The 57,671-nt window shown below is 39.3% G+C and carries 54 protein-coding genes and 1 riboswitch (2 of these 55 running past the window's edge); of the genes, 28 read left to right on the forward strand and 26 right to left on the reverse strand.

Annotated features, from left to right (window positions below):
• Positions 1–1,044, forward strand: partial view of a diguanylate cyclase domain-containing protein gene (locus ACM5BR_RS12615; RefSeq protein ID WP_416828311.1) — the end only. It extends 1,203 nt beyond the left edge of the window; 1,044 of the gene's 2,247 nt are visible here — the last part of the coding sequence; its start codon lies off the left edge, out of view; the stop codon is at positions 1,042–1,044.
• A 49-nt stretch (positions 1,045–1,093) separates the two neighbouring features.
• On the opposite strand, the gene ACM5BR_RS12620 is transcribed toward ACM5BR_RS12615, so the two are convergent.
• The 7 genes from ACM5BR_RS12620 to ACM5BR_RS12650 form a co-directional block, all read right to left on the reverse strand.
• A complete protein-coding gene (locus ACM5BR_RS12620) occupies positions 1,094–1,915 on the reverse strand; it encodes an endo alpha-1,4 polygalactosaminidase (protein ID WP_416828313.1) in 822 nt (273 codons plus the stop codon).
• 40 nt (positions 1,916–1,955) lie between these two features.
• Positions 1,956–2,039, reverse strand: a riboswitch (cyclic di-GMP riboswitch).
• 218 nt (positions 2,040–2,257) lie between these two features.
• Complete coding sequence (galE, locus tag ACM5BR_RS12625) at positions 2,258–3,283, reverse strand: UDP-glucose 4-epimerase GalE (RefSeq protein ID WP_416828314.1); 1,026 nt, start codon at positions 3,281–3,283, stop codon at positions 2,258–2,260.
• Between the two features lie 18 nt (positions 3,284–3,301).
• Complete coding sequence (gene pelG, locus ACM5BR_RS12630; protein ID WP_416828315.1) at positions 3,302–4,759, reverse strand: exopolysaccharide Pel transporter PelG; 1,458 nt, start codon at positions 4,757–4,759, stop codon at positions 3,302–3,304.
• Positions 4,747–6,168: a GT4 family glycosyltransferase PelF gene (gene pelF / locus ACM5BR_RS12635; protein WP_416828317.1), complete on the reverse strand. Its 1,422-nt coding sequence runs from the start codon at positions 6,166–6,168 to the stop codon at positions 4,747–4,749. The genes pelG and pelF (ACM5BR_RS12635) overlap by 13 nt, the downstream gene beginning before the upstream one ends.
• A gap of 3 nt (positions 6,169–6,171) precedes the next feature.
• Positions 6,172–8,004 carry a DUF2194 domain-containing protein gene (locus ACM5BR_RS12640; RefSeq protein WP_416828318.1) on the reverse strand — a complete coding sequence of 611 codons (1,833 nt, stop codon included), beginning with the start codon at positions 8,002–8,004 and terminating at the stop codon, positions 6,172–6,174.
• A complete protein-coding gene (locus ACM5BR_RS12645; protein ID WP_416828319.1) occupies positions 7,988–8,911 on the reverse strand; it encodes a hypothetical protein in 924 nt (307 codons plus the stop codon). The genes ACM5BR_RS12640 and ACM5BR_RS12645 overlap by 17 nt, the downstream gene beginning before the upstream one ends.
• Positions 8,908–10,134 (reverse strand): nucleoside-diphosphate sugar epimerase, encoded by a 1,227-nt coding sequence (locus ACM5BR_RS12650; RefSeq protein ID WP_416828598.1) that lies wholly within the window; start codon positions 10,132–10,134, stop codon positions 8,908–8,910. Before ACM5BR_RS12650 ends, ACM5BR_RS12645 begins: the two co-directional genes overlap by 4 nt.
• Before the next feature lie 558 nt (positions 10,135–10,692).
• Here ACM5BR_RS12650 and ACM5BR_RS12655 point away from each other — a divergent pair.
• Positions 10,693–11,862 (forward strand): FtsW/RodA/SpoVE family cell cycle protein, encoded by a 1,170-nt coding sequence (locus tag ACM5BR_RS12655; RefSeq protein WP_416828599.1) that lies wholly within the window; start codon positions 10,693–10,695, stop codon positions 11,860–11,862.
• Positions 11,863–12,012: 150 nt separating this feature from the next.
• Positions 12,013–12,303 (forward strand): hypothetical protein, encoded by a 291-nt coding sequence (locus tag ACM5BR_RS12660; protein WP_416828320.1) that lies wholly within the window; start codon positions 12,013–12,015, stop codon positions 12,301–12,303.
• Between the two features lie 155 nt (positions 12,304–12,458).
• On the opposite strand, the gene ACM5BR_RS12665 is transcribed toward ACM5BR_RS12660, so the two are convergent.
• The gene (locus tag ACM5BR_RS12665) at positions 12,459–12,917 is read right to left on the reverse strand and encodes a 2-thiouracil desulfurase family protein (RefSeq protein ID WP_416828321.1); all 459 of its coding nucleotides are present in this window, start codon (positions 12,915–12,917) and stop codon (positions 12,459–12,461) included.
• 258 nt (positions 12,918–13,175) lie between these two features.
• Here ACM5BR_RS12665 and ACM5BR_RS12670 point away from each other — a divergent pair, with 258 nt between their 5' ends.
• The 5 genes from ACM5BR_RS12670 to ACM5BR_RS12690 all read left to right on the forward strand — a co-directional run bounded on the left by ACM5BR_RS12670 (position 13,176) and on the right by ACM5BR_RS12690 (position 17,831).
• Positions 13,176–14,348: an efflux RND transporter periplasmic adaptor subunit gene (locus ACM5BR_RS12670; RefSeq protein WP_416828322.1), complete on the forward strand. Its 1,173-nt coding sequence runs from the start codon at positions 13,176–13,178 to the stop codon at positions 14,346–14,348.
• 1 nt (position 14,349) lies between these two features.
• The gene (locus tag ACM5BR_RS12675; protein WP_416828323.1) at positions 14,350–15,039 is read left to right on the forward strand and encodes an ABC transporter ATP-binding protein; all 690 of its coding nucleotides are present in this window, start codon (positions 14,350–14,352) and stop codon (positions 15,037–15,039) included.
• Positions 15,026–16,225 (forward strand): ABC transporter permease, encoded by a 1,200-nt coding sequence (locus ACM5BR_RS12680; RefSeq protein ID WP_416828324.1) that lies wholly within the window; start codon positions 15,026–15,028, stop codon positions 16,223–16,225. The genes ACM5BR_RS12675 and ACM5BR_RS12680 overlap by 14 nt, the downstream gene beginning before the upstream one ends.
• Before the next feature lie 26 nt (positions 16,226–16,251).
• The gene (gene yknW / locus ACM5BR_RS12685) at positions 16,252–16,947 is read left to right on the forward strand and encodes a YknW family membrane protein (RefSeq protein ID WP_416828326.1); all 696 of its coding nucleotides are present in this window, start codon (positions 16,252–16,254) and stop codon (positions 16,945–16,947) included.
• A 380-nt stretch (positions 16,948–17,327) separates the two neighbouring features.
• Positions 17,328–17,831 (forward strand): sigma factor, encoded by a 504-nt coding sequence (locus tag ACM5BR_RS12690; RefSeq protein WP_416828328.1) that lies wholly within the window; start codon positions 17,328–17,330, stop codon positions 17,829–17,831.
• A 65-nt stretch (positions 17,832–17,896) separates the two neighbouring features.
• Here the strand turns inward: ACM5BR_RS12690 and ACM5BR_RS12695 are convergent, their stop codons facing one another.
• Positions 17,897–18,349, reverse strand: coding sequence for a competence protein ComK (locus tag ACM5BR_RS12695; RefSeq protein ID WP_416828329.1), 453 nt, complete (start codon positions 18,347–18,349; stop codon positions 17,897–17,899).
• 362 nt (positions 18,350–18,711) lie between these two features.
• Here ACM5BR_RS12695 and ACM5BR_RS12700 point away from each other — a divergent pair, with 362 nt between their 5' ends.
• The 4 genes from ACM5BR_RS12700 (at position 18,712) to ACM5BR_RS12715 (ending at position 22,698) form a co-directional block, all read left to right on the forward strand.
• Positions 18,712–18,873: a hypothetical protein gene (locus tag ACM5BR_RS12700; RefSeq protein WP_416828330.1), complete on the forward strand. Its 162-nt coding sequence runs from the start codon at positions 18,712–18,714 to the stop codon at positions 18,871–18,873.
• A 166-nt stretch (positions 18,874–19,039) separates the two neighbouring features.
• Positions 19,040–19,537, forward strand: coding sequence for a DoxX family membrane protein (locus ACM5BR_RS12705; protein WP_416828331.1), 498 nt, complete (start codon positions 19,040–19,042; stop codon positions 19,535–19,537).
• A 489-nt stretch (positions 19,538–20,026) separates the two neighbouring features.
• Complete coding sequence (locus ACM5BR_RS12710) at positions 20,027–22,234, forward strand: GW domain-containing glycosaminoglycan-binding protein (RefSeq protein WP_416828332.1); 2,208 nt, start codon at positions 20,027–20,029, stop codon at positions 22,232–22,234.
• A gap of 89 nt (positions 22,235–22,323) precedes the next feature.
• Positions 22,324–22,698: a DUF4359 domain-containing protein gene (locus ACM5BR_RS12715; protein WP_416828333.1), complete on the forward strand. Its 375-nt coding sequence runs from the start codon at positions 22,324–22,326 to the stop codon at positions 22,696–22,698.
• A gap of 33 nt (positions 22,699–22,731) precedes the next feature.
• Here the strand turns inward: ACM5BR_RS12715 and ACM5BR_RS12720 are convergent, their stop codons facing one another.
• The 7 genes from ACM5BR_RS12720 to ACM5BR_RS12750 all read right to left on the reverse strand — a co-directional run bounded on the left by ACM5BR_RS12720 (position 22,732) and on the right by ACM5BR_RS12750 (position 27,921).
• Positions 22,732–22,947 (reverse strand): DUF2922 domain-containing protein, encoded by a 216-nt coding sequence (locus ACM5BR_RS12720; protein WP_416828334.1) that lies wholly within the window; start codon positions 22,945–22,947, stop codon positions 22,732–22,734.
• Positions 22,948–23,032: 85 nt separating this feature from the next.
• On the reverse strand, positions 23,033–23,257 hold the full coding sequence (locus ACM5BR_RS12725) for a DUF1659 domain-containing protein (protein ID WP_416828335.1): 225 nt from the start codon (positions 23,255–23,257) through the stop codon (positions 23,033–23,035).
• 109 nt (positions 23,258–23,366) lie between these two features.
• Positions 23,367–24,806 carry a sensor histidine kinase gene (locus ACM5BR_RS12730; protein ID WP_416828336.1) on the reverse strand — a complete coding sequence of 480 codons (1,440 nt, stop codon included), beginning with the start codon at positions 24,804–24,806 and terminating at the stop codon, positions 23,367–23,369.
• The gene (locus ACM5BR_RS12735) at positions 24,775–25,494 is read right to left on the reverse strand and encodes a response regulator transcription factor (protein ID WP_416828337.1); all 720 of its coding nucleotides are present in this window, start codon (positions 25,492–25,494) and stop codon (positions 24,775–24,777) included. Before ACM5BR_RS12735 ends, ACM5BR_RS12730 begins: the two co-directional genes overlap by 32 nt.
• 77 nt (positions 25,495–25,571) lie before the next feature.
• Positions 25,572–26,276 carry an ABC transporter permease gene (locus ACM5BR_RS12740; RefSeq protein ID WP_416828338.1) on the reverse strand — a complete coding sequence of 235 codons (705 nt, stop codon included), beginning with the start codon at positions 26,274–26,276 and terminating at the stop codon, positions 25,572–25,574.
• The gene (locus tag ACM5BR_RS12745) at positions 26,273–27,019 is read right to left on the reverse strand and encodes an ABC transporter permease (RefSeq protein ID WP_416828339.1); all 747 of its coding nucleotides are present in this window, start codon (positions 27,017–27,019) and stop codon (positions 26,273–26,275) included. Before ACM5BR_RS12745 ends, ACM5BR_RS12740 begins: the two co-directional genes overlap by 4 nt.
• Entirely contained in the window at positions 27,016–27,921 is a 906-nt protein-coding gene (locus ACM5BR_RS12750; protein WP_416828340.1) for an ABC transporter ATP-binding protein, read from the reverse strand. Before ACM5BR_RS12750 ends, ACM5BR_RS12745 begins: the two co-directional genes overlap by 4 nt.
• 419 nt (positions 27,922–28,340) lie before the next feature.
• Between ACM5BR_RS12750 and ACM5BR_RS12755 the strand changes: the two genes are divergently transcribed.
• Positions 28,341–28,751 (forward strand): hypothetical protein, encoded by a 411-nt coding sequence (locus tag ACM5BR_RS12755; protein ID WP_416828341.1) that lies wholly within the window; start codon positions 28,341–28,343, stop codon positions 28,749–28,751.
• Positions 28,752–28,822: 71 nt separating this feature from the next.
• Here the strand turns inward: ACM5BR_RS12755 and ACM5BR_RS12760 are convergent, their stop codons facing one another.
• On the reverse strand, positions 28,823–32,179 hold the full coding sequence (locus ACM5BR_RS12760) for an SCO7613 C-terminal domain-containing membrane protein (RefSeq protein WP_416828342.1): 3,357 nt from the start codon (positions 32,177–32,179) through the stop codon (positions 28,823–28,825).
• Positions 32,180–32,543: 364 nt separating this feature from the next.
• Between ACM5BR_RS12760 and ACM5BR_RS12765 the strand changes: the two genes are divergently transcribed.
• The 3 genes from ACM5BR_RS12765 to ACM5BR_RS12775 all read left to right on the forward strand — a co-directional run bounded on the left by ACM5BR_RS12765 (position 32,544) and on the right by ACM5BR_RS12775 (position 34,204).
• Positions 32,544–32,861: a hypothetical protein gene (locus ACM5BR_RS12765; RefSeq protein WP_416828343.1), complete on the forward strand. Its 318-nt coding sequence runs from the start codon at positions 32,544–32,546 to the stop codon at positions 32,859–32,861.
• A 165-nt stretch (positions 32,862–33,026) separates the two neighbouring features.
• Positions 33,027–33,635, forward strand: coding sequence for a nitroreductase family protein (locus ACM5BR_RS12770; protein ID WP_416828344.1), 609 nt, complete (start codon positions 33,027–33,029; stop codon positions 33,633–33,635).
• An 83-nt stretch (positions 33,636–33,718) separates the two neighbouring features.
• On the forward strand, positions 33,719–34,204 hold the full coding sequence (locus ACM5BR_RS12775) for a DinB family protein (protein WP_416828345.1): 486 nt from the start codon (positions 33,719–33,721) through the stop codon (positions 34,202–34,204).
• Between the two features lie 62 nt (positions 34,205–34,266).
• On the opposite strand, the gene ACM5BR_RS12780 is transcribed toward ACM5BR_RS12775, so the two are convergent.
• From ACM5BR_RS12780 to ACM5BR_RS12810, 7 genes are all read right to left on the reverse strand, one after another.
• Positions 34,267–37,026: a DEAD/DEAH box helicase gene (locus ACM5BR_RS12780; RefSeq protein ID WP_416828346.1), complete on the reverse strand. Its 2,760-nt coding sequence runs from the start codon at positions 37,024–37,026 to the stop codon at positions 34,267–34,269.
• Positions 37,013–38,635, reverse strand: coding sequence for an SWIM zinc finger family protein (locus tag ACM5BR_RS12785; RefSeq protein WP_416828347.1), 1,623 nt, complete (start codon positions 38,633–38,635; stop codon positions 37,013–37,015). Before ACM5BR_RS12785 ends, ACM5BR_RS12780 begins: the two co-directional genes overlap by 14 nt.
• Positions 38,636–38,836: 201 nt before the next feature.
• A complete protein-coding gene (locus tag ACM5BR_RS12790) occupies positions 38,837–39,478 on the reverse strand; it encodes a YdcF family protein (RefSeq protein ID WP_416828348.1) in 642 nt (213 codons plus the stop codon).
• Between the two features lie 174 nt (positions 39,479–39,652).
• Positions 39,653–40,669 carry a type II TA system antitoxin MqsA family protein gene (locus ACM5BR_RS12795; protein WP_416828349.1) on the reverse strand — a complete coding sequence of 339 codons (1,017 nt, stop codon included), beginning with the start codon at positions 40,667–40,669 and terminating at the stop codon, positions 39,653–39,655.
• A gap of 60 nt (positions 40,670–40,729) precedes the next feature.
• The gene (locus ACM5BR_RS12800; protein WP_416828350.1) at positions 40,730–41,080 is read right to left on the reverse strand and encodes a hypothetical protein; all 351 of its coding nucleotides are present in this window, start codon (positions 41,078–41,080) and stop codon (positions 40,730–40,732) included.
• 206 nt (positions 41,081–41,286) lie between these two features.
• Positions 41,287–41,595: a DUF3910 family protein gene (locus ACM5BR_RS12805; protein ID WP_416828351.1), complete on the reverse strand. Its 309-nt coding sequence runs from the start codon at positions 41,593–41,595 to the stop codon at positions 41,287–41,289.
• A 77-nt stretch (positions 41,596–41,672) separates the two neighbouring features.
• Positions 41,673–42,431, reverse strand: a complete 759-nt coding sequence (locus ACM5BR_RS12810; RefSeq protein WP_416828352.1) for a 3D domain-containing protein — start codon at positions 42,429–42,431, stop codon at positions 41,673–41,675.
• A 449-nt stretch (positions 42,432–42,880) separates the two neighbouring features.
• Here ACM5BR_RS12810 and ACM5BR_RS12815 point away from each other — a divergent pair, with 449 nt between their 5' ends.
• On the forward strand, positions 42,881–43,024 hold the full coding sequence (locus tag ACM5BR_RS12815; RefSeq protein WP_416828353.1) for a hypothetical protein: 144 nt from the start codon (positions 42,881–42,883) through the stop codon (positions 43,022–43,024).
• A 183-nt stretch (positions 43,025–43,207) separates the two neighbouring features.
• Here the strand turns inward: ACM5BR_RS12815 and ACM5BR_RS12820 are convergent, their stop codons facing one another.
• Positions 43,208–45,073 (reverse strand): SH3 domain-containing protein, encoded by a 1,866-nt coding sequence (locus tag ACM5BR_RS12820; RefSeq protein WP_416828354.1) that lies wholly within the window; start codon positions 45,071–45,073, stop codon positions 43,208–43,210.
• Between the two features lie 308 nt (positions 45,074–45,381).
• Between ACM5BR_RS12820 and ACM5BR_RS12825 the strand changes: the two genes are divergently transcribed.
• The 3 genes from ACM5BR_RS12825 (at position 45,382) to ACM5BR_RS12835 (ending at position 48,322) form a co-directional block, all read left to right on the forward strand.
• Positions 45,382–46,176: a 5'-nucleotidase, lipoprotein e(P4) family gene (locus ACM5BR_RS12825; protein ID WP_416828600.1), complete on the forward strand. Its 795-nt coding sequence runs from the start codon at positions 45,382–45,384 to the stop codon at positions 46,174–46,176.
• A gap of 88 nt (positions 46,177–46,264) precedes the next feature.
• Positions 46,265–47,440, forward strand: coding sequence for an NAD(P)/FAD-dependent oxidoreductase (locus ACM5BR_RS12830; RefSeq protein WP_416828355.1), 1,176 nt, complete (start codon positions 46,265–46,267; stop codon positions 47,438–47,440).
• Between the two features lie 15 nt (positions 47,441–47,455).
• On the forward strand, positions 47,456–48,322 hold the full coding sequence (locus ACM5BR_RS12835; RefSeq protein ID WP_416828356.1) for an RNA polymerase sigma-70 factor: 867 nt from the start codon (positions 47,456–47,458) through the stop codon (positions 48,320–48,322).
• Between the two features lie 248 nt (positions 48,323–48,570).
• On the opposite strand, the gene dat is transcribed toward ACM5BR_RS12835, so the two are convergent.
• A complete protein-coding gene (gene dat, locus ACM5BR_RS12840; protein ID WP_416828357.1) occupies positions 48,571–49,422 on the reverse strand; it encodes a D-amino-acid transaminase in 852 nt (283 codons plus the stop codon).
• Between the two features lie 272 nt (positions 49,423–49,694).
• Between dat and ACM5BR_RS12845 the strand changes: the two genes are divergently transcribed.
• The 8 genes from ACM5BR_RS12845 to ACM5BR_RS12880 form a co-directional block, all read left to right on the forward strand.
• A complete protein-coding gene (locus tag ACM5BR_RS12845) occupies positions 49,695–50,597 on the forward strand; it encodes an aldo/keto reductase (RefSeq protein WP_416828358.1) in 903 nt (300 codons plus the stop codon).
• A 336-nt stretch (positions 50,598–50,933) separates the two neighbouring features.
• The gene (locus ACM5BR_RS12850) at positions 50,934–51,359 is read left to right on the forward strand and encodes a hypothetical protein (RefSeq protein ID WP_416828359.1); all 426 of its coding nucleotides are present in this window, start codon (positions 50,934–50,936) and stop codon (positions 51,357–51,359) included.
• Positions 51,356–51,823: a hypothetical protein gene (locus ACM5BR_RS12855; protein ID WP_416828360.1), complete on the forward strand. Its 468-nt coding sequence runs from the start codon at positions 51,356–51,358 to the stop codon at positions 51,821–51,823. The genes ACM5BR_RS12850 and ACM5BR_RS12855 overlap by 4 nt, the downstream gene beginning before the upstream one ends.
• Positions 51,824–52,538: 715 nt before the next feature.
• On the forward strand, positions 52,539–54,296 hold the full coding sequence (gene pelF, locus ACM5BR_RS12860) for a GT4 family glycosyltransferase PelF (RefSeq protein WP_416828361.1): 1,758 nt from the start codon (positions 52,539–52,541) through the stop codon (positions 54,294–54,296).
• Between the two features lie 16 nt (positions 54,297–54,312).
• Positions 54,313–54,738 (forward strand): hypothetical protein, encoded by a 426-nt coding sequence (locus ACM5BR_RS12865; protein ID WP_416828362.1) that lies wholly within the window; start codon positions 54,313–54,315, stop codon positions 54,736–54,738.
• Complete coding sequence (locus ACM5BR_RS12870) at positions 54,735–55,808, forward strand: hypothetical protein (RefSeq protein ID WP_416828363.1); 1,074 nt, start codon at positions 54,735–54,737, stop codon at positions 55,806–55,808. The genes ACM5BR_RS12865 and ACM5BR_RS12870 overlap by 4 nt, the downstream gene beginning before the upstream one ends.
• Positions 55,795–57,408: a hypothetical protein gene (locus ACM5BR_RS12875; RefSeq protein ID WP_416828364.1), complete on the forward strand. Its 1,614-nt coding sequence runs from the start codon at positions 55,795–55,797 to the stop codon at positions 57,406–57,408. The genes ACM5BR_RS12870 and ACM5BR_RS12875 overlap by 14 nt, the downstream gene beginning before the upstream one ends.
• Positions 57,409–57,422: 14 nt before the next feature.
• Positions 57,423–57,671: the 5' end (the start) of a hypothetical protein gene (locus ACM5BR_RS12880; RefSeq protein WP_416828365.1), read on the forward strand. 1,704 nt of this gene lie beyond the right edge of the window; 249 of the gene's 1,953 nt are visible here — the first part of the coding sequence; the start codon lies at positions 57,423–57,425; its stop codon lies off the right edge, out of view.

A 57,671-nucleotide genomic window follows, 5' to 3' on the forward strand; every position in this document is an offset into this window, starting at 1 on the left:
GATACGGACTTTGTAGCTCGTCTTGGCGGAGATGAATTTGCGCTTCTTCTTTCTAACTTAAAGGAAGAGGAATTGATCGTTATTTCCAATCGGATTTTGCTTGCCTTTCAAGGTCCCATTATTTTTCAAAATCAATCTGTTGTTTCTACAGCTTCCATTGGAATTTCAATGTTTCCATCAGATGGCATGACGGCTGATGAGCTTCTTCGTCATGCAGATTCAGCCTTGTATATTGTGAAAGCGAAATCAGGAAATGATTACCGGTTTTATGATCAAGGTAATAAGGTAAAGCGGAGGACGAAACTGGAGAAGGAATTACCACATGCACTGGAAAGACAAGAAATTAGCCTGGCGTATCAGCCGCAGTTAGGTACAGATGATGATACCATTATCGGTATGGAAGTGTTTCTGCATTGGAATCATCCAGAGTATGGCCCGATTTCATGGATTGAGTTCGTCCCGATTGCCGAAGAGGAAGGCTTTATTGTAGATCTTACACTTTGGGAGCTTCGCGAAGCTTATCTGCAAATACAAGTATGGAATGATGCTTACCATTTACAAATGAAGGTTGTTATGGGTATATCATCGAAGTTGCTGGAATGCAGTAAATTTACAGAGAAACTAAAGAGCATGCTTCAGGATTTGCATGTTCCTCCTAATCAAATTATTTTAGAGATAGCAGAGCACGGCCTAATGAGAAATAAAAAGAACAGCCTTGCCTTCTTAACGGAAATGAAGCAACTCGGTGTTCTTGTTGTGCTTGAGAAATTTGGAAATGATTTTTGTTCGCTTGTACATATAAATGAAATGGATATTCGTTTATTAAAAATGGGTCAAAGTTATACTTGCAATTGGTATCCATCCTCAGACGCAACGTTTTTGGAATCCATTATTCAGCTAGGAAATAAATTGGATCGTTTCCTATCTGTAGACAGAGGTAAGATAGAAAATAAGAATGCGCAAGGTTTTTACTATAGTCCGTCCTTGCCGGCTGGTAAAGCCGAGGAGTGGATTGCTCAGCATGAAGGTGAAACAGTGAAATAAAAAATTGAACCTCCGCTTACTTAGGCGGAGGTTCGTTCGTAAAAAGCATCTATTTCAATACATCATACACATCATTTTTATTTACCATGGAAACGAAGCCTTTGGATTGGCTATAGCTACTTGATGCCCTGTTAGGAGCGACTGTGAATACTTGTAATGTGTTCTTTTGACTTTGGAAATAGCTGATCCAGTTTTGGCTCCATTCATCTTTCGCGATTATCTTACTATTAAAGTCTTCCCATAAGACGGCATCAAGATATGGGAGAGAGGTTGTTTTCACTGTGTCGAAGCCCCAGTTTTGCATAATGAGTAAGTTTGGATTTGTTGCCTTTATATCTTTTAATAACGCAGTATAGCCATTGCGAAGGTTTGCTTGATCAATTGGCTTGTCATAGAAATAATCATCAATATCGCCAACTGTATCTAGGAAGACGCCATCCATGCCTTTTTGCGCGACTTGTTCTTTTACCTTCGTTAATACGACGCTTCTGTAATGAGGATTCGTTATATCCATTATATATGTATTCCACTGCGGAATTTGCATTTTACTACCATTATAATAGTAGTAATCAGAATCAGTAACTTGATTAATATGTTGAGATTCTAATTCCATTACACTTACATAGCCAAGAACCTTCGTGCCAGATTTTTTAAGCTGGCTAATTTGTTCTTTTGTAAAAGCATATGGCTCAATGATAACGGTGTTATATTGGGAGAGCTTTTGAATAGCAGTTGCAGTTGCATCGCCATAATAAATAGTAAAGCTTTTTGATGTTAGTAATGGGTTGTTAGGTGCAGCAAATGCTGCTGCATTTGGCATACATAATGCAGCGACTAGTGTGATGATTGTAGCGAATCGTTTCATAGCCATTCTCCTCCGGTACGATTTTTCTCCTAAACTGTATAGAAAATACGGCAGCACAGCCATCCTAGCTAGTAGCCTTAGATCTGTTGCTTTGCGTCCCTGCCTTTGGGCAGGTTTGCCATTAAGAGGAATATTTTGTTTCATCCCGCTTTAACGGGCAGTAAGACCCCCACTTCAAGGCCTAGAGAAATCGGAGCAGGATAAGTGGGGGACAACTGCCCGTAAAAGTCCGTATTGGCCTTTGCTAACCCTCGGTGGGGGATAAGAAAAACCCCCACCGAGGGAAGTTTCACTTTAACTATATTATAGTAAAAATGGAACAGGTTTCAATTGAACCTTTGTGAAGATTTAGTTAACTTGCAATGGTTTGTAGCCATCTTTGTTTTGCGATTGCCAGTTCCATGAGTCCTTACACATGTCATCGAGTGTTCGTGTAGCCTTCCAGCCAAGCACGTAATTGGCTTTGGATGGGTCAGCAACACAAATGGCAACGTCTCCAGGTCTACGTTCTGTAATACGATACGGAATTGTTTTTCCGGAAACTCTTTCGAAGGCTTGTACCATTTCCAGCACGCTATAGCCAGTGCCTGTTCCAAGGTTAAATGGCTCTACCCCAGTTGTATGAAGGATGTGTGCAAGGGCCTTTACATGTCCGTTTGCAAGATCGACTACATGGATATAATCTCTAACACCGGTTCCATCCTTCGTTGGATAGTCGTTGCCAAAGACACGAAGCTCCTCTAATTTGCCTACAGCGACTTGGGTGACATATGGCATGAGGTTATTCGGAATACCATTCGGATCCTCCCCGATACGTCCGCTTTCATGGGCGCCAAACGGATTGAAATAGCGAAGCAGCGCAATGCTCCAGCTCGTATCTGACACAGCTAGGTCACGCAGAATTTGTTCAATCATCAGCTTTGTCTGCCCGTAAGGATTAGTGGCAGAGAGTGGAAAGTCCTCCGTAATTGGCGAGGTTTCCGGCACTCCGTACACTGTTGCGGAGGAACTAAAGACCAAATTCTTTACATTATACTTACTCATAATCTCGCATAATACTAAGGTGCTAGTAATATTGTTGTGATAATAGGAAAGAGGCATCATCACCGATTCCCCAACCGCTTTAAAGCCAGCAAAGTGAATGACAGCCTCAATCGAATGGTTGGCAAAAATAGACTCAATCGCATCACGATTGAGGAGATCCTCTTCATAAAACGGAAAGGACTTACCTGTTATTTCTTTTACTCGGTTCATTGATTCTATCGAACTATTAGATAAGTTATCTACAACGACAATATCATAATTATTATGTAATAATTCTACACATGTATGACTGCCAATATAACCTGCTCCGCCTGTTACTAAGATTGCCATGAATTTCTCCTCCAATAGCTAACTAAGTTTATTTAATTTTTCTGCTAGTTTCGTAAAGAACATCCGTTTTCTTGGCTGCTGATCTGGCTGACAAAATGTATAATAATCAATGTTCTGTACATAATGAATTAGTCTTGCAAATGCGTATAAAAAGGCTATACTTGCGCCCATTACAAAGCTAATTCCATATCCATTATAACCCAGTGGTAGTAAAGCTAGGGTTACAATTAGATTAATAAGGAAAAAAATAGCGGATGTTCGCAAGGCTCCTCTGCGATCTTCAAAGTATAACAGCAAGAGGGTCAGGATAAGCACCATCCCATTTGAGAAGGCCCCAAGTGCTGTTAGCTGAAAAATGGAGTATTCCATTTGATTGCTGTTCGTTTGGGAAATAAAGATCCAAGCACTGAAAATAATAAGTAAGGTAATGATTCCTTGATTGCGAATAAGGCGGTATACTTCCTGCCGCATGACGACAATCATCGAATCCCTCAATTCTAGAATTTGATGCAAGGTTCCGCCGCTATTTACTGCTCCGTAATATTTCTTATAACGCTCATAGAATCTCGTTTCAACCGATACGACAAAGAACACATAGGTAGGCAGAATGGTTAAGTAAGCCCAGAACACGGTGGTATCATAAATGGGATGATACAGAAAGCTACCTGCAACGACTTCGCGTCCTTCCCCAAACCAAATGACAAAATTACACGTCCAAATGCCAAGATTATATAAGAACCCCGTCCAAAACAATTCTGGAAACTTATCGATGTACGATAAGAATGTATACGGATTGTCCAGCTTAGACGTAGGGAACATTCTCATCATCACGATGCTTAGCCAGACTAGTGTAATAAATATGCCGCTTGTAAAGCTGGTAAGCAGCAAGAAGGCATAGCCATGAGGAATGCCAAGCTGCAAATGGAAAAAGGAGATAACAAGGATTTCTAACACGAAAACGACTGATCCCGTTAAAAAAGCGTAGGCGATGGACTGATAGTCCTTTGCCGCCGTTAAGTAAATCGATTGAATCCAAATAATATGTAACCCCAAAAATAAAAATAGCATCATAAATTTATAATAAAGGGGAAGCGTTGTGAAACAAGCAAAGATCAACCAAAGAACAAATGCGCATATAAGTACAAGCTTCGTCATGCCAATGAAGGAAGGGTAGATGCGATCGGTCTTTTGTTCATAAAGGAGATCAGCTACATACCGGGTGACAATTAACTGCAATCCTCCATACACAATGAGAGAGAAAATAAAGCAATACGAGAGTGATATCGTAAATAGTTTTTGTTCCTCTATTGGAATGGTGTGAAAAAGACTAAGAAGATAGCGCGAGCCTGTTATGGATAAAATCACAATCAACCATGGACCAGCTGTTACAAATAGCGAAAACCCATAGGCCTTGACGCGGGAAGAGAGATAGTCTTCTTGAAACAATTTCTGTAAACGAAATCCTATTCCTGCCATGCTTTGCTCCCCCTTTCTTCATATAAGCTGCGATAGCTGGCAATGACATTTGTTAGCTGATAATGGTGTTCGATGCGTATGCGCCCGTTATCACCAAATATGCGGATATTTTCCGGATGACGATCGTACCATTCGATATAGGAAGCCACTTGTTCAGGCGATACAGGCGGAACGATAAAGCCGCATTGACCAAGCGTATCTTCCTCTTGTCCAAACACGAGCTCTTTACAGGAACCAACATCAGTGGCAATCCACGGGATGCCGGCAGCCATTCCTTCTAGCATCGCTAGCGGTTGACCTTCTGATACGCTTGTTAGCACGAGAATGTCTGTTTTCGTTAAATATTCCTTAATATTGACCCGGCCAGTCATGATAACATATTTCTCTAGCTTTAATTGTTGAATCAACTCGCGGCACTCCTTGGCATACTCGGGTTCCTCCGCGTCAGGACCAAGTAAGTAGAATACAAACGGAATCTTTTTGTCCGCTACTATCTTGGCCGCGTAAATCATCGTCTTAATGTCTTTAATCGGTACAACGCGGATAATTGCGGAAATGATAAGGGAATCAGTATCTCCCGCTTCTTTCCGAAGACCTTGATAGTCTGCTATATTCACACCATTTGGGATAATGCGTAATTTATGTGCAGGAGCTCCTAGCTCCCGCTGATATTGACTGTTACGTTCGAACAGCGTAATGATATCGCTGGCCTGTTCGTAAGCCTGACGCGACAAATGATGGAAAAAGGAAATCCAGCGATTTTTATATTCAGCAGGAATCCAGCTGGATTGAAGGATTTCCTCCTCACGCTCCCGCGTATAGATGCCATGCTCGGTTACAATATACGGTATGTGCAAAGCTTGACTCATCGCTGCCCCTAGTAAGCCGCCATATCCAGTAGCAGTTGCGTGTACGATATCGAGCTTTGGAAAATGAACTTGCAGAATTTGAATAATCGGAGTGAACATCGCTCTCCACATCCAAAAATAGTCTAAAAACGAACCACTGCTTTGTTCATATAGATAGCTTTCCTTTACAATTTCATAGAATTCCGGACTTTCAAAAAAGGCATCTAGCGTTCCGAGCTTATGCGGATTTGCTAATAAATCCAATGCTTTAGGATTTGCAGATTGAAAGGTAAACCACTTCTGAAGCAGCTCTACCTCTTCTTTCGTTAGCGAGGGCTTTATCAATATGCTTGTTGTTTCAGATTGTAAAGGAATCACAATGACTTCTCTCACATTGTCTGGAAGCGTATATTGATAGTCCTTTTCTGTTTTTATCGTTGGTACAATAGCGATAATCGTAAACTCATGTTCTTGAAATTGCTGCATAATCATTTGCACCCAGCTGGCAACCCCGCCGCTGACAAATGGATAGCTACCTTCCACAATGATTCCGATGTGCATCTTCTAAGCTCCTTTGATTGAAATTGTCGCTTCAGCCTTTGTTAGTTTTACGCTGTAAAGCTGCGGCTCTAATTGAGTCACTACTCCAAACGGGAAGGTTCCCGTATCGAGTTTCTTGCCGTCCTCAACGCGAATGATAACAGAAGATTGAGAAGGGATTCCTTTGTAGGCAACATGGATTGCGTTGTCCTCATAGGATACGAGAATATCTCCCTTTTCATAGGACTTCATTAATTCCGTAGCCTCGCTTTGCGTCATGCTTTGGAGCTGTGGGTACAGCGTATGGACATCCTTAACCATAGATCGATAGCCTTGAAATAAATCATTCCAAGGAAGACCATGAGATCGATCTTCATCTAACACATCATCTGGATGAACGAAATGAGAAACGACGCCGAAATTCGCAACTACATCCGCCATCGTAAAGCGATCTTCATCCGTTGCGATATATCCACTCGTAACGCGAGGAAAATTATAAATACTTGGATACGTTGGATCCTTTCCATATTCTTGAATGTAGCTGCCATTCTTATTGCTTCCTATATACACGGATGAGATCGTTTGTAAATTCGGGACCGCATGGTAAAGTGAATCGAGTCCCGTCTTATTCAAAATATTAGAAGGAGGGACGTATGTCAGTAGATTCTCATTTGGAAAAAAGCCGTGTACCAAATCCTGCAATTGTGAAAGAGAACTTTGCATATTTGCTTCGTTATCCCAGGGTACATAATGAAGAGCCTTGTCAACTGGTTCCGATTTAAGCACAAGCGGCTGATGATTATAGCCATGAAGGCCAATTTCTCCGCCTTTTTCCAAAAGCTCTCTGCCAAAAAGGAGGTATGTATTCTTATCTTCATCGGCAAGGCTTGCAAATGGAGGTTTCACCTGATTTTCGTAAGTTTCAATTGCAACCCCGGTAAACTTTATACCAAATTCATCGGATAAGCTTTTCATATCTTTCCACCAATAGTTTTTGTAGAAGGATTCCTTCGTAACATCGCCTTTTACAATATTCTTGGGCAAATCGCCATTTGGAATAGGGGCAGGGAAGTCATCGATATACATCAACTGTGCGCCTAATTGAGCTGTTGTGAATGCTGGGAAAATCGTTCCGAGCGATTGCACGAACAAACCTCGCCCCAGTTTATCATTGAGAGCAGTCGTATTCCAATAGAGTACATTTCCCTTGCTAAAAGGATGAGTCCACATAATCGGTGTATGCTGAGCGGTCATCCATGTCGTCGTTGTATTTGCATCGAGAAAGTAGTCGATTGAACTATGAAGAAACAGATCGGAATTGTCTGGAATATTCGGATAACCAGGGAACAATGGCTTTTTGAACGTTAATCCCTTTACTTCTGTAAATCCTTTTGAATCGATAATACCGAACAAAGGATACCATGATGGATCAAAATCGATTCGGTTGGCAAGAATCAATCTTCCGCCATTTTCTACAAATTTCTGAATGTCCTCCTTAGGAAGGCCATTCGGATTTTCTCCGGCAAGAATTAGTCCCGTATACGGGGATGGCTGAAGGGTATGAATATCCTGCAAGGAAATATCTGTATAATGGATATGAGCGTAATCCATTGCCTTCTTCGTGTTAGATGCCACCATTTTCCCAAGATCATCCCCGGTTTGTGCATAGTAGAGCTGAATTTGCTGCCCTTTTTGTACAGGATTTGTTGCCTGCATAAGTTCAAGCCTAGCAGGCTGCGGCTTTTTAACTGCAATATCTCGATACAAGGCGTCAGAACGCAAAAATATGATGAGGAAAACAGCAACGCAAAGCAAGCTGCCAATTATCCATAGAATAGCATTAGAGCTTTTGTTCAAGGTGGATGCCTCCCATCTGTTGGACAAATTGTTGATATGAATAGGGCAAATGATCATATACGTTTCTCTCGGCTACTAGATCGAGGAGGTTGTACAGCTTGATCCACCGTTTCTGGTCATAATAAATTTTAAGCAAGCCAATATACCCATATTTTGTCTCTGGGTATGTTTCTACTAGGTGGTAGAATTGTTCTTCCGCCTCAAAAAATTTACCTTGGATCATCAGAATTTTTCCGTAGTAATACGTAAAGATGGGGTCATTCGCAAATTGCTTTGCAAGCTGCAGCATAATTGGGCTGCACTCATCCATCACTTCTGCCATTTGCCGCGGAGATAGCAGATCACTTTCTAGATAACGCATATAATAGGATAGCAATTGATGTGTCATTTCTGTTTGCTTTGGGTCTTGATAGAATAGGGACTTTGCATAATCGATTTGCTTTCGGTAACGATCATGTAATACTTGAATCGTTGTGGCCGCATAGTGAACGGTTTCTGGATCCTTTTGAAGCAGTGCGGCCTTTAATAGCTTTCCTTCCTTCGCAACAGAAGACGAGCTCACTTGTACAATGAGCTGCTTTTGTATGTCAGACTGTTCGAGCTGCATACCTGTCGAAAAAGGGGTTAGTTCCATGTCCTGCTTTGCCGATACATAGATATCTTCATAGTTTTGAACGGTAAAGGATATATAATCGGAGTATTCGCTTAGCCATTTTCCTTTGCTTTGCCTCGGACGAAGCTTTGCGAGAAGCAACGCTGCAAGCAGCCCGATGATGGGAAAGGCAAGAGAGAGAATGAAGCCAAACTCAAGTTGTCCTCTTTTTTCCTTCCTTATCCTTTTTTTGATTATGAGAAAAACGATGCTAACAAGTATAAGATAGAGAAGATAGAGTACAATCCAAATCATGGTTGCAGCACCCCTTCTCTTATAAGGGCGTGTTTCATCCGATCTTTTACTAAGGGCAGATTTTGTTCTTCTGTACCTGGTAAAAGTACGAGAAGAGTCTGCCTATTGGCGTCATAGCCAACCATATCAATTTCCCGCAATTGTTTCTGTAAGGTCGCATTGATTTGTACTAAAGAATGTCTAGGAATTGATAATTCAAAATAGGAATAGGGGAATCCTAATTCTTCGAAGCGTTCCTTTTCAATATGTAGCAAGTGTTCAAATTCTACTTCATAATAGATATTCGTTCCTGGGAATACACGATTTGCTTGATCTGCTAACCACAGTTCGGAAGCATAATCCAGTCTGTCACCTACTAGACGTAAAAACCAGGTGAATAGCTCGAATTGTTGGGAGGTTACCTTTACAAAATCAATTTCATCCAGAAACACGACATATTGAATCTTTCCGTTCACTGTGATTGGTCCAATAAGAGTCGGCGCATACTTCGTATCATTGCGTGTTCGGTAACAGGGCTTGTTCTCCGCTAGTGTTTGTTTAATAACAGGCGATGCCTTCTCCACAAAAATAGATTGCAGAAAGGTTTCACTGTTTTGGTCCGAACGGAGCTTAAGCCGAAGCGACTGCAACCTATCGTCCACTGTGTAGATCGCAATTTTGTTAGCGCCAAAGTATTGCTTTAAGATATGCGTCGCTTCATTTAATACAAGCTCAGGATGGGTATGATTCAATGCTTTAAACATATGAAACATCGTATCAAAATGGTGATTGGATTCTAGAACACGTGATTTTAACGTCATTCTCGTTTCGTTTAATTGATCAATCGTGCGCTTGAATTGTTCATTTTCTCTCGTAAGCTCACGATTCACCATGTGAATATCTTCATAACGTTCTTTCCCTGAGGTAGTCATCAATCCGATGTACGCCCCAACCAACAGTAAGAAGCCCCAACTCATCCACTGCGCTGCAGAGAAGAAATAGAGCAAGATATCATCGCCTCTTTGCATGCCAATGAAAAGACTAGCTAGAATTGCTTCTAAAAATGTGAATAGAGCGATATATAGTCCATATTGAACGGAAAACAGTACGATAATAAATGTTAGCACGAAATATTCATAGGCGGGCGATGGAAAGTGGAAACTTACAGATAGAATACATAGGACGATTAGTGTTAAAGTGGGTTCCATTAGTTTTCGGAGCAAATTGGTTTGTCGATAATACATCATAACTACCTTCTTTCATTCAGAGGGCTCTATTATTTTTCAATATATTTTAACATATATTTTAGCGGTCATCTGTAATGGAGAATAAAGGTTGTTTTTTCATAATAGTATGTGTATTTTAAAGGAAACGCCGATTTTTTTTCTATATATTTCTTTATATGTTATTAATTAGTCGTACTATTATTTCTTTATTTTTCCATTTGCGTTAGTGCAGTTCGAATAGGTAGAATAGAAACTACAATTCTATTAAGAGCAAACATTATATAATTGCATAGGATGAAAGAATTTTACGATTGCTGCCTGAAGGAAGGCGAATATTTCTCGAAGAATAACGGAAACGGCTGGCGAAAAAGTAAAATTATTTTACAAATCCCGCTTGTTTTCATTAGAATTTCACTCTCTTTTTGTTATACTGTTCTATGTGCAGGGATAGCTCGTAGAAAATATATGAAGAAACTTATAAAAAGTAGGGGTTCGTATGTAACAACAAAGTTTGACAGCGTTCCTCATTAATAGTAAAACAATAACAGACTACTTCCACGTTAGGAGGAAAGCGTCATCGATACTCATTCATGGAAACGATTAGATCTTTCGTTAATATTGATTGTCATTACATTTAGTATCCTAAGCATCGTTTTCATTCATAGCAGCCAACAGACAGGTCAATATGGAAATCAAAACTTTGCGCTGAAGCAAGGGATTAACTATATTATTGGTTTCATCTTAATGTTTGCAGTAGCTCGAATTGATTCGGATCAACTTCTCAAATTAGCATGGCCGCTTTACATTATCGGATTTGCTTCTATATTACTATTGAAAGTTATGCCAAGTAGCATTGCCCCAACCATCTTAGGTGCAAAACGCTGGTACAGCATTCCGTTTCTCGGATCGATTCAGCCATCAGAGTTTTTCAAAATCTTTCTCCTTATTTTGGTTGCCAGCCTTGTCATTAAGCATAATAATATGTACTTTGAGCATACGATGCAATCGGATTTCCTGCTCATTGGTAAAGTTATTCTTGTCACTTTACCGCCATCTATTGTTGTTTACAGACAGCCAGATACTGGGATGGTATTCTTATACGCTGCCGGTGTTGCAACCATCCTTTTGCTTTCAGGCATACAAACGAAGTTAATTCTATGGCTTACCGCTTTGCCGGTCACGATTGGCGGAGCGCTCGTGTATATTTATTTACAATATCCGTATATCATCTTTCAAAAGCTAGTTCCGCTTTTAAAGCCTCACCAACAGGAACGGATTCTGGGCTGGCTCGCACCATCACAATTTAGTGATCAAGGCTATCAAACAGCCCAAAGTTTACTTGCTGCCGGCAGCGGCGGTTTAGTAGGAAAAGGCATCGGAAACGGTACTGTTTATATTCCAGAAAAACATACGGACTTTATATTTGCAACCGTTGCAGAGGAAGGCGGGTTTATTCTCGCAAGCATCGTTATTTGTATCTTCCTGCTGCTTATTTACCGAATCATTACCATCGCACATGCGTCTGATACACCATTTGGCGTATATATTTGTGCGGGCTCAGCTGTCATGCTATCCTTGCAAATCTTCCAAAATATTGGCATGATCGTCGGTCTCATGCCAGTAAAAGGGATTTCTCTCCCGTTCCTGACCTACGGAGGAAGTTCCTTATTCTCAAACATGATATTAATCGGAATCTACCTGTCGATCCGGAAGAGTTACAAGAAATACATGTTCTCGGCTGACTAGCAGAACAGAGATAACACTCTGTCCTGCTTTTTTTTGTCCATAAGCATCATCCTAATTTTTTACAAAAAAGAAAGTATTCCTTTCATTGTTTTTCAACTTCTATATGATAGAATTTTATTGTAGACAAGTCTTAAAAAAGGAGGGATGTTCATGGCGGAAATTAGTAATCAAGATCTGATGCAAGCAATATTGGAGCTTCATGGTGTAGTGAAACAAGTTCAGCAAGAAGTGATAGAGTTTAAGCAAGAAGTAAGAAATGAATTTGCAGAAGTAAAAAAGGATATCGTAGAAATAAAAAAGGATATCGTAGAAGTAAAAAAGGATATCGTAGAAATGAAAAAGGATATTGCAGAGATAAAAGTAGTTCAGCAAGTATTTCAAGACGAACTGTGGCGTCAAAAAACAGAGATTCAAACGATTAAAAATCAAATCAATATTTGAAGTTTGTTCATTCGCAAATCCCCTAATCTTCAACAAATATCACTTTCGTATCCCAAATAAAGCAAACAAACCTCGCTTCGTTTGCGAGGTTTGTCTATCTATCGTATATTCTAGTGAATGCTTATCCCAGTAAGTCCCCCTACCTTGAGGAAGTTTCACTGTATCATTTTCAAAAATTCGACATCTGATATAACAGTGATTCCGTTTCGTCTAAGCAAGGCTGCGGTTACGCCTTCCCCTGCTTTTTTAATAGAAGAAAAGGTTCCGTCGTGGATCATGCTGCTGCCGCAAGAGGGGCTGTCTTCCTTTAGAACCACATATGAGGCATGTACATCTTTTGCGACTTTCAATGCTTTCTGTGCTCCGTTTAAATAACTACTCGTTACATCTACGCCCGATTTTGTTACAACAGTTGCTTCGCCGTCCAGTACATCTGAACCTGAGCCGCCGACAATTTCTGCAGGCTCCCGTGGAGTAGAGAATCCACCTAGCATTTCTGGACAAACAAGCATGGCTTTTTTCTCTTTTACTAGCGTTTCTAATTTGGAAATAACATGGTGCGTACCATTATATCGACAGGAAATACCTGCTAAACATGAACTCACGACAATCATTCTATGCATCTCCTACTTTTAAGACTTACCCTCTATTATAAAACACAATCCGCGTATCTGACACAGCCGGCCTTTTTTACAACAATAAACCGTTTACAAATGACGAAAAGACGATTTGAATATTCTGTTCACAAAATATTCAAAAATATGACATATTTAAATCAAAATTTGAAATGAAGGAAACATATTGTAGTGGTTTGGTATATTCTGTATAATTTGAATTGTATATAAAATTTTTTCCGAAAAGGAGACTATATGATGCAAACAGAGATTGTCCGCGCTCCGAGGCCAAAACGAAAATGGATTATTATCGGGGTCATTGCGCTAATCGTGCTTGTTGTAACGATTAATATCGTTGTAGCGCAAGGGAAAAAGAATAGTGTCCAAAGTAATTTGAAGTTTGTTACAGCGACTGCGAAAAGTATGAACAATACGAAGCTTATTTCAGGTCGTGTAGTACCCGGTAACATTGAAACGATATATGCAGATGGGACAAAAGGAAAAGTAAAGGATATCTATGTTAAGGAAGGCGATGAGGTCCAAAAGGGCCAAAAGCTGTTCTCCTACGATAGCCCGGAACTTGCACTTCAGATCAAGCAAGCAGATCTTGATAAGCAGGTAACGGACATGCGTAATAAGCAAATATCGGATAAAATCGATTCGTTGAATCAGGACATTCAAAAGGCAAAGGATGCAAATGCAGGGGCTCCTGTCTTGCAACCGCTTGAGGCACAAGTATCTGACTTAGAAGGGCAGCTGAAAACTACCAAACTTGAAAAACAAAAAAGTGATCTGCAGCAGCAAGAACTACAGAATAAGCAAGATGATTTGATCGTGTACAGCAAAAGTAACGGGATAGTTCAAAAGCTTGATCGTGATGCAGCAGAAGGATCTAACCAATTGCAGCCAAAGCCGTTCATCCAAATTGCTTCGAAAGATCCATACCAAATTCAAGGAACGTTAACAGAACTGCAAAAGTCACAAATTCAGAAGGACCAAGCCGTAACGATTACAGCGAAGGCGGTTGCGAACAAAACGTGGAAGGGTAAGATTACAGAAGTAAGCCAGTATCCGACAACAGCAGATGCGGGACAGCTGAGTGCAGCAGATAGTGCACAGTCGCAAACCGTATCGAATTATGCGTATAAGGCCTCACTTGAATCCCAGGATGGTTTATCACCGGGTTATCATGTGTCCATGCAAGTTAATATTTCTTCGAGTAAACTACTTGCCGTTCCAAGAGGCAGTATTTTAGAGGAAAATAACGAATCATACGTATTTCTAAACGATAACGGCAAGCTGAAGAAGACGAAGGTTACAACAGGCCTTAGCGATGGAGAATTCATCGAAGTAACCGAGGGAGTAAAAGAAGGAGATAATGTGGTTGAAAACCCTTCATCCAAGCTGCAAGACGGAACGGATGTGAAGTAAAATGATTAGCCTTAAGCACATTTATAAAACATATAAGCAAGGTCCTTTGGAAGTACCGGTTTTGCATGATATTAATGTTGAAATCAAAAGCGGTGAGTTCGTGAGTATTATGGGACCATCAGGATCGGGTAAATCTACCCTTATGAATATTATCGGCTGCCTCGACCGCCGGGCTGAGGGAGAATACATATTAAATGATGTTAATGTATTAAAGGCCGATGAGCCACATTTAGCTCTGCTGCGCAACCAATTTATCGGCTTTGTTTTTCAGCACTTTCACTTGCTTCCGCGCTTAACAGCACTGGAAAATGTTGAGCTTCCACTTGTATATGGAGGGGTCGGTAAGCAGGAACGACGCGAGAAAGCTCTTGATGCCTTAGCAAAAGTAGGTCTTGCCGACCGCGTAGACCATTTGCCTAATCAGCTATCGGGAGGGCAAAAGCAGCGTGTTGCGATTGCACGCAGTATCGCAAATAAACCGGGCTTTATTTTGGCGGACGAGCCGACCGGCGCACTAGATAGTAAATCAGGCGCACAGGTCATGGATATTTTTACAAAACTGAACGAAGAAGGAACGACAATTGTTATGGTTACACATGAAGATGAAGTTGCTGCGTATTCCAAACGCCGGATTGTGTTGCGTGATGGAAAGATTATACAAGATAGGAGTGAATGTAATGAGCTTGCTTGATAGTATCAAAATAGCCATATCTTCTATTCTTGCACATAAGCTTCGCTCCACACTCACGATGCTAGGGATTATCATTGGTGTCGGCAGCATTATTACGGTTGTGGCAATTGGGCAAGGCGGAGAAGCAGCATTAAAGTCGCAAATTGCCGGTGGAGGAAATAATACGATTCAGCTGAACTTTAAGCCGGATACGCAGGACGTCTTTGCAAATCCGCTGGAACAGCAGCCTACCTTCAGTCAAGAAGATCTGATGCTGCTAAAGAAAATTCCGGAGGTCGCTTCAGTCATTACCACTAACAGCGCCTATGACCCAATAGATGTAAATGATAAAAAAACAAATCTACAAATTTCCGGTATTACAAATGATTATTATTCGGTCAACAAGCTGACTCCTGTGAAGGGAAGATTGCTAAATAACAGCGATTTTTCCCAAGCAAATAATGCGATTATAATTAACCAAAAGGCAGCTGATGAATTGTATCAGAAGGAAGATCCTGTTGGGAAGATTATTGAGCTAAAGGGACAAACCTTTCAAATTGCAGGAGTTTATAAGGCGAATGATGATATATTTGGCTTTAGCCTACCAGCAGCCATTATCCCGCTATCCATCTGGCCGGTTGTGTACGGAACGGATAATATTCAATCCGTAACAATCCAAGCGAAGGACGTAACGCAAATTGAAGCAGCTGGTAAGAAGTCAGTAGATCTCTTAAATGATCGCAAGTCTAGCGATGTAAAGGGAAAATATGAGGTAATTAATATGGCTGACATTCAAAAGAGCATCTCGAAGGTAACGGGAATTATGACCGCCATTATCAGCGGTATTGCCGGTATTTCTTTACTTGTAGGCGGAATCGGTGTTATGAACATTATGCTTGTATCCGTTACAGAACGAACACGCGAAATTGGTATTCGTAAGGCACTAGGCGCAACGAGGGGGAAAATTCTACTCCAGTTCCTGATTGAGTCGATGATGCTCACCTTGCTTGGCGGGATGATTGGTATTCTACTAGGCGTCGGCGGAGCTTATATCGTATCCAGCATTGCGAAATGGCCACCGCTCGTTTCTTGGCAAGTTGTTTTAGTTGGCGTTTTATTCAGTATGACCATCGGCATTATCTTTGGTCTTATCCCTGCCAATAAAGCCGCAAAGCTCGATCCAATCGAAGCCTTGCGTTATGAATAGATAATAAAACTAAAGGAGTGTGCACAATGGAACCAAATGTGACAATTGAAGAAGTATCGCAAAAACCGTCTTTACTTAAAATGCTTACCTCTCCAGGCGAACAATTTGAACGAATGAAAGGGAAAGTAAAAATCGCAGTCCCAATGATTCTGATCATCCTTGTATCGGCATTGCTAATTGGAGTTATTGCATACTTCCAAACAAAATCGCCTGCATTCACGCAAGCAGCTGGAATGACACCTGAAATGGCAAGCACCACTAGCATGATCGTCATGATCACAGCTGTCGTTGGCGGCATTATATCTATGTTAATCGTTTATTTTCTAGGAGCAGCCATTTATAAAATTATCGCCATGATTACGGGCAGCGACATCACATACACAAAAATATTAGCAATCACTGTATACGCAAGTGTCATCGGGCTTGTAGGAACACTTGTTAATGTCCTACTTATGACCGTACTTGGCGGAACAGATCCTTCTTACACAAGCTTAGCTCCACTGTTTCAAAAAGGAACCGTTATGTATGCACTCGGCGGTGCACTTAATATTTTTTCTATCTGGCAATACGTTGTGATTGCCCTAGGACTTCAAATTGCCGGGGACATTCCAAAGAACAAAGCCATCGGAATCGTCGTTACAATTTTTGTATTAACTACGTTACTAGCAGTTGGCACGACAGCTTTCAGTTCCATGATGACTGCGAATATACCACAGCCATAAGATAGGTAATGAGGAAGCCCCTTCGGCAGAAGCCGAAGGGGCTTTTCAATTAGAAGAAAGAGAAACAGAAGTTGTTTATTATCGAAACCAGCAAGTTTATTATCGAAAATCAAAATTTATTATCGAAACCAACAAGTTTATTATCGAAACTAATAATTTTACTATCTCCACATAGCGGGATATATAATTAAATTCTAAAAATTGTATTTCTCGTTGGAATTGTCTAATACAAATTTCAAATTTCGCCTTATGGAAAATGGGATAACCCATAGAAGCTTAGGATATTCTCAACCGTGAGAGTTTTACATTTTTACGATATGGTGATGGTACCGCGGAATAGATGAGAAAGAGGCGCGCGTCTTTTTTGGAAAGGGCGTTAGATGAAACCTCGTTCATTTGAGGAAGCTGTATCGTTATATGATCGATTAATTAAGGGCCAAATTAAGAAGCTCCGTTTGTATTATGATTACGACGAGTATTATCAGTGCGGATTAATTGGATTGTGGAAAGCGTATACGAAGTTTGATAAGGATAAGGGAATCTTTGGAGCTTATGCGTATTATACGATCCGTGGATATTTGTTCGCGCAAATGGATAAAGAAAAGCGGTATCGTCATCGGCATATATGCTGGGACCCTACGATTCCTATAGGGAGTGGGGTAGTACGTACAGATGACTTCTCCGAATATCTAACCATACTAAATGAGAAGGAAAGATACGTGATTGCAGAAAGGATCGGACAATCTCGAAAGCTTATTGATATTGCCCGTGAACAGAGCCTATCTTATGATCAAGTACGATATATTTATGCGAATGCCATCGAAAAACTTCGGAAGGAATATGGAATAGAGCCGGAAACGAGAAGGGAAAAGAAGAAAAAATAGGGAAGAAACGTCCATAGTAAATGTGACCCAAATCGATTGTATTTGGGTCACATTCTCAAACAAATTCAATTTGTTCCTAATAGTTTAAAGTGGGTTAAAATATGTGCAGCTTTCCATAGCTGTTGTTTTGATTTATAGATGCTTACGTTTATGAGTAATTCTTCGTCGTTGTGAAATTGAAGCAGGGTTTGTTTGCTTTGTTTTTTTAAGTCTTTGACGTGTGCGTAAAAGTACCAGATGCAGTCCCATTTACGAGGAGATTCGGCTGGAATGGCGCATATACGATGTTCTAAGCAGATGGGTACCGGGATATTCTGTTTAAAGGATAATAGAGTTTTAATGGCATCAAGCTTTCCTTGAAAGCTTGTCCCGGAGCGAAGGCAAGCCTCTTCGAGCAGTTCCATACACGTAAATGTAGAGAAATATACACCGTCCTTATCCCAGACCTTTGTTTTGTAATGAGGATGAGCTATATGTTGCAACGCCATTGTAGTAGCTGTAATGTAATTGTAGTTCAACGCGTCTGCCTCCTTATCCTATCATTCCTGTTCATTGTATATGGAGAATATTAACTTTCTATGCTATTATGCTTATTATTTTTTGCGTATTTTGTAAATCTTATGTATAAGAATGTAAATATAGAAAATTTTATACGATTAATAGACAAAAAATAGGACTTAATAATTGTTTTTCCTGAATAATCTAGTATACTTATATTGTATTTTCCTAATTGTGTACAAATTGTGACGTCTTTTGACATAGAATTCGTTATTAAGAACGTTTTTGTAAGTTTTAACGTATTATTTGTAAAAAAATATAATTTTGTAAATTATTTCATGCTTTGCTATTATGAAAATATAAAGAAAGGAGAGGAGTGATCATGGTGAATGAAAAGAAAAAACAAATGATGTTTAATATTATTGCAGGTGTTATTGTTCTTGCAGCTATTATTACAATTGTATTAGGTAATAAGTATTATAAACATAAAGTACATTCTGATACTGCTAGTGCTGCCCCTGTTTCCATTCAAGTACAGATGTAAGTTTAGCAAGGAATAGGTAGAAAAGATAACGATGGTTTTCTGGGCACAGTTGTTCTTTTAATAGAACAATTTGTAAGGCAAGAATGACATTTTTTGCAGAATACATTGACTCTCAGACCATTCTTTCCTACCATAAATGTATGAAACTATGGGGGTGGGATTCTGGGTGAAGAACTTTCTGCAAAAGAGTGGTAAGATTGCAATTCTATTAACCATTATACGAATATACTTAGGGATTAGCTGGATGCTGCAGGGATCCGGTAAAATATCCAGTAAAACGTTTGACGCAACGATGTTTTTAAAGTCTGCAGTAGAGAAAGCTACGATAACTGGCATGGACGCAACGGTGCAAGGTTGGTGGGCTTTTATTGTGAAAACGTTCTTTTTACCGAACGTCGACGTGATTAACTATCTCGTTCCGGTTTCTGAATTATTTGTTGGGATTGCTTTAATTAGTGGCACGTTTACGCGCCGCGCTTTATATGTTGCACTTTTATTTAATTTTATGTATTTATTATCCGGCTCTCTTACTATCAATCCACAAATGATTTTACTTTCTCTGTTTCTATTAAAAACAGGAGAGAATTCAGGTCGAATCGGAATCGACGGTTGGATTATTTCGAACGTGAAAAAAAGAATCCACGCTTCCAGTGCCAATGCGTAAGGACAAGCAGTTGTTTATACAACTGCTTGTTTTATTAGGAACGATTCATTCATAAGTATACTGTAGGGGAGTTTACATAGGAATGAAGGAGAACGGAGGATGCGGAAGGTTTTGTTCATTGTTTTACTCATGGGCATTGCAAACCGTTTTTTGCTGCTATCCGCATCAAAATAAAAGTGTCAACGAAAAAATTTGTTTTTCGTTGACACTTTTTCGTTTTTCATGTATCCAACTAACAAAATTGAAAATACCTAAAATGGATTAATATTACCAAATATGGTATAGTTATACAGAAATCGATATAGTAACCGTTTGTTTTCTCCCCCTGCTTATATAACTTTCACCTATTACACAACCCCTTAGAAATCGCTAAAAATAATTTGTGATTTATTGTACAAAAATGACTAATCTTACTTCTTGTCAAAGTTGAGTATTTTCCTTATGTAGCCAAGATTGATAATGTAAAATCACGTAGAGGAGAGAATTTTCATGGACAGGAATAAGTATCTAAAATTAAACGGTCAAACAGTTGCAATATTAGGAATTACAGTGACTTTATTTTTATCAGCGCCAGTACCTAGTAAAGCATTAGAGAATACGGCTACACCTGTTAAAGTAGCAGAAACTACGTCTAGTAAAGTAACAGATAATGTATCTAGTAAACCAGCAGACAATACGTCTAGCAATGTAACAGACACTCCATCTCCATCTAATAAGAAAGAAGAAAACATAACTCCACCTAGTAAAACAGTAAGTAATGCCTTAACAACTAATCAAACAGCCGACAATATACCACCTATAACGAAAGTGCAAGAAAATCAAATCATTGAGATTACTTCGGGAAACGGCATATGGTCTGTCCCTTACGGCTTGTCAGGTGCAAACTATATTGGCTCTACAAATGACTATGCTACAAAAGAAGTTCAATTAATTCAGAAGATGACACTGAATAATGTGCTATGGTATCAATTTAGTGTAAACGGTAAAGTCATAGGTTGGTTGGATAGTAGAGTGCTAAGTCATTTAACAAATATGCAAGAAATCAATGAAGATGCAGTAATGGGTGCAACGTCAACGAATGGAATATGGTCCGTACCATACGGTGTTAACGGGGCATATTACATAGATACAGCAGATAGATACGCTTATCGAGATATGAAACTAGTAGAAAAAGCGAATTTTGGAAGTATAACATGGTATAAATTCAGTGTAGACGGGAAAGTGATTGGTTGGATTGACGCGAAAGCATTAGATAAAGGAGAAGTAATTCCTTCTAATTTAACTGTCATGATTGGAAACACTTACAATAATGGGGTATGGTCTGTACCGTATGGTATTGTAGGAGCAAGTTATTTAGGAAATACAAACGACTATGCTTATCAAACCGTACAAGTCATAAAGTCAGTAAAAAGAGGAAATACAACTTGGTATCAAGTAAGTATAAACGGAAAGGTAATCGGTTGGATAGATGGTAAGAATGCTGTAACGGATGCTGAAAACGTACCGGTTGAAAACAATATAGTAATGATTGGTGGTTCTGCAGGACCTTCAGATGGGGTTTGGAGTGTACCTTACGGTGACTATAGCGCTAAATGGATAGCATCTGTAAGTGATTACAGTTACAAACAAGTTGAAGTTCTTCAAAGTATAAAGAAGCAGGGTGTAACTTGGAGCAAGATTAAAGTAGATGGTAAAGTTTTAGGTTGGATTGATGCTAGGACATTGTCAAACATGATAATAAACAATGAAGATAGAGTAGCATTAATTGGAGACACAAATGGTCATGCTGTTTGGACGTTACCATATGGTGAAAAGAATGCTCAATATATTGCACCTGCAAGTAGTTTTATAAATAACCCTATACATATTATTGAGAGTTTAAGATTAGGTAATGTAAACTGGTATCATTTTAAAGCAGACGGTTACGGAGAAGGTTGGATTGATGCACGTGCCATTTCAGTAGCTACTGATATACGAACAGTAGATGGAATTTATCATGTATCAAGCTCTCAAGATCATGGGGTATGGACAAGACCTTATGGTATGCAAAACGCTTCTTGGGCTGGTTCAGCTTCAGATTTTACTAATATGAATTTAACCATACGAATGGCGATCAATTACAACGGTGTAACATGGTATGAATTTATAGACCAAAAAGGCCGAATGAATTGGATAGACAGTAGAGCAATGAGTAATGGTTCTGTTTATCCGCATTTAAATGTTCCCATTATTGAGCAACGTGACCCTTATTTCCCTTCACGAAATCTAATTTCTGGATGTGAAATAACAGCTGTAACCATGATGTTGCAATATGCAGGTGCAAATGTAGATAAGGTGCAACTTGCGTATGAAATGCCATATCATTCTTACGACCCGAACCAAGGATATGTTGGAAACCCATTTGGAAGCGGTTGGACGATTTATCCACCTGCTCTAATGAATTTAGTAACGAAGTATACGGGTAGTGCGATTAATTTAACTGGGCAAGATGTGAAAGACCAACTAAGCAAAAACCACCCTGTTGTAGCTTGGATGACTATGCACGGGTTTACTGTACATGCTATTACACTTACAGGATTTGATGATAACAATATCTATTACAATGACCCCTGGACAGGTGAGAAAGATGCTAGAATGAGCCAATATGACTTTTATTACAATTGGTCTACACAAAATAAACGGGCTATTTCATATTAACCTTTAGAATTAGACTTGTCTTATTATAAATACTTCATTCATATGTATAGCAGTAGGGGAGTTTACATAGGAAAGAAGGAGAGTGTTGGATGCGGAAGGTTTTGTTCATTGTTTTACTCATAGCGGCTGTGCTGTATTTAGGAACAAGCAATCCTTCGCAGGAAAGGTTCGTTGCCTGGGCCTCGCAGCAATTTATGCAAAATAGCTCCTTTCACCAATCGTTAGAAAAGACTGCTGCCGAGGAGCCAAACAGCCTATGGGGAGAGCTGGCGAAAATGGGAAAACAGCTAACAGACCAAGTTGTTACGCCGCAAGTCGGCCATTTGATTGATATGTATACGACAAAGAGTGACTATGTGATCTGTTCGATCTTTACAACCGAATACACGATTGCAGGAAAAACGTACAGATACGTTACGCTCGGCATAGCGAACCGTTTTTTGCTGCTATCCGCACCGAAATAAGAAAAAGGAGCTGCATGTGCAGCTCCTTTCCCGTTAGACTAGAATATTTACATCGTTTATCGTGCGCTCGATCACACGAGCCCCTTTCTTACGGGCATTCGTGCCAAGATGGCGGAACACATCAGAAGTCAAGATTGTATCCATAACAGAATTGACAGCAGCTTTATCAACAGGAGTTGTTGGCTGATCGACTGTGAATGTTATGACTTTGCCGTCTTCCTTTAAAAATTGCAGTTCAAGAACGATCATTGTTTTTCACCTCCTTTGCTAGGGGAGTCAGCTTATGATGACGAGCTCACCCGAGTGAGAGGATTTGGGTAAGCTTCGCCAGCTTTTACATTTGGATCACATCTGCTGTACTGATCGTCTGGATTCCTTCTAGGCTAAAGCCTTGAAGCGATGCTAACGCTGTTGCAACCGTGAGCACCTTGTCTGCCGGAGCATCCATCTTCACAAACTTGTACACCTTGTTTTTCATGATTGCCTTTCCGCTTGGACTCGTCCCTGTATTTAGCACTAATCGTAAATTCATATCGGAAACCATTGTTTGTGCTGCCATTCGTATCACCTCCCTTCGCTTAATAAATAAAGCGAAACTTTGGAAAAGTGGGGAGATGTTTAGAAAATTCGTTCAAAACGTGTAGAAGCTCCCACAAATGGGAGCTTCCTTATCCTTGTATGGGGAATGTAATGATGATTGTGGTGCCTTTCTGTAGTTCACTTGTAATGTGAATGGTTCCACCATGTGTTTCGACAATTTGTTTGGCAATGGCCATGCCAAGGCCAGAGCCTTTATGGGATTCTCCGGTATTCGTTCCGCGATAGTAGCGTTCAAATAGGTGTTCCAGCTCTTCCTTTGGAATTCCCTTCCCGTTGTCTGCAATGGTAAGGATAATCTCGTCCTCTTGCTTAAGGGAGATGCGGATGCTTGTACCCTCAGGATTGTGTACGATCGCGTTAAAAAGCAAGTTATTGAAAGCCCGTTGCAGGAGTAAGGTGTCACAGGAAAATAGAATCTCCTCTAGATAAGGTTCATACTGTATGGATGTGTGCTCATAGGATGGGTGGTTCAAAATATGAATGATGGCCTCTCGCAGCACTTCCACGAGATTGGTTGGCTGCTTGCTGATCGGTATGCTTTCCAGCTGATAGGTTAGCTTTAAGTCTTCCGTTAATTGTTCGATGTAAGCTGCTTTATTCCAAATGATTTTGGCGTAATGAGCTCGTTCCTCTGGTGTAAGAGTATAGTCACTGTCCAACAGAAGCTCGGAATAGCCTTTCACCGAGGAGAGCGGTGTTTTCACATCATGTGTAATATTTGTAATCCAGTTTTGCCTCATCGTTTCAAGCTTCCTTTGCTTCTTTTCATTCGTATCGAGTGTACGGGAGAGGAGGTTAAGACTGCGATATACATTTCCAAATAATCCGGTTTCTTCGTATGGTTTGATATACTTTTGCTGTGCTAACTTTCGAATACTATCCATGATTTGGGATACAGGATTCACAATTTGAAGACTAAACAAATAGCCTACTATCACCGCAACAAGCAGAACGATTAGGAAGGTAGTAAGGAGATCCTTTGCTAATTGATCTCCGTTAAAACTTAGCCAAAATCGATATACTTTTTGCTCTGGAAACGCCACGATATAGGTTAGCTTTCTATTTTGTATTTCTTTCATATCGGTAAAAATAGTGTAGCCTTTATTACTCGATGTATCCCTAAGTGAACCTGCATTTTTGTTATAGAAAAGAAGTTCAGCTGGCGTGTAGTGGACCGGGATACTACTCGGTTTAAATTGACTATATAGCTCCGTACCATTTTCATCTAAAACCTGAATCCATCCATGATTCGCCTCAACTGTCTGCAAATAGGTATTATCGATTTGAATGCCTGCACTCGTTAAATCCATATGGTCCGAAATATGATAGGGAATATCCGTCGTTGTTAAGGTTTTGTTTGGATTAAATGAGTCCTTAACTAAAAGATATAAATTGAAAGAGACGAAGGCGATAATTGAGAATGTAATCGTAATGATCAGGGCAATTAAAAAGCGGGCGGTTATTTCCCATTTTGTACTATTCATTTTTTGACATAAGCTTGTAGCCAAGCCCCTTCATCGTAATAATATGAACTGGATGACTCGGATCGTCTTCTAGTTTCTCGCGTAAATGACGAATATGCACCATAACGGTATTATCATAGCCTTCATAATATTCGCCCCAAACGTGGTCATACAGCATCTTTCTACTTAAAATGCGATTGAGATTTTGCGCCATATAAAGGAATAGAAGATACTCCTTCGCTGTTAATGTAACAGGCTTTCCAGCTTTCGTTACTTCACCCGTTTCGGTATCAATGACAATATCGGTTATCGTTAGGACGGCTTTTGTTTGCTGCTTTTGTATATATTGACCACGGCGCAGCTGGGCCTTTACACGAAAGGCAACTTCCTTTGGGCTAAACGGTTTTGTAATGTAATCATCACCGCCAACGCCAAGGCCGAGTAGTTTATCAAAGTCATCCGTTTTGGCAGATAAAAACAAAATCGGGGCAAAGGTGAATGTCCGCAGTTGTTTACATACCTCATAGCCATCTACATCAGGCAGCATAATATCAAGTACAATCACATCTGGGTCTATCTCTTTACAGAGGGATATGCCATCCTCGCCGCAAGTTGCTTTGTATACATTCGTAAGACCTTCATTTCGCAGCACCGTTTCGACTAAATCTAAAATTTCTATTTCATCATCAATTAGTACAATTTTTTTATCACAAAGTCGTTCTACCTGTATCATGTATCGTTCACTCCATGTCTTTTAATAAATGGGCGCTTCTTCCATTATAACGATTGGATTCAGATATGCGTAGATTCTTACACGATATCTTTCTTTTGAAAATAGAAAAGGCCCATCGTAACAAATACAAGAAAGAGAACGATACAACTAGCAAACATCGTAGTATGATTGGTTGCTTGTGAAAGGGCGATATTCATCGGATAGGCCCACGGGTCATAGATCCAGAATCGTTCGGACTGACCGATGAGAAAGCTAGATAAGGTAAGCAGTGTACCAAGTCCGAATGGAATCGAGACATGTGCCACATGAAAGCTGATGACAAATTGGAAGGCAATCATCGGCAGAGCTGCGAGAATCATTTGGAAAGGAACCGCGATTATTGCTGCCGGTAACGGTTGGTCTATATGCAATGTATACCCCGTTCCGATAAATGCGATCAGAAAGATCAACGTGCATAGGAGCAGAAGCATGATCCCGATACTTAGCTTGGCGAAATACACTTGTATTCTTGTAACCGGAAGGGCAAGCAGCTGCTTCCAGCCGTTGTGACTATACTCCACTCTCGTAAGAAGGATCATGATGATGACAATCGTAAATGGCAGCATAATCGTAGAATAGGATACGAGACTTAAAAGTGATAGTAGCTCCCAAGAAGGAGGCTTCTTCGTTTGCAAGATAAATAGTCTACCAAATAGCACAGAGAATAATGGAAGTAGCAGTATAATCGGGATAATTTTTGAGCGCTTTAATTTTAGCCATTCGATTTGTAATAACTGGTTCATTGCGCATCCCCTCCTACAATATCTCGTTTTGAAAATTCTATGATGCTGCATAATAGGATAACGAGTCCCCATAGCAACCCGCCAAATACCGCTGTTGTAACGTTCTCAGCACCTAGTAGTGTGTATGTATAGGGAAAGAAAGAGGACACATTCTTCGGAACCACCGATGCTAGTATCAGACCAAATATACTTACAAGCGGTGAGGCAAGAAATTGCGGGGAAGATGAGCTCACCCAATTTTGAATAGCGGCAAGTCCAATCACAGCCCCGCACTGAGAAAGAACGTAATTGCCATACAGCGTGAAATCGATTGGCTCTGGGAATCCAACAACCTTCCCAACTACTAATAAGCCAAGGATGTTTGTAATAACGAGCAGGAAGGAAAGGAGACAGGTAACGATATATTTTGACAGTAACGCGGTACTTCTAGAAATCGGTAAGCTAAGATTCTGCTTCCAGGCATTTTGCTTGTATTCGGTATGATAGATTGCAGCACTTATTACCGCGATAAAGATTGGGAAGAAGAACCCCCATCCAAGCACGCCATGATATTCTTTTAGCAGGATATACCACGATGAGATTCCTTTTGTCTTTGCCACTCCAGCTAGGTAGGTATGATAGCGGATGAACATATCGAGAAACATCGCGCCCGTCGTTCCAAGCGGAATCAAAATCAATAAGAAGGGCAGTGCACTCCGTTTTTCCTTCCCTATATCATTTTGTATGCATCGAAGCAGCATCATCGGAATTCCTCCTTTTCAGTAAGTGCTAGAAAAATGTCTTCTAAGGTTTCTTTCTGTTGGCGGAGATGGTAGACATCATGCCCGCTCATCACAAGCTCACGATTTAGTTCTGCAATATTTTTCGCTTCATCTAACATGACATACTGATCTTGGACCCATGGTTTGTATCCTTGCTTACGTAATTGTTCTGTTGCCCCTTCTAATGGGCGAACTCCTATTTCAAGATGGGAGGCTCCTTTCTTCCGTAATTCCTGGATAGATCCTTGAAAAATAAGGATTCCCTTATGAATAATGCCAACATGATCTGCCAAAAGCTCCACTTCGCTCAAATGATGGCTCGATAATAGAATCGTTGCACCTAGTTGCTGCGGAAGCCGTTTTAGTAAATCACGAATTTCCTGAATTCCTGCTGGATCTAAGCCGTTCGTTGGCTCATCTAAAATAAGCAGCTTCGGCTTCCCAAGAAGCGCTTGCGCAATACCAAGCCGCTGCTTCATCCCAAGAGAAAAGGTCCGAACAAGCTTATCCTTTACAGCAGAAAGCCCCACAATTTCCAATGCATCAGTAATTGCTTTTTTATCAACTTGGAGAATCTTCCGTGTACATTCAAGATTTTCATAGGCCGTCAAATGACCATAGTAGGAAGGCGACTCCACAAGAGAACCAACCTCTCGTAAAATATCCGTTCGATGCAAAGCAAGTGATTCTCCGAAAATCGTAATATCCCCGCTCGTCGGCGTAATCAGACCAAGCAGCATACGAATCGTCGTCGACTTCCCCGCACCATTCGGCCCTAAAAAACAGAAAATTTCCCCCTCTGGCACACGCAAACTTACATCGTGAACCGCTGTAAAACTACCAAACTGTTTCGATACTTGATTTGTCATAATAACATGCTCCATATGTACGCCCCCTCTTCTTTGTACTAATTGTATAAGTTGCTCATTAACTCTATCTTCAATCTACCTTAAGTTCTTCTTAAGTTAGGGGGGAAGGAGAGGAGGACAAGGGTTAACGGCGGAAACGAGAAGTTTAACGGCGAAAAAATGAGGTGTAACGGCGAAAATCATGGAGTTAACGGCGAAAGTCGTGTGCAGAGGAGGAAAAAAGGTGGTGTGCAACATTTTAACGGCGGAAATAGGAAGTTTAACGGCGAAAAACGTGGAGTTAACGGCAAAAGGCGTGTGCAGAGGAGGAAAAAGAGGGCAGGCAACATTTTAACGGCGGAAAAAAGAAGTTTAACGGTGAAAAAATAAGGTGTAACGGCGAAAAACGCAAAGTTAACGGCAAAAGTCGGGAGTGGAGGAGGAAAAAAGAGGGAGTGCAACGTTTTAACGGCGGAAAAAAGAAGTTTAACGGCGAAAACCCAAGGTGTAACGGCGAAAAAATAAGGTGTAACGGCGAAAGTCGGGTGTGGAGGAGTAAAAAAGAGGGAAGGAAACGTTTTAACGGCGGAAATAGGAAGTTTAACGGCGAAAAAATAAGGTGTAACGGCGAAAGGCGGGTGTGGAGGAGTAAAAAAGAGGGAGGGAAACGTTTTAACGGCGGAAATAGGAAGTTTAACGGCGAAAAAATAAGGTGTAACGGCGAAAGTCGGGTGTGGAGGAGTAAAAAAGAGGGAAGGAAACGTTTTAACGGCGGAAATAGGAAGTTTAACGGCGAAAAAATAAGGTGTAACGGCGAAACTACCGGAGTTAACGGCAAAAGCCGTGTGCAGAGGAAGAGAAAATGAATAATCCCCGCCTATTCATTAGGCGGGGATCTACTAACCACGGACCAGCGACCAAGGAATGTAACTTGTTCCTAATCCCAATCTTTAAACCTCGTAATAATTTGTTCCTTTTTCGTTTGGAGGAAAGATTTTTTATCTGTGTTCTTTTTCTGTTTCTGCAATTCATAGAAACTAGCAAATCCAATTAACGTTAAGCCTGCGATGATGAGGTATCCCCACCAAGGGAAATTCCCCCAATATGGTCTGGTTTGTAATAAGACGTTTAATAGTAATACACCGATGCCGACGAAGAAATACGATTTCATGCGATAATGCATGCCGCCTAACATAGAGGCTAATGATAAAACACCGATAATAAGAGCATCATAGATGGTATTGCTCTTTAAAGCATCAGTAACCAAGATATAGGTGACAATCAGCAGCACAATCGATTGAATCGTATTCATTTGCTTTTTATAATCTTTCCAAGTATGTCTGCTTAAGAAAATCGTTAATCCGATAAACGGCAATGTATATAGCTCTGTTCTAATATATTGATTTACATCGAATTCCTTTAAAATGATATAGTACGGCAATAATAGAGAAATGGCAGTAATGGTTTTGATAATCCGTTTTTCTAAAGTCGATGTAAATCGATTGATTAGCGTATATAAGCTGTAAACAATCAATAGAGAAGGAATTAGCTTAAACCATAATGGATCTTCGTCAGAAATGATGACAACTAATATAATGATATAAATCCAAGAAGTCATTGTATACCAATCAATTTGTGATCGATTCGCGAGTTGTTTATAGGCAAATTTACCGAATTGATGCAGTGCGAAAAATGCTACTACGACTAATCCAATCTGTAGCGGTTTTTCAATGAAAAATAAGTAACGAACTAAGAAAATGGTGGCGATAAGTAATGGGATAATCGTAAATATCCGCCAATTTCTTTTGTGCAATACGTATAAAGTAAGGATGGTATAGGAAATAAAGAGTCCGAAATGGAAGATGTCCATTATAAAAGGAATACCTATCAATAACCCTACAATCGTTTGGGGTATCAAGTACCAATCGATTCTTTTTTTCCAAGTTTCGTTTACCGATAACCATAATAGGGCGATGATCCCAGTGACAATAGGAAATAAATACTCACTCGTAATCAAATTGTCCAAATTATAATAAATGAGCATTAAATAAATAATAATTGGGAGCGTTGTAAAGGATGCATATAAAAATAATTTAATTTCTTGTTCATTTTTTTGTTTTAATGTGCTGTAAATGTATGCTCCTAACGCCATGAAAAGCAGTGCTGGATGTAAATGTTTGAAAATAATAAGAAATACAGTGAATAGGAAAGCACCTATTAAATAAACATGTGCTGTCCAGAAAAAATAAGGTTTTAACTCTTGGATTTTTCTCCCCACATATTCATAAACCAATAATAAAAGAATCGGAATAAGTAATACATAAAGGGTGTACAATGTGTTTTCTAATTTTAAGGTGACGGTCAATGATGATAAAAAGAAGACGGAAGTAATACTTACAAAAGTCCATAGAGCGTCCTTCTTCATTTTATATACTAGTAAAATATAAATAGCGATTCCACCCAAATAGATACATGATGTTATAAAAGGATGATTATAAAGTTCTAGCGGACTCATTACTATACTGAGTGTATAAATGGCAGTTGCTGTTAAGAAAGTACTGTTATCTAAATCAAGCTGTTTTCTAGATTTCCAAACATAACTGATGGCTAATAATAGTAACCCGCTAATGGCGAAAAGACCCATGCTTCCTATATTGTTTACAATATGTCTTTCTGCATACTCGAAAAAGCTAATCAATGATAATCCCCAACTAATCGGATTTACCCAAGTTGTAATCTTTTTCAAGTTTTTGTTCTTCGTATGATGATAAGTAAGTAGTGCAATACAACCAAATGCGAAAAAGAGAATAATAGAATGGGTTAATGTCCCACTAGCAAAGAAGATCGACAGTACCATCGTTCCAATCGAGATGATGAAGCTACTTGTTTTTATCGCAGTAAAGTATTTAAAATGATTTTTTAAATAAAAGACAACATACATAATCGTTGCCATCGTAAACATATATAATGATCCATAGTTTTGGACTTTGAATAGGACGAAATAGCTTTGAAAACAAGCTGCCATTAAGAAAATGGGTGCTAAATATCGGAAGATTTGTTGTTTCGCAATATTGGATAACCAAATATAATTGATCGCGATGATGAGGTAAGCAAAAAATAAAACAATCGAATCCCCATCAGAACGTAATAAAAGTCCTTGAATACTGATAAAAATAAAGGCAAAACATGAGATAATGCCGCTTGTTACTTGGAATACCCTCTGGATATAGGCTTCTTTATTTGCGTATTGTTGAAAAATTAAATAAAGAATCCCAATCAAGGCGAACCCTATATAATCAATCGATGATAAGAAGGAATTTTGGATTAATTGATACATTCCATAGACAAAAAGAAAGGTGAAAATATAATGATAATGCCTTGCTTTATTAACAAATACCATTGAAAGATAAAGAACTGCTGTAAGTAATAGATTAAAACTATAGAAAGTAGCATTTTCAAAGATGAATAACATGAGTAAAGTACTTAAAATTAAGTTTATTTGAGCAAACAGGAATAATTCTTTCGTAAATAGGGCAAAACTCTGGTTGTCTTTCAGTTTATAATAGCAAAATAGTAAAAGAGCATTGTATAGCATCATCCCGAGATAGAAAAAATCACGCGGTAAATAAGCTAGTAAAAAGCTAACCCCGATTGTGGCAGCAAGATAGGAAAACCAAACAAATAATCGATGCTTATACTTTGTAGCGATAAAGGTGTATAAAAGTAAGCAAATGCCGCTGCTGACAAAACCGAATACATATCTTCCTCCACCATATAGCGAAAGCCATGTTCCTAATAATTCAAAAAAACCGATAGAAAGAAAAGTGATTGGTAGAAATAAACTACCTAATGTCAGAAAGGCAAACGCAGTTTTATGAATATGTAGGTATTTTTCAGCAATATAACTACTACCAAAAAATACGATGGACACCAATGAAACGAATAATACTTTTAATACATTATTCATAGAGTGCCAATTGCTTGTGCCAAATACTAACCCGCCAATAAATAGTAAAATAACCCCCAAAATTAAAGACCAAGAAATATTTCTTTCTCTTATTTTTTCTGGTGTTAGCGTGTTTTTGGGTTTTATCGATTTTGGCTGTTCCTTCACTATTTGTTTTGGAACAACTACTTCTTTTTCGTGTTTTCGTTCATCAAGGTCTTGTAAATAAAGATTGTAGGCAGTTTCCATTTTGTTAAAATTAAGTTCATCAATATATTTTTCCTCTTTTAAGGTATGTAGTTCCTCTTTAAATACCTGCCTTCGGAAAGTTGAATCCCTTTTCTGCATATGTATTCTCCTTCAACTCGTTTTCATATTCCTAAATTTTTCATTAATTCCCTATATTATAACAAATTTCGGAATTATCAGAAAGAAAGGGAGCGGCTTATTGAATCATATGCGTAAAACACTATTAAATTCCAGAGTACCAGCGAAAGTCGGGAGGTGGGTCCGTTTTAACGGCGGAAAAGAGAAGTTTAACGGCGAAACCACCGGAGTTAACGGCAAAAGCTGAGTGTAGAGGAGTAAAAAAGGGTGTGAGCCACGTTTTAACGGCGGAAAAAAGAAGTTTAACGGCGAAAAACTAGGGTGTAACGGCGAAACCACCGGAGTTAACGGCAAAAGCAGAGTGCGGAGGAGGAAAAAAGGGATCGTGCCACGTTTTAACGGCGGAAAAAAGAAGTTTAACGGCGAAAAAGTAGGGTGTAACAGCGAAACCACCGGAGTTAACGGCAAAAGCAGATTGCGGAGGAGGAAAAAAGGGTGTGAGCCACGTTTTAACGGCGGAAAAAAGAAGTTTAACGGCGAAAAAGTAGGGTGTAACGGCGAAACCACCGGAGTTAACGGCAAAAGCCGTGTGCAGAGGATGAAAAAAGGGATCGAGCCATATTTTAACGGCGGAAAAAAGAAGTTTAACGACGAAAAACTAGGGTGTAACGGCGAAACCACCGGAGTTAACGGCAAAAGCTGAGTGTGGAGGAGGAAAAAAGGGAGCGAGCTACATTTTAACGGCGAAAAAATAAGGTGTAACAGCAGCCCCCCTGACCTAACAACAATCCAACCAAATTGTTAGAATTTTCCTATTCAGTATGCTATGATAATTCGTACTAAACCACATACGAAAAGAGGGTATAAGATGAGCGTGAATCCAGTTCAAGATCTTGCAGTGGAAGTAAAAGAAAATCGGAAGTCGGAGCATGATGTGAGTCCGTTATTTTTAAATCGCTGGTCGCCGCGTGCGTATTCGTATCAACCGGTGTCGGATGAGGATTTGTACCAGGTGCTAGAGGCGGGGCATTGGGCTGCTTCTTCGTTTAATGATCAGCCGTGGCGGTTTATTGTGGCTAAGACAAAGGAAGATTTGAAGACGTTCCATGATTTTTTGAATCCTTTCAATCGTACGTGGGCTAGTAAGGCGCCAGTCCTTGTTCTTATTGCATCGGATACGCTGCGGGAGAATGGGGATAAAAACAGAGCGCATGCGTTTGATGCAGGTGCAGCTTGGGCAAATATAGCGCTGCAGGCGACGATTCTTGGATTGAGCACGCATGCGATGGGAGGGTTTGACCGCGAGCAAGCACGTAAGGTTTTGAATCTTCCTGATACGTATGAGGTTCATGCTGTTATTACGATTGGGTATCGCGGTGACAAAGAAATACTAGATGAAAGCCTTCAGGATCGGGAAGTTCCGAATACACGGAAGCCACTTGAAGAAGTTGTCTTCTTTGGAAAAGTAGAAAAATAAGAGTCTGATAGTAGACTCTTTTCTAGTTAAATCGGTTTTAAGAATATAAGTGATAAAAGTCAAAAAAATGGGGGAGTGGAAACATGATTCATGATATAAAGGAATATGTAAAATATTTAGATGGTGTTCATAAACGAACGATGCAATATGTGAAAGCAATACCCAATGAACTATTAGATTGGAAGCCTTCTGAAGATAAAATTTCTACAGGTGATTTATTGCGACATATCGCATCAGCTCGATTGATGTTTCTTGGTATATTTGAACATGGTTCGTGGACATACACAGGACATGATACTGGTAAGGGGGCTTCTCTTGAGGATATTTCAAATTATTTAGAGGAATGTCAGATTAAACTAACAGAGGGTCTATTAAAAGTAGGCAATGACGTGTTGACAAAAAGGGTTTTAACCCTTCATGGTCATGAGGTTAGTGTGTGGAGAATACTTATGGCAATTCCAGAACATGAAATCCATCATCGTGGACAACTCTCTACCTATTTACAACTGAACAAAATTGAACCACCTCAAATTTTCGGATTAAAAATTGAGCAAGTTAAATCATTATAATTATCACGTTGCACATTGTATAAAAAAGGAGGGTGTCCGCAGACACCCTCCTCTATTTACATTCAGCCGACTCCCAATAATTCCTTCAGCTCATCGGTTGTAAGTTCGGTAATCCAATTGTCGCTCGTAATAATGGCATCGTTTAGCGATTGTTTCTTTTCGAGCATTTCATCTATTTTTTCTTCTAATGTTCCGGTTGAGATGAGCTTGTGTACATGAACAAATCGTTTTTGACCGATGCGATAGGCACGGTCGGTTGCTTGGTTTTCCACGGCCGGATTCCACCAGCGGTCGTAGTGGATGACATGGTTAGCGGCGGTAAGATTGAGTCCGGTGCCGCCTGCTTTTAGCGATAAAATAAAGGTGTTGGCTTCGCCGTTTTGGAAGCTGTTGATCATCTTGTCGCGATCGTTTTTTCGAATGCTTCCATTTAGGAATAGCACGGGTTTTCCCGTGTGCGTTTCCAGTAGATGCTTTAGCATATTACCCATGCGAATGTATTGGGTAAAGATGAGACAGCTTTCGTTTTGCTCATGGATCGATTCGACGAGCTCTAGCAGCTTTTGGATTTTCATCGAACGTTCGCTAAGGCGCTGCGGATGTTCTTCCTTTAAGTACAAGGCTGGATGATTGCAGATTTGTTTTAGCTTGTTTAGCATGAGTAAAATAAAGCCGCGTCGTTCAATACCGGATAAGTGTTTTACATTCATAAGCGTATCCTGCACCATTTGTTCGTACAGAGAGGCTTGCTCGACGGTGAGTGTGCAGTATTCCTTCTGCTCTTGTTTGTCAGGCAGATTAAGCGCTACATCTGGGTCCTGCTTCGTACGGCGAAGGAGGAACGGCGAGATTAGTCTTTTCAGCTGCTTAATTTTTTCCTCATCGCGGTCTTTTTCAATCGGCGTGACAAAGCGGTTTTGAAAGGTAGAGAGACTGCCGAGATAGCCGCGATTTAAAAAGTCGAAAATAGCCCACAGCTCGGAAAGTCGGTTTTCCATCGGTGTTCCCGTTAGTGCGACCTTATGCCAAGCATCTAAGCTGCGAACGGCACGCGATTGTTTGGTTTGTGAGTTTTTAATATTTTGTGCTTCGTCGATCACAATGCTACTCCATTTATAAGAAGAGAGCTCCTCGCGATCTAAATTGGCTAGGGCATAAGACGTAAGAATAACATCTTTTCCAAAAAGAGAAGGAAGGAAATCGTCACCTTTCATTCGATTCGAGCCGTAGTGAAGACCGATTGATAAATCCGGTGAGAATCGTTCGAATTCCTTCTGCCAGTTTCCGAGTACAGATGTAGGAGCAATGACAAGCGCTGGTCCTTTTGTAATTCCTTGTTCCTTCATGTGTAAAAGATAGGCAATCGTTGTTAACGTTTTTCCAAGTCCCATATCATCGGCTAGCAGAGCACCAAAGCCGAGATCACGAAGGTAGAGAAGCCATTCGATTCCTACTTGCTGATAAGGCCGGAGCGTCGCGTGCAGATTGTCCGGTAAAGTTCGTTTTGGAATTTTGCCGATTTCCGTTAAACGAGATAGAACATTTTCGTAGTAGCTATCGAGTTCGATTTGAATTTCAGAGAAGGGATTGTCATCCTCCTCGGTTGCTTCGGTTTCAGATCCGCGCAGCAGCTCTTGCTGCAGCAAATCCTTCATTTCTAATCCGCGTCGTTCTGCCTTGTCCATCAGCTTCTTCACTCGTTCGATAAATTCAGGATCAAGGCGAATCCACTGGCCGTTCACATTGATGAGATGTCGATTTTGCTGCATAAGGGAACGGAATTCCTCTTCGGAAAACTCCACACCGTCTGTAGAAATACGCCAATTGAATTGGACGATGGTGTTCATGCCAAAGAAGGACTCACCGCTGCCTTTGTTATCACTCTTTACCTTGGCGCGCAAGGAGAATTTCGTCGTTTTTAACTGCTGCCACCAAGAAGGAAGAAGAATATCGACACCGGATGCTAATAGCTCATTGCTTGCTTCGGTTAAAAATTTCCAAGCCTCCGATTCATATAGTTCATGGCGAAGCTGCCTTTCTTCGACGAGCCATGGTACGAGTTTTTCCCAGCCTGCGTATGTTTGGAGAATGTTTTCATAATATCCTCTCCACCGTTTTGGCAGCGAAGCTTCATCAGTGAATATATATGTTTTTTGCCCGCGCTTAGGCTCAAGAATTGTTTCAAGCTTCCATAGTTCAAACTCTTCCTGCGGCTCAAGTAGACGAAGTCCGATTGTGAAAGGTTTATCGTCGTCTAGATAACCGATTTTCGTAAGCCAGTCCTCTTCATGAGCTGCGATCGTAAGAAGCTTCCTAGCAAAGTCAGGATACTCATAAAGCCGCGCTGCTTTTTCCCATGCTTCATTTTGCGGCTCTGTTGTTCGAATCGTCTCATTAATAGCATCTGAGAAAAGCTTGGAAAGGACCTTTGTAAGATTTTTGTTGTTTGGTGTTGTCCAAGCAACTTCCTCATTCCAACGCTCCATATCAGGGATAAAGGTACTTTCTTTATAGCCTGACCATAGCTCCGTTGCTTCCTCATGGATGCTCATAATTTCTTGGCCGTAGGAGGTGATGGTAAAGGAGTTATGTGGTAATACTGCAACGAACTCCAACGCCTCTGTTGACGTAAGATAAAACCCATTTTTTCCATTGTAATGGAGGTCCTTAATAAAGGTACCGAAATACGTCGTGGAATGCCAAGTGAAGGCATCGCGTTTCCAGCTGAATGGCTCGATGATTTGTTTCTTATCATCTTCTCCCCAAACGAACCAACCTTCAGGTAGCTGCTCAAGCCGAAGAGTTATATTATCTTTCCTCATCGATTAACTTTCCTTTCCGTAGTTCTTCTTGAAATGCCCGCAAGCGTGAGTAGGTTTTCGATAGCATTGCAATATACGAATCCCATTCTGTCTGCCTTTTCAGCTTTCGATAGAGAATGCGAAGTCGCTTTAAATACCGAACTGCCATCCGGTAAGACTGTCTATTTTTTAATTGAACGGTTTGTATAACTGCATGATGATAAAGGGGAAGAACAGCTTCTTGATCTTCCTTTTCGATTTCCTTTAACGTTCCGCGCAGCGATTCAATTGAGTCATTGTCCATGACTATTTGCAGCTCCGTCCACGTCCGATATTGCTTTCTTGCTAGCAAATATTGATCATATTCATAGAAGCTATAAGGAAGAAGGTCTTGAATCATCATCTCATAGCCAGGCTCTTCATTCGTTTCTTCGGCAAATAAAGAATAGGTTGATAAGTAGAATCGAACCAAATCCCGTTTCTTGTACACATTTTCTTCCTGTTCTAAATAAATCTTCAGCTTATGATAGATAAACGATAACCACAGCTTAACGCGATCCCACTCCACATTGTTCGCAAGCTCCTGAAGCCAGTAGAAATAGAGCTCAACAAGAAGATAGGACTGCGAATCTAAATATTCCATCGCTTTGTCATCCTGTTTTTGCAAAAAGGCAAGATGAGCGTAGGTAAGCGCTGGAAGCAAAGGCTCCGTTTGCTTGGCAATCCGCAGCGCTTCCTCTTCCAGCCAAGGTTCACGATTCAGCAAGAGTCCCCAAATGTGCCGATAATAATAGAAGCGCTCATAGATGTAATCCGTGTGAGAAAAAAATAAAGTATGAACCGTCTGTCCTGTTGCTACGAGTATGGTTTCATAGTCAGGAGGAATGGACACACTCGCTAGTTTATGGATGATCATGGAAGCTTCTTCTACAAAGCGCTGGGCAACTGAGGACGGCTTATAATACGAATGAATGCGATTCGTTTCATACTCTTTTGCTAAATCTAGCAATCGTTCAAAACAAAACAGAGCTGCATTCAATTCAAACAGCTCACGCAAAATAGATTTCCGCGGTGCCTTCCGCGATAGTTTCATGTACAAATCTTCAAATACATTTACAAGCAGATACGCTTTACGAAACGGAAACCGATTCTGTTCCGCAATAAACGCATCATAATCTTTATTAAAATAGGAAATCCAGCTGTTATAATCTAGATCCTCAAAGTGGGAAAGCTGCATCAGCTGCTTTGCCGTCTTCATTTTTGGCAGAATATCAGCCGGTTTATCCTTATCCTTAAATCGTTTCATTACATCGCCTACAAGACCAAAGCTTGCAGCTATGTAAAAGAGAACAGCAATCTCATGCTCACAATAACCGTCTTGAAAGCAATTGCAAACACTTCCGCTCACATTGGAAACAGGAATTTCAACTGAATAAATGGAACCCTCACTCTCTACCGTTCCTTGCAGCATATCATCCTGCAAAAACACATTGTACACGCGACCTTGCCGATACAAATGCAGTCCACTAGCCATCATCAACCGATCTGGCTCCGACTTTGGATCAAGCGTCTCAATAATTTGATCTGAAATTCTTAGTACATCATCTTTGTTCATTGAATCCTGTAACATAAAATTCCTCCATCATGTGAAAAACTCCATCCGAAATTCCTATCCTTTCATTATAACCGAAATTTTAAAAGAGTAGAAAAAAAGCGATGTATATTTTTAGGTGAATGATCTGGAGCTTCCATGATAGAGGAAAAGTAGGAGAGGAGTGCGAGGCGGGGAGAGCGGATCGTAGATGTAAGGGGAGTCTCACTATATATAAAACTATCTAAATGAAAGGAAGTACTGATTTACTTTGTTTAAAGGCACTTTCGATTCATTTCCTTCAATCCCAAACATATTTCCAATTAGCTTTACATACTCGTCAAAAACAATTATCGTCCCGCTCCTATTCATCCACCAAGAATGGGGATTAAAGCCGGGGGTGTCTACACCAACATACGTGAATTGAATTCCCGTATCTTTATACACCTTGTCAAAGTTCATTTTCGTTCGTCTTGTGTGAAAATTGGATGTAACAACAATGGCAGATTTTAGATTGTGTTTGATCATAATATCCTTTGTATATAGGGCATTCTTATATGTACTATCTGCCTTTGTTTCTAAAAGTACAGAATGTTTTGGTATATTCGCTTTATTTGTGTAAGCTACCATATAATCTTCATTGGCATTGGTGAGAATTAAATAAGGAGCATCATGCTGCTTGTATAAGGAAATCCCCTTCTGAATCCGATTTTCTCCTCCGCTTAGCACGATGATAGCATCTGCCTTTTTAGGAGGTTCATTTATTACTAAAAACGATCCTAATCCATATGCAATTCCATATAATGCAATAAGAAGGAGCAGGAGAAACATAACCAAATGTTTTATACCCCGTCTCTTTTTTCTATTGTGTAAAACAAGCATTGATCAAATCCCCCTCTTAGGGCATTTTACTATAGGATAGACCGCAGTAGTTTAAAGATTATGAAAAGAATTTTTACGTGTGTGATTTTGTAAGCTAGAAGTTAAAGACGTATGAATAGCAAAAAAAGCCCGATTGGACGGGCTTACTCCAAAGTAGGAAGATGGGGAAGTTAATCAATCTATTTTTAACGTATCCGCGTAATCATAAGATATAATTTCTCGATCTTCTGTATAGATCCAGCCATCTTCTTTATGAGAAAAGTCACTTATTGCTACAGAACCATAATCTTTAAAATGGTCATAAACTTGTTGTAATATTTTAATCTCTTCATGATTGAATAATGTATCATCAAATGATTGTAGAGATTTAATATTGATTTTTGTGTAATCATTTATAAATTCGTACTCAATATCAATGATCTCATTTTTAGCTATGGTTGATAAAAGTAAATCATGATCTTTCGGTACAGGTCCATATGGTAGACGAACATATGGGATTCCGCTTATAGAAAGTAAGTTGCGTTTATAATTTAGAAAATCAGCATAGAATAGTAACTTCATCAATTTCGTTTTTGGAACGCCGTTTTCAGCAAAAAATAGTACCATGTTAATTAATTTGCTGAGGCTGAAAGAACTGTAACCCGATTCAATTGTTTTCTCATATAATTTATAGTTAATATGAAGAACGTCATGTAATCCTTTTTCCACTGTTATTTGATCTGTATTTACTAGCTTTTCATTAATTTTCGTCTGTTCTTTCTCATTAAATTTATGCTTAGTAAGTTTATAATACTCATCAATTGCTTCTGGATGTTCTTTTAGACGTCTCAAAACAGTCATATGGGAGGAGTCAGGAATATACTTTCCTGTTTCATAACGTGCAATTGTCGCCTTACTCCAACCCAGAATACGGGAGAATAAATCCATAGACAAACCATATTGGTTACGTATAGATTTTATTTCTTCAAGAGACAATCCGACACGTTCCTCGTACATACTTGTAAGTGTTCTCATTGTTTCTGAATCCAAGCCTTCATCATATAACTCTTCACCACAGTCACATAGTAGAACACGTTCATTTATTTCAAAAGATTCACCTTTAAAAGTATAGTTCGATTGGCGTTCAACTATCTTAGCATTAACATCTTTTTGGCAATTATTGCAATACTTGATTTTTGTTGTCCCTGCCATAGTAGTGTCCTCCATTGTTTATTCCCCCCATACGTAAAGTTCATTAACCGAAAGGTATTTTCACCAATCTTTGTGGAAAGATAAACACACACACCCGCGGTGATCGATTTTTATTTTGATATAAATCAATATGCCATTTACTTCTCTTTTGAAAATCCAAATAACTTTGCCGTCTTTTGGCCTATCTACATCTATACAGGGTCCATCGACATAGTCATTTGGAGTTAACTTGAGTGTCTCTTCCCACACTTGATTGACATTCGTTAAGCCAATCTCAAGAAGAGCTTCTATCCATTTCACCTTCTTACCGGATGGATGGTCGTATGTTCTTTTGATGAAATCTTTCTTTCCCATAGAGATGAGTTGTTTAGCTTCCCGAAGAAAGGCCTTTTTAGCATTAAAATCCGTCAAAAGAAATTCCCCATTAAGAGCAAAACATGATCATCCCCGTTACAAGTAGTATATACAAAAATGGTATCAATTGATACCGAAAACAGTTAATTTTACAAAATTTGTATTTTTCCGATACTTTATGTAACGAGGGGAACAACGAAGGACATAATTCGATTATATTGTGTATTCCTTAATATGGAAATGTTTTATATTTAACGATTTGCTTACAAAAAATGTTGTACATACGAATCTGACAAGATTGCATCAATTAAAGAAATGGTTTTGTTTTCAAACACGTAGTTCGTATCTTGTAAAAACGGCTTTTGAGCACCTGCTGCTACGCCGTATTGTTTGATTTCGTAGTGACTGGTTTTGGTTGTTCCTTCTTTGATTTGTACGATCAGCTTATACCGAGTGTCATCGTTTGGAATTGAGAAATCAATAGAAATGTCGGTATGAGCAATTCCTTCTTTTTCGTAGGTATGCTTTCGCGGCGTTCCAATCCAATCTGGTTTGGTGTCATTGACATGCATGGTAATAGAACTCCTTTTTTTCATCTATTATATACAAAACAAGCAATCCCCCACAAATGAGAAGGATTGCTTGTTATTTATTCTAAAATTCGTACGGTTACGGTTTTACGTCCCCATTGATTGGCCTGGTCTAAGGTAGGAAGTAATACATCAATGCGGTTTCCTTTAATAGCGCCGCCTGTATCACCGGCAATTGCTTCGCCATAGCCTTCTACCCATACCTTCGTTCCGAGTGGTATGACTTTAGGGTCTACGGCAATCAATTTCATGCCAGGATTTTTTTGTATGTCATAGCCTGCAGCTGTCAGATCGCTATTTCCTGCTTCACTTGCACAATAAGAAGTTGCGACCACTTGAATTTCTTTTGCAGCGGCTACTTTCGGCTGTTCTTTAAGTTGTTCTTTATGCTGTTCTTCTGCAGGAGCCTGCGTTTGCTTCGAGTCAGCTTGCTTGGCCTCTAGATATTGTGTAGGGACATAGGCGGCTTCGCCATTATACTCAATTTTAGCCCATCCATTTTGGACAGGTGACACGATCTTTACTTGTTGTCCTTGGGTTAGTAGTCCGATAATCGGATAATCAAGTCCAGCACCTGATCTTACATGAAGAGTAGTTGCTTGAACATATTGTGTTTCATCTTTTGTAAAATCGACTTGCAGCGATTTATTATCTTGTTTTTGTATTTGTAAATCCTGTCCATATAGGGCATTCCCTAAAATAGGAGCTTGCCCGATAGGCAGGGAATTTGTATTTACCATAGTTGCTGCATCTGCTGGAGCTGAGAAAAAGCTAATTCCTAAGATAGCTCCCGTTACGATTGTTAGTAGTCTTTTCATTCATTACCTCCTAAAAACGACTTCTTCGGCAATCTTAACAGATAATAAATCTATTTCTTCGAATATCACACAACCAAAATGGAACTGTAATATGCTGTTAATGGTTTGTAATCAGTGAAAATATGGTAGAATTGAAGTAGAGGCAGTCGTATCATAGATTCATCACAGTTTCCACAAAAAGGGAATATGACAGATGATGTATATTTCCTGAGAAATAGTAGGAAATATGTAATAGATCTGTCGATTCGCTATATTTTCGCACTGCATAAGGTCAGTTTCGCTTTATTTGCAAGAGGAAAAGGAATCAAAAGTTGAAAATATCGTTACAAAATCCGCAATTTTTTATGTCGGATAGGTTGCCTTTATTTAGAAAATATGATATTATCTACTTGTAAGCGATTACAAAACAGATAAATCTAGAAGTTAACAAGATACAGAGGGATGCAGCTGTGAAAAAGTACGAACGAAAATGGAAACAAATTTGTTTGAAGCGTCAGGCTATCTTACTTCGCGAGCATGAAGCAGTAGATTTACAAAAAGCTGAGAAGACGGAAATCGAACGGGGAAAGTCTTCCGCAGCTCATGCAGGATGATACATAAGCCGTAGATGGTTGGGAGCCATTTCTTATGGATCAAAAACACGTTAAATTAAATGGGGTACATTATATAAAGAAAAGCAGAGATTGGGGAATCTCTGCTTTTTGTATTTCTAAGGATATATTTAGTACATACAAAAAAAAGTCGTCTTACCTAATGGTAAAACGACTTTTTTGATTTTAATACGGCTTTGAATAGCCGAGGAAGTGTTTGCTCCAATAAGAGTTGTTTACTGATGATACGGTTACGCCGTTATCAGCTGCACTTATAAATGTACCATTTCCGAGGTAGATACCCATGTGAGAAGCACTACTTGAGCCATTACCTGTTGTACCTTGGAAGTAGACGAAATCGCCTGGCTGCGGATTAGTTGTTTGCGTTAAGCTGTTCCAATAGCCATTAGCGCTTTGGCGTCCAAAGGAGAAGCCAAATTTATTATACACATGATAAATGAAGCCGCTGCAATCAAATCCACCTGGTGTTGTGCCGCCCCATTTATAAGGTGTTCCTTCTAACGATTTTGCATAAGATAGTAAGGCTGACACGTTAGAAGAAGGAGACGCTGGCTTTTGGTTTTGCGCTGGTGCTTGAGGCTGCGTTTGCGTCTTTGCAGGAGCTTGGCTTTGTGCTGATGCTTGAGATTGCGTCTTCTCCTTTGTAGGAGCCGGTGCAGAAGCAGTTTCATTTGCTTGTGCTATTGCATCTACTTTTGTATCGGATACAAAGCTTTTTCCAATATAGCCGGTTTGTCCGTTATAGGAAATCTTAAGCCAACCGTTATCTTCGCCGGTTACTTTCACCTTGTCGCCGTAGGATACGGAGCCAATTGCATCAAATTGTGTACCTGCGCCGCTTCGTACATTTAATGAGCTAGTCTTTACGTAATAATCCTGTGCCTTTGCAGCAGGCTGAGCTTGTTCATTACCTGCTGGTTGTTTCACAGCAGACCCTGCTTGTTCATTACCTGCAGGCTGTGTTTGCACAGTAGGCTGTTCAGCTTTTGCCTGAGGAGCTGGTGTGCTGTCAGCATTCGCTTGCTCAGTTGCCTTTGTGTCTGATTTCGCTTGCACTTGTGCATCTGCTTTGTTTGTAGACTTAGCCGCTTCTACTTGTGCTTGTGATACATATTTTTTATTAATATAGCCGGTTTGTCCATTAAAGGTAACCTTGAACCAACCGTTATCTTCGCCGCTTACTTGTACTTTATCGCCGCGAGTAATCGTATTTAGAATGTCAGATTGGGCACCTGCACCGCTTCGGATGTTAAGGCCATCTGCGGTTACATAATAGTCGGTTGTTTTCGGTTCAAATTTCACATATTGAGCACTTACATAGCCTGTTTTGCCGCCTCGGTCAATTTTGTACCAGCCGTTTTCGATGCCAGTTACTTTTAGGACCTCACCTTGCGTGACACCTCCGATAACCGGATGATAGATAGCTGCCCCTGTACGAATACGTAAGGAGGGAACATCCACTATGTAACTACCATTTAGCTCTCCTGTTTGCAAGGATTGCGTCACGGTTTGATCTTGACCGCCGTGCGATACATAGTCCTTGCTGACGTAGGCTGTTTGGCCTTTATAGGAAATTTTATACCAATTCTGTAACTCCCCAACGACCTGAACTACATCACCTCTAGATAAATCGCCAATGACATCATGGGATGTACTTGGACCTGTTCGAACGCGAAGGGAAGATACCGTAACTTTATAATCGTTATCTGGCGCACTGGCACTTTGTGCTAGAAAATCTTTGCTGACATAGGCCGTTTGCCCGTTATATTGTACTTGATACCAACCTTGCACTTCTCCTAAAACCTTAAGGGCATCTCCTTGCATCACATGACCGAGAATTTCATCACTCGTGCTAGGACCCTTTCTGACATGTAAACTGTCTGCTTGAACCGTAAAATCATTTGAGCTTTGAGTGTGCTGTTGGTCTGCTGAGACAGGGGCAGCTTGTACTTCAGGAGCTGCTTGTGCTACCTCTGCAACTGCTCCCCCCACCACAGACACTGCTGCAATACTGGCGAGAACGCTTTTCATCTTTTATTACAACCTTTCTATATTTTTATGAAAATATTGGGTTACACCCATAGAAAATACTAGAATAGCTATCTCTTGTAGTCAATAAACATTAAATAATTGGCATATATAAACAAACACTCATAAAACGTGCTTTCCACCATTTGGAACATAAAAATAAAGAAGTTGGATAAACTATTTTACAATAAAAAATACATACCTAAATGCCTGTAGAAATAAGATGAAATGGGTAGAAATATGTCATATGAAAAAAGTGTTACATGGAAAAAAGCGGAATATTTATACTCGATTATCTGACATTTTATCGTATGAAAGAAGGTTGGAAAATGAAGAAAATTTTAGTTTTTATCCTGTTCCTAGCCTGCTCGAATCAAGCTATGGCAGCTGAAGCAAATATTGAGAAGGAAAACACGATGTCTGTACTTTGGTATCAAACATCCGCCGAGGCGAGGGCGCTCTATTATCAAGGCTTTCAGCTCGGCAAGATGAAGCTGCAAGAGGCTCTGCGCAATAAGCCAAAGGAGCAGAAAAAGCCACTGGCCGTTGTGCTCGATTTAGATGAAACGGTATTCGATGATAGTCCTTTTTTGGCGAAGGCCATTCTTTCAGGCACGAAGTCGTCTCTGCTTTGGAACGATTGGGTTCGGCAAGCAAAGGCTGCCCCTCTCCCAGGCAGTATTGATTTCTTAACCTATGCAAACGGAAAAGGAGTCGACATTTTCTATGTAAGCAATCGCAACCAAGCATATCTAGATGCGACGCTTCTCAATTTACAGCGTATCGGTGCACCGCAGGCAACTAAGGAACATGTGCTCCTGCAGACAGGTGAAAAGGGGAAGGAAGCCCGCCGCCAAAAGATAGCTGCTACTCATACGACTGTGCTCTATTTTGGCGACAACATCAATGATTTTGCTGCATTTGATGGCGAGTCTGTACAGAAGCGAAACGAGGGAGTCGATCAGAACCGAATGAAATTCGGACAAAATTATATTATCTTTCCCAACCCGATGAATGGTGATTGGGAGCAGGCCCTTTACAACTATGAGAGGAAAACAGATGAGGAGAAGCAGAAAATACGGCAATCGTATTTACGATCTTATTAAGCTCTCACAGATTGTGTAGAGCTTTTTTCTTTTCTGTTGTCACAAACGAGGAGGTCAAATCGTTTTAAGGGTAAAGGGGGAAGAAAAGATGAAACATATTGTGATTTTAGGCGGAGGGTATGCTGGTATCAATTTACTAAATGGATTAAAAAAAGAATTAGGCCCGTTACTCGGAAAAGAAGTGAAAATTACGTTGGTGGATAAAAACTCGTTTCATTTTCGAAAGGTTTTGTTGTTTAAAACAATTGTTGAAGATGCCGATTTGAAAGTCCCACTAGAAAGGTATTGTACAGAGGGAATGGAATATGTAAAAGGTGAAGCAATCGCATGTAATCACGATAAAAAAGAGGTTGCGATAAAAATAGAAACGGAACAAATACAAACGATACCATATGATTATCTCGTTCTCGCTTTAGGGAGTGTGATGCGGGAAGTTCCGAGTACGCAAGGCGGGGTAACATTAAGCAATATGAAGGCTGCTTTAGACATCAGACAAAAATTGCTTTCCCTCATTCAAGTAGCGAAAACAGAGGAGAATAGAGAAGTAAGAAGGAAATTATTACGGATTGCTATTGTTGGTGGAGGGATTACAGGTATTGAGACGTCTTGCGAATTATGTGTTTGGTTGAAAGAAGAAGTTCAAAAAGCAGGGCTTGATCCAGATGAGGTAGGGGTCATCTTGTTTGACGCAAAAGATTATGTATTACACGGGGCGCCTGTAAAAGTAAGCGAAAGATTAGCGTACGAACTTGAAAAGCTTGGGATAACGCTTCTATCGAAAACAAGAGTAAAGCAATTTGAAAATGGTCAAATACTTTGTACAGATGGAACCACCTATGCAGCGGGAGAGTGCATTTGGACACCAGGGGTTAAAGTGAATCTCCAAGAATTCCATTTTCCGCTATCTCATACGAATCAGATCGTCGTTACGGATACGTATCGTATAGAAGGGTACTCTCATATTTTTGCAATCGGCGACTGTGCAAGAATTATAGATAAAAAGACGAATCAAGTGGATGGAATGACATGCAAAGAAGCGATTCCGCAAGTAGCGCGGTTAAGCAAAATTTTAAAGAATGAGATAAGCGGAATAGCTAATTTTATTACTCATAAAGCTTATCCGGTTAAATTATATTGTATTAGTCTAGGACCTAACAATGGCTTTGTTTGGGTTCAGAAATGGGGACTCGATTTTATCGTATCAGGAAAGATGGGTGCTCGGATTCGAGAACGAACATGGGATCAAGCGAGTTTACTAGTTTAAGTGAGGAGTGTTTCTATGGAGAAAGCCGAACTAAGCCAGCTATATATCGAGTACAAACCTCTTCTTTTCTCGCTTGCTTATAAAATGACGGGTAGTATTGCGGATGCAGAAGATGTGATCCAAGATGTGTTTATGAAGTTAAATCAAAATGAAATGAAACATGGCTTACATGTAAAAGCATATTTATGTAAATTAGTTACAAACCGCTGCTTAGACCTATTGAAATCTTCTAAGAAAAAAAGAGAATTATATATTGGACCATGGCTGCCTGAACCAATTGCTGTGATGGAAACAGACCCATTGCAGGAAATGATGATGAAACAGGATATGTCCTATGCTTTGCTCGTATTATTTGAACAACTCAATCCAATTGAACGAGCAATCTTTATCCTACGTGAAGTTTTGGAATACGACTATGAAACGATTGCTGACATTGTCCAAAAAACAGAGCCGAATTGCCGTAAGATATTAAGTAGATTGAAAAAAATGCTGCCAGAACTCGAAAAGCAGCTTACAGCTGTAAACGTAGATTATGAACAAGTCATTGCCAGTTTCATAAGTGCAATTCAGCAGGGGAACACAAATCAGGTGATGGAAGTACTTCGGGAAGACGTAGTGTATTATGCTGATGGCGGCGGAAAAGTAACCGCAGCAGCCAAACCTATTTATGGTGCAATACGGGTAAAACAACTTCTTACTTCTTTGGCAGCGAAATATCTTGAGGAGTACACGATTACGCCAACCAAGGTAAATGGCCGTATGGGAATCGTGATAAAAAATCAAACCGCAATACTAGCGGTAATGAGCTTTGAATTCGAAGGGGATAAAATTAAAACGATTTATAATATCTTAAATCCTGATAAGTTAAAAAGACGGCGCTAAGCCGTCTTTTTTCGATATATAAGAGGTTCTAAATAGGTCGCAGAGGTTTTATCGACGAAATCGATATATTTATCAACGAAAAAGTATCGTTTATCGACGAAATCGATATATTTATCAACGAAAAAGTATCGTTTATCGACGAAAATGAAAATATATCGACGAAAAGAAGGCGTTTATCAACGAATTTCCTCGATTTATCGATTTTTCGCAAAATCCGACACATTTCACCCCCCGCTCACTCCCCCAACCTATTCCGAAATACTCACTTCATACGCCGCTTGCAGCTGTTTTGTGATTGGTCCTGGGATGTCGCTCCCGACTTGCTTGCCATCTAGCTGCATCATAGGCATAACTTCAATACCGGTTGAGGTAAAGAAGCATTCATCGGCCTGAAGGACATCCTCTACGCCAAATTCCTCTTCTTTTATCGGAATAGAAAGTGCTTCGGCAAGGGACAAGACATGCTGACGCGCGATGCCGTTTAAAATAAGATTGTTAGCAGGATGCGTGTACAGTGTACCGTTTTTCACAAGGAAGAAATTAGACGAGCTTCCTTCTGTTACAACACCGCTGCTGCGCACGAAGAGTGCTTCATCATAGCCGTTTCGCTCTGCATTTGTTCGAGCGAGTACGTTTGGAAGCAGGTTCAGTGATTTAATATCACAGTGCAGCCAGCGAATGTCCTCTGCCGTGCATACTGAAATCCCTTTTAGCATTGCTGCAAGGGGACGTTCCATTTTCCCAAGATACGCATAAAATGTTCCGGTTAAATCGTCTGCATAATGATGATTTCGCGGCTGTACCCCGCGGGAAATTTGTAAATATACATAGCCTGATTTCGTGAACTGATTCTTTTTCACAAGCTCATACAGCATATGAATTAGTTCATCCTTCGTAAAAAACGGATGTAAATCGATAGCGTTCATCGAGCGATACAAACGAGAAAGATGCGGTTCTAGTAAATGAAAGGAGCCTTCATAGATTCGAATCACTTCATAAATACCATCCCCGAATTGAAGACCGCGGTCTTCTATCGAAATAGAAGGCTGTTCTACTCTTGTGTCCATAAAGGATCGTCCGAATAATACAATTGGTTCCATCGTTCCTCTCTCCTATCTCAAGCATTACCTTACACACTTTGTCATCGCTACTCGATATTCCTTCTTTTAGACAAAAAAAATCAACGCTCTTTTAGAAAAAGCGTTGTAAGGGAAAGTGCTAAATTTGGAGGGTAGCACCTTTATTGCTTGTAGTATAAATGGCTGATGTGAACATGGTGTTAACTTCGGGTGAATTTTTATATTATTTTGTTCTTTTGGTATACTCTAGTAAAGGGGAAATTGGGGAAACATAGAATGAGAGGAATGATAGGATGGAACGCGTACAGCTAACAGAAAATATTTCTTTTTCTCGTATGGTACAAGGATTTTGGCGTCTAGCAGAATGGGATATGAGCAAGGAAGAAATCCTTTCCTTTACAGAGCAATGTATCGAGCTTGGTATTACAACCTTTGATCATGCCGATATTTATGGGGACTATACATGTGAAGCATTATTTGGGGAAGTATTAAAAAGTAAGCCGTCTTTGCGAGATTCAATGCAGCTTGTAACGAAATGCGGCATTAAGCTTTTATCAGAAAAATATCCAAAGCGAACAGTGAAACATTACGATACGAGCAAAGAACATATTATTGCAAGCGTAGAATCTTCGCTACAAAAGATTGGTACTGATTATGTTGACGTACTTCTTATTCATCGTCCTGATCCGTTCATGGACCCAGCCGAAGTGGCCGAGGCGTTCACAAAGCTTAGGCAGGAAGGAAAGGTGTTGGCATTTGGAGTATCCAACTTCTTACCTTCTCAGTTTGAGATGCTAAGCGCCTACTTAGATTTCCCGCTCGTAACGAATCAAATTGAAATTTCGGTCATGCAGCTAGAGCATTTTGCAAACGGTACAATCGAAAAATGTCAGGAAAAAAGAATTCATCCGATGGCTTGGTCACCTCTATCAGGAGGAAGATTGTTCAGTGATAGATCTAGAAATACACAATTCATTAAAAATGATTTATCTAAAGTAGGAAAAGAAATTGGTGCAGCTTCCTTTGATCAAGTTATGTATGCTTGGCTTCTAGCTCACCCAGCAGGCATCATACCGATTAACGGATCCGGAAAAATCGAACGCATTCGCTCTGCCGTAAAGGCAACAAAGCTTTCGATGAACCGTCACCAATGGTTTGAAATTTATGAATCGGCAGTAGGGCATGAGGTGCCTTGATGTGCGATGGAAAGAAGCTGCTTTCTTTAGGAGGCAGCTTTTTTCTTTGTAATTAATATTTTTACTATAAAAGCTTCCATTTAAATGGTAAAATAAAGAATATTACCTCTTTTTATACTAAAAGTTAAAAAATGGTTATAGTTTATATCGTTTTATAACAGAACTTACACAAAAACTCCAGCTTCCAATCAACCCAAGCTACCCTACAAGCATCTGCCAATTCATTTGCCCTTGTATTCTTAAAAAAGAAGAGAACAACTACGTCTTCTGTTTCCCGCAAAAGAACGCAACAAAAACAGCTGTATGAAAATGTAACGTAACCTGGAGGTGAGGAAAATGGATATAGAAAGAACCATCTATAAAAAATATACTCTCGTAGGGTATGACCCAAAGGACGTACGCGCCCATATTCAATCTCTGCTTGAGTCCGAACAAAAAGAATATGATCTTTTAAAAGAGAAAGTGGACAATGCAAAGATAGAGAATCAAAGACTTCTTGAAGAGTTGGAGAGAAAACAGGAACTTCCGCCAATGAATCCAATTGCTGAAGAAATAAGCGAAATGCTTGTGGACATTTTTGCTAATCACACCCAATCTATTTTGGACCTGAAAAATGAGTTACAAGAAAAGGAAAAACAACAATTACAACAAATGGAGTTAAAAGCACAACAAAGTGAAATGTCTAAAAACCGGATAAAAGAGGTTCCCGAATATTTAAAGGCTATAACAGAAAAATCAGAGAAAGAGCTGAATGATATATGAAAAAACGAATGTTTGGGGTACGAAAAGATCCAGTAGACAAGGCGATTGCAAAGATAAAATGGGACTTTCTATCGAAAAGAAACGAACTTGAATGTGAACTACATACTATTGAGAGTGAAAACCAAAAGCTGCAAAATAGGTTACAGGAGCTTGATAAAAAGTCTTTTTCTAATCAAGAAGAATTGTGGAATTTTGGAAAAGAACGAATACAGAAGGTTATCAATCTTTTAAGTAAAGAAAAAGAAATTGAAATGGCGGAATTGCGAAAGATTTATGGTGAAAGGATGCATGGTAACGATCAAAAATTACAAGATTTAGATTTTGAGATTGAGGAAAGCGAAAAATTTCTTAAGAACATGTTAGCTCAATTGACTTCTATGGTAGAACAAGCTACCTTCCATTTCAAATCAAACCAGAGGGATGATGTTAGTCAAGTAAAAGAAGAATCTGTCATCAATAATTGAGTAGGGACAGAGTATGTTGATAGATAACCGTGAAGGTAATGTAGTGACGATTGCTTGCGCAAAGTGAATTGGACATGCAGAAACAAGTAGACGAATACATAATTCACAAGAAATTGTAAAATCAATTTCATTAACGAGAAGATCATGCCGCTTTCCGTGACTGACAACTTCTGTATTTGGAGTATGAAAATGGAGAAGTTTCCGCTTATATCTGGTCGCCTTTCTCTAGATTTTATCCATATTTATCAGGAGTAGCATATGTTAGAAAGTCACTGAAAACACGCGTTAGTTTTATTCCGTGCAAAAAATTTCAATAAAAGGGGACGCTTCGTTTGCATTCTATCGAAACGTCTCCTTTTTTGGCACTGTAGTTCAATTGTTTTCTTCCATCAGCGTTATAATTCGTTTTAAATTAACGCTGAATATCAGTGTTCATCAAGCAAAGATTAATATTTTTTTACTATAAAAAATTTATATTGAATGGTAAAATAAAGATAAATAAAATATCCCCTCTTTTTTAATAATAAGTTAAAAAATGGCGGTGATTCAATTCAAGTTTTGTTGGTTTTACGTGATGTTGTAAGAATATATTTACTATGTATTGAATCAAACCGGTTTTAACATTCTGCAGAACAATATCTCCTATTAGATTATCAACTAGAATCGAACTTCAAGGCGAAACTATTATTTTCGTGTAGTAAATCAGGTGAAGAAAATGACAAAGCTAACAGTATTGCTTACAACCGAAGGGACGTATCCGTTTCATCAAGGTGGTGTGAGTACTTGGTGTGATATTTTAGTAAAAAAACTAAATACAGTCGATTTTACATTATATAGTGTTATAACAGATCCATTTATTACACAAAAATTCCAGCTTCCTAAATCGACTCAACTCGTAAAGGTTCCTTTATGGGGAACAGAAGAACCGTGCGAGCATCTACCAGATCCATTTGCCCTTGTATACTTAAAAAAGAAAAGAACAACGACGAAAGTTGTGCAACGCTTATTTATTCCAATATTTCAAAAGTTAATTTATGAAATAATCAGCCCGAAAAAAAATCCTGAAGCATTTGGTCATATTTTGTTGCAAATGTACCAGTATTTTCAAGAGTATGAATATAAAGAAACATTTAAATCGGAATTGGTTTGGAATGAGTATAAGTCATTCATGCTAGAGGCTGTTAATAATCCTGAGCTAAAATTTGCTGATCCTGATATATACGGATTCGTACAAAGTTTAGGATGGGTGTATCGATTTTTAAATATTGTAAATACACCGGTTCCAAAAACAGATGTAAGTCATTCATCAGCAGCAGCCTTCTGCGGGATTCCTTGTGTCATTGCGAAGCTGGAACATGGAACGCCCTTCTTATTAACGGAGCATGGGGTGTATTTGAGAGAGCAATATTTATCGCTATCAAAACGGAACTTGCCAGCTTTTTTGAACACCTTTTTAATTCGATTTATTCATTCGATTACAGCTTTAAATTTTTATTATGCAGATCAAGTTTCGCCGGTCTGTCATTATAATACGAGGTGGGAATCTAGATTAGGTGTACCTAAGGAAAATATAGAGGTCATCTATAACGGTGTAGACACGGATTTATTTGTTGAAGCTGATAAAGTAGAACGAATGAATCCAACTGTCGTATCCGTTGCCCGAATTGATCCCATTAAAGATATTGTCTCCTTAATTAAAACGGCTGCCATAGTGAAAAAAATGGTACCTAATGTTCGGTTTATCGTCTATGGTTCCGTCTCGGTTCCCTCTTATTACGAAGAATGCCTTGAGCTAAGAAAAAAGCTGGGACTAGAAGAAACATTTACGTTTGCAGGGCATACAACAAACGTAGTAGCCGCCTACCATTCTGGAGATATTGTTGCACTGTCTAGTATTTCCGAAGCGTTCCCATATTCTGTAGTGGAGGCAATGATTACTGGTAAGCCAGTTGTTGCAACCGATGTAGGTGGAATTAAAGAAGCTCTTGGAAATACGGGGTATCTTGTAACGCCAAGAAATCCAGAGGAGTTTGCGAAGTATATTACCCTCCTATTAGTAGATACCAATCTAAGACAAACATTGGGAAGAGAAGCGAGAGAGCGGGCACTCGACTATTTTACTTTAGAAAAGGTGCTTGATCATCATGAAAGAAGCTATAGGAATCTAGCTCATCGTGCGAATAAGCAACAACCCATTTTTGAGAAAGATATTAGTATTTCAAAAGAAAAGATGCAAAAGCTTTATAGCGAGAAAGCATATGCCTTATTTGCAAATGGTTATTATAAGGAAGCTATCGGACAATTTCGGTTAGCAATACATATCGATCCTCGTTCACCGGCAGCATTTGTCTATTCTTCGGAGATTGTGAAATTGTACCATTATTTAGGTCAATATAATAAGGCTGTGGAAGAAATGGATAAACTACAGCATTTTATTCAAACAGAGCAACATCTGTATGAAAACGTAACGTAACTCGGAGGTGAGGAAAATGGATATAGAAAGAACCATTTATAAAAAATATGCTCTCAACGGGTATAACCCAAAGGACGTACGCGCTCATATTCAATCGCTCCTTGAATCTGAACAAGCAGAATATGATCGTTTAAAAGAGAAATTACACAAGGAGAAGATAGAGAATCAAAGACTTCTTGAAGAATTGGAGAGAAAAGAGCAGATTCCGCCAATGAATCCAATTGCTGAAGAAATAAGCGGAATGCTTATGGACCTTTTTGTTGCGCACACCCAATCTATTTTGGATCTACAAAATGAGCTGCAAGAAAAGGAAGAACAACAATTACAACAATTGGAGATAAAAACACAACAAAGTGAAATGGCTAAAAATCGGATAAAAGAGGTTCCCGAATATGTAAAGGCTATCATGGAAAAATCAGAGAAAGAGCTGAAAGATATATGAAAAAAAGAATGTTTGGGATACGAAAAAATTCAGTAGACAAGTTGGTTTCAGAGATAAAATGGGATTTTCTATCGAAAAAAAATGAACTTGAATATGAATTACAGGCCGTTAAGAGTGAAAACGAAAAGCTGCAAAATAGGTTACAGGAGCTTGATAAAAAGTCTTTTTCTCATCAAGAAGAATTGTGGAAGTCTGGAAAAGAACGAATACAGAAGGTTATCAATCTTTTAAGTAAAGAAAAAGAAATTGAAATTATGGAATTGCGAAGGATCTATGCTGAAAGGACGCATCGTAACGATCAAAAATTACAATATTTAAATGTTGAGATTGAGGAGAGCGAAGCATTACTTCAGAACATGTTAAATTATTTGACTTCTATGGCAGAACAAGCCACCTCAAACCAGAGGGAAAGTCAAGTAGAAGAGAAGTTGTCATCCATAATGGAGCCGGAACGAAGTATGTTGCTAGATAACCATGAAGGAAATGTAGCGACGATTGCTTTGCAAAGTGAAGGGGATATGCAAAAACAAGAGGACGAATCTTCACAAGAAGTGGTAAAAGAAGAAGTGCAAGAACATGTATTGACAGATAGGATGGAAAAAGAACCATCCCCTTCACAAAATCAGGAGCGAATGCAAACAGAATATGTCGAGGAAGAGGACGGTTTTTGGGGAGAGTCGGATGGCGTTAATACGCATAACGATGCGCTCGTATTAAGTGATGATTTATTTATAAATATGGATAAAGAATTTAATCAAAATATTTTGAATCATGCCACTACAAGCCAAAGGGAACAAGTTGAAACACCAAGACAGGCTATCGATTCCGCGATGAAAGAAGAGGGTTCTAATGAATTAATTGAACAAATTGATTCGATTAAATCCCAGTATATGGTTGGTAAAGTTGCGGGGAATGACTTATTTGATCTCCAAGGAAATCTTATTATTGCGAAATCTTCCGTTATTACACGTGAGATTGTAGAGAGAGCCAATCGTGCAGGGAAATTAGCTGATCTTATCGTAAATATGAAAATTGCAGAGTTGGAAGAGGAAAAGGATGCTAGAGAATAATTCCATATCAGAAAAAGAATCTATAGCAGAACCTAGTAAATTTATGAGTCTATTAAATGAAGTATTAGATAAACATAAGCATCCTCAAGATTCTTTTGAAATTGCAGCTTTACTCGAATCGATGGGATGGAATGATACTCGTGCTTCCAAGGAATTCGGTGTTCAAGATATTTTTGAGTTAGCTGACCAAATATGGGACGCAATGCAAGAAAAGGTGAGCTATCATCCGTTTTCGAAAGCGAAAAAATCGAATCTGTTTCTTGGGATTATTAATATGATTCGCAGCTTTTTAAGAGGATTAATCTTTGCATTTCCAATGGCCATTTCCGTGGCAGCGATGCTGAATTTAAAATTTTCACTATGGTCCTATCAATATTTATCATTAGATCAAGCAACGGGTATTGCCATTGGTACAATATTGAGCTTTATGATTGTAGGAGGCTTTACGCAGGCGATTGCAAGACGTGGATTTCTCTATATTATTCAGGGGTATTACAATTTAGCACGTAAAAGCACGTTTTTATTTATTTGGATTGGATTTGGCCTTTGTGTTGTCGTTTCCTTGTTACTTTTTGTTTTAAATTTTATTTTTAATTTTTTCCCATATAACATGATTGTACTAATCGTCGTATTCTTTTTTTTCCTTACATCGATATGGCTTTCGGTAACCGTTATGTACATTCTCAAAAAGGAAATTGTTTTTACCGGTCTCATTATTTTTGGTATTTTCCTTATTTATGTTTTGTTTGTTCTTTTTCATATTCCTATTATTATTTCACAATTAATTTCACTTTGTATCGTTTCAATATGTAGTATCTTCCTTGTTATTTATTTCTTTATGAAAGCAGAGAAAAAAGGGGAAAAAGGGATTGCCTTAAAACTACCTAGATTCTCGATTACCCTATATTCTGTCTGGCCTTATTTCGCTTATGGTTTCTTATATTTTACGTTTTTATTTATCGATAGAATCAATGCATGGTCAAGAAATGAGGAAATAATGCCTTATCTCATTTGGTTTCGAGGACAGTATGAGCTTGGGCTCGATTTTGCTTTATTGACCATCATTATCCCAATGGGGGTAAGTGAGGTAATTATTAATAAGCTAATGGTGGATATTGAATATAGTCAAAAGGAATATTTGGCCCGTGACAGCGGCAAATTGTATGGGAAATTCCTGAGAACATACAGATGGATGTCATTTTTTATCTTGGTTACTTCAATCGTTAGTTCCTTTTTGATATACAAGCTTATTTTTTGGTATAACAATATATCGATTCAAATCAACCATGAAGATATGTTGAACAATAACGTTACGCTATTTGTATTGTTTTGGGGAATTGTCTCTTATATTATTTTAGCATTTTGTTTAATGAATGCAGTCATTTTGTTTGCGTTGTCACAGCCTATTATGATTTTGAAAGCCATTCTTTTATCCTTGTTTGTGGATGTAACAGTAGGATTTTTATTAAGTAGGTGGGTTGCATACCAATATGCAGTCTTTGGATTATTCGTAGGATCGATTCTTTTTTTCATTCTATCCACAAGATCCGTTAGGAAAGTATTGAAAAATCTTGATTATTATTTATATGCAGCTTCATAAAAGGATGTTTACAAATGACCTATTCATCTATTAGTGTTCATGCTTTTACAATTTTTCACTATATGATCTCATTTCTATTGCTATTTGTTCTTTTGCCTAGATTGATTTTTCAGTCCCAATATGAAGATAGGTTGGAAAGATGGTTTTCTGGATATGCGAAAATGGTTTTATTAATCATTATTTGCGGTTATATCCTTGTCATAACGAAACTGTATGAATTTCTGTCTTTATCTGTATTATTCCTTGCCTTGTATGGATATCAA

Origin of the sequence: Ectobacillus polymachus, assembly GCF_048159605.1 — a bacterium.
Lineage (GTDB): Bacteria > Bacillota > Bacilli > Bacillales > Bacillaceae_G > Ectobacillus > Ectobacillus polymachus.

Coding starts and splice junctions, on each gene's coding strand:
- ACM5BR_RS12620 (WP_416828313.1), bottom strand. CDS start 1,915: ATGGCTATGAAACGATTCGCTACAATCATCACACTAGTCGCTGCATTA.
- galE (WP_416828314.1), bottom strand. CDS start 3,283: ATGGCAATCTTAGTAACAGGCGGAGCAGGTTATATTGGCAGTCATACA.
- pelG (WP_416828315.1), bottom strand. CDS start 4,759: ATGGCAGGAATAGGATTTCGTTTACAGAAATTGTTTCAAGAAGACTAT.
- pelF (WP_416828317.1), bottom strand. CDS start 6,168: ATGCACATCGGAATCATTGTGGAAGGTAGCTATCCATTTGTCAGCGGC.
- ACM5BR_RS12645 (WP_416828319.1), bottom strand. CDS start 8,911: ATGATTTGGATTGTACTCTATCTTCTCTATCTTATACTTGTTAGCATC.
- ACM5BR_RS12650 (WP_416828598.1), bottom strand. CDS start 10,134: ATGTATTATCGACAAACCAATTTGCTCCGAAAACTAATGGAACCCACT.
- ACM5BR_RS12660 (WP_416828320.1), top strand. CDS start 12,013: ATGGCGGAAATTAGTAATCAAGATCTGATGCAAGCAATATTGGAGCTT.
- ACM5BR_RS12665 (WP_416828321.1), bottom strand. CDS start 12,917: ATGATTGTCGTGAGTTCATGTTTAGCAGGTATTTCCTGTCGATATAAT.
- ACM5BR_RS12670 (WP_416828322.1), top strand. CDS start 13,176: ATGCAAACAGAGATTGTCCGCGCTCCGAGGCCAAAACGAAAATGGATT.
- ACM5BR_RS12675 (WP_416828323.1), top strand. CDS start 14,350: ATGATTAGCCTTAAGCACATTTATAAAACATATAAGCAAGGTCCTTTG.
- ACM5BR_RS12680 (WP_416828324.1), top strand. CDS start 15,026: ATGAGCTTGCTTGATAGTATCAAAATAGCCATATCTTCTATTCTTGCA.
- yknW (WP_416828326.1), top strand. CDS start 16,252: ATGGAACCAAATGTGACAATTGAAGAAGTATCGCAAAAACCGTCTTTA.
- ACM5BR_RS12690 (WP_416828328.1), top strand. CDS start 17,328: ATGAAACCTCGTTCATTTGAGGAAGCTGTATCGTTATATGATCGATTA.
- ACM5BR_RS12700 (WP_416828330.1), top strand. CDS start 18,712: ATGGTGAATGAAAAGAAAAAACAAATGATGTTTAATATTATTGCAGGT.
- ACM5BR_RS12710 (WP_416828332.1), top strand. CDS start 20,027: ATGGACAGGAATAAGTATCTAAAATTAAACGGTCAAACAGTTGCAATA.
- ACM5BR_RS12715 (WP_416828333.1), top strand. CDS start 22,324: ATGCGGAAGGTTTTGTTCATTGTTTTACTCATAGCGGCTGTGCTGTAT.
- ACM5BR_RS12720 (WP_416828334.1), bottom strand. CDS start 22,947: ATGATCGTTCTTGAACTGCAATTTTTAAAGGAAGACGGCAAAGTCATA.
- ACM5BR_RS12725 (WP_416828335.1), bottom strand. CDS start 23,257: ATGGCAGCACAAACAATGGTTTCCGATATGAATTTACGATTAGTGCTA.
- ACM5BR_RS12735 (WP_416828337.1), bottom strand. CDS start 25,494: ATGATACAGGTAGAACGACTTTGTGATAAAAAAATTGTACTAATTGAT.
- ACM5BR_RS12740 (WP_416828338.1), bottom strand. CDS start 26,276: ATGAACCAGTTATTACAAATCGAATGGCTAAAATTAAAGCGCTCAAAA.
- ACM5BR_RS12745 (WP_416828339.1), bottom strand. CDS start 27,019: ATGATGCTGCTTCGATGCATACAAAATGATATAGGGAAGGAAAAACGG.
- ACM5BR_RS12750 (WP_416828340.1), bottom strand. CDS start 27,921: ATGGAGCATGTTATTATGACAAATCAAGTATCGAAACAGTTTGGTAGT.
- ACM5BR_RS12760 (WP_416828342.1), bottom strand. CDS start 32,179: ATGCAGAAAAGGGATTCAACTTTCCGAAGGCAGGTATTTAAAGAGGAA.
- ACM5BR_RS12770 (WP_416828344.1), top strand. CDS start 33,027: ATGAGCGTGAATCCAGTTCAAGATCTTGCAGTGGAAGTAAAAGAAAAT.
- ACM5BR_RS12775 (WP_416828345.1), top strand. CDS start 33,719: ATGATTCATGATATAAAGGAATATGTAAAATATTTAGATGGTGTTCAT.
- ACM5BR_RS12780 (WP_416828346.1), bottom strand. CDS start 37,026: ATGAGGAAAGATAATATAACTCTTCGGCTTGAGCAGCTACCTGAAGGT.
- ACM5BR_RS12785 (WP_416828347.1), bottom strand. CDS start 38,635: ATGTTACAGGATTCAATGAACAAAGATGATGTACTAAGAATTTCAGAT.
- ACM5BR_RS12790 (WP_416828348.1), bottom strand. CDS start 39,478: ATGCTTGTTTTACACAATAGAAAAAAGAGACGGGGTATAAAACATTTG.
- ACM5BR_RS12795 (WP_416828349.1), bottom strand. CDS start 40,669: ATGGCAGGGACAACAAAAATCAAGTATTGCAATAATTGCCAAAAAGAT.
- ACM5BR_RS12805 (WP_416828351.1), bottom strand. CDS start 41,595: ATGCATGTCAATGACACCAAACCAGATTGGATTGGAACGCCGCGAAAG.
- ACM5BR_RS12810 (WP_416828352.1), bottom strand. CDS start 42,431: ATGAAAAGACTACTAACAATCGTAACGGGAGCTATCTTAGGAATTAGC.
- ACM5BR_RS12820 (WP_416828354.1), bottom strand. CDS start 45,073: ATGAAAAGCGTTCTCGCCAGTATTGCAGCAGTGTCTGTGGTGGGGGGA.
- ACM5BR_RS12825 (WP_416828600.1), top strand. CDS start 45,382: ATGAAAGAAGGTTGGAAAATGAAGAAAATTTTAGTTTTTATCCTGTTC.
- ACM5BR_RS12830 (WP_416828355.1), top strand. CDS start 46,265: ATGAAACATATTGTGATTTTAGGCGGAGGGTATGCTGGTATCAATTTA.
- ACM5BR_RS12835 (WP_416828356.1), top strand. CDS start 47,456: ATGGAGAAAGCCGAACTAAGCCAGCTATATATCGAGTACAAACCTCTT.
- dat (WP_416828357.1), bottom strand. CDS start 49,422: ATGGAACCAATTGTATTATTCGGACGATCCTTTATGGACACAAGAGTA.
- ACM5BR_RS12845 (WP_416828358.1), top strand. CDS start 49,695: ATGGAACGCGTACAGCTAACAGAAAATATTTCTTTTTCTCGTATGGTA.
- ACM5BR_RS12850 (WP_416828359.1), top strand. CDS start 50,934: ATGGATATAGAAAGAACCATCTATAAAAAATATACTCTCGTAGGGTAT.
- ACM5BR_RS12855 (WP_416828360.1), top strand. CDS start 51,356: ATGAAAAAACGAATGTTTGGGGTACGAAAAGATCCAGTAGACAAGGCG.
- pelF (WP_416828361.1), top strand. CDS start 52,539: ATGACAAAGCTAACAGTATTGCTTACAACCGAAGGGACGTATCCGTTT.
- ACM5BR_RS12865 (WP_416828362.1), top strand. CDS start 54,313: ATGGATATAGAAAGAACCATTTATAAAAAATATGCTCTCAACGGGTAT.
- ACM5BR_RS12870 (WP_416828363.1), top strand. CDS start 54,735: ATGAAAAAAAGAATGTTTGGGATACGAAAAAATTCAGTAGACAAGTTG.
- ACM5BR_RS12875 (WP_416828364.1), top strand. CDS start 55,795: ATGCTAGAGAATAATTCCATATCAGAAAAAGAATCTATAGCAGAACCT.